The sequence below is a fragment of the Nonomuraea sp. KM90 genome (assembly GCF_052246675.1).
Lineage (GTDB): Bacteria > Actinomycetota > Actinomycetes > Streptosporangiales > Streptosporangiaceae > Nonomuraea.
The window spans coordinates 1-48,410 of record NZ_JBQQCB010000084.1 but is presented as its reverse complement, the minus strand read 5'-3'; the positions used below and the strand labels follow the sequence as shown (position 1 = coordinate 48,410).

At 72.4% G+C, this 48,410-nt stretch carries 51 protein-coding genes and 1 pseudogene; 26 read left to right on the top strand and 26 right to left on the bottom strand.

Features of this window, described 5'->3' with window-relative positions:
* Positions 1–101: 101 nt before the first annotated feature.
* The 4 genes from ACTWPW_RS45420 to ACTWPW_RS45405 all read right to left on the bottom strand — a co-directional run bounded on the left by ACTWPW_RS45420 (position 102) and on the right by ACTWPW_RS45405 (position 4,813).
* A complete protein-coding gene (locus ACTWPW_RS45420; protein WP_443172386.1) occupies positions 102–1,832 on the bottom strand; it encodes an NAD-dependent malic enzyme in 1,731 nt (576 codons plus the stop codon).
* Between the two features lie 210 nt (positions 1,833–2,042).
* Positions 2,043–2,702, bottom strand: coding sequence for a DsbA family oxidoreductase (locus ACTWPW_RS45415; RefSeq protein ID WP_443172385.1), 660 nt, complete (start codon positions 2,700–2,702; stop codon positions 2,043–2,045).
* Between the two features lie 28 nt (positions 2,703–2,730).
* Positions 2,731–3,087 carry an antibiotic biosynthesis monooxygenase family protein gene (locus ACTWPW_RS45410; protein WP_443172388.1) on the bottom strand — a complete coding sequence of 119 codons (357 nt, stop codon included), beginning with the start codon at positions 3,085–3,087 and terminating at the stop codon, positions 2,731–2,733.
* Between the two features lie 220 nt (positions 3,088–3,307).
* Positions 3,308–4,813: a carboxylesterase/lipase family protein gene (locus ACTWPW_RS45405; protein ID WP_443172384.1), complete on the bottom strand. Its 1,506-nt coding sequence runs from the start codon at positions 4,811–4,813 to the stop codon at positions 3,308–3,310.
* Between the two features lie 234 nt (positions 4,814–5,047).
* On the opposite strand from ACTWPW_RS45405, the gene ACTWPW_RS45400 reads away from it, so the two are divergent.
* Together ACTWPW_RS45400 and ACTWPW_RS45395 are read left to right on the top strand one after the other, a co-directional pair.
* Positions 5,048–6,556, top strand: a complete 1,509-nt coding sequence (locus tag ACTWPW_RS45400; RefSeq protein WP_443172383.1) for a hypothetical protein — start codon at positions 5,048–5,050, stop codon at positions 6,554–6,556.
* 177 nt (positions 6,557–6,733) lie between these two features.
* On the top strand, positions 6,734–7,078 hold the full coding sequence (locus ACTWPW_RS45395; RefSeq protein WP_375112608.1) for a hypothetical protein: 345 nt from the start codon (positions 6,734–6,736) through the stop codon (positions 7,076–7,078).
* Between the two features lie 335 nt (positions 7,079–7,413).
* On the opposite strand, the gene ACTWPW_RS45390 is transcribed toward ACTWPW_RS45395, so the two are convergent.
* Complete coding sequence (locus tag ACTWPW_RS45390) at positions 7,414–8,181, bottom strand: SDR family NAD(P)-dependent oxidoreductase (RefSeq protein ID WP_375112609.1); 768 nt, start codon at positions 8,179–8,181, stop codon at positions 7,414–7,416.
* A 110-nt stretch (positions 8,182–8,291) separates the two neighbouring features.
* Here ACTWPW_RS45390 and ACTWPW_RS45385 point away from each other — a divergent pair, with 110 nt between their 5' ends.
* Entirely contained in the window at positions 8,292–8,738 is a 447-nt protein-coding gene (locus ACTWPW_RS45385; protein WP_443172382.1) for a hypothetical protein, read from the top strand.
* 118 nt (positions 8,739–8,856) lie between these two features.
* Here the strand turns inward: ACTWPW_RS45385 and ACTWPW_RS45380 are convergent, their stop codons facing one another.
* The 4 genes from ACTWPW_RS45380 to ACTWPW_RS45365 all read right to left on the bottom strand — a co-directional run bounded on the left by ACTWPW_RS45380 (position 8,857) and on the right by ACTWPW_RS45365 (position 13,340).
* Positions 8,857–9,471: a dihydrofolate reductase family protein gene (locus ACTWPW_RS45380; RefSeq protein ID WP_443172381.1), complete on the bottom strand. Its 615-nt coding sequence runs from the start codon at positions 9,469–9,471 to the stop codon at positions 8,857–8,859.
* Positions 9,472–9,558: 87 nt separating this feature from the next.
* Entirely contained in the window at positions 9,559–10,014 is a 456-nt protein-coding gene (locus tag ACTWPW_RS45375; RefSeq protein WP_443172380.1) for a hypothetical protein, read from the bottom strand.
* Between the two features lie 165 nt (positions 10,015–10,179).
* Entirely contained in the window at positions 10,180–12,519 is a 2,340-nt protein-coding gene (locus ACTWPW_RS45370; RefSeq protein WP_443172379.1) for a DUF4132 domain-containing protein, read from the bottom strand.
* Complete coding sequence (locus ACTWPW_RS45365) at positions 12,414–13,340, bottom strand: oxidoreductase (RefSeq protein ID WP_443172378.1); 927 nt, start codon at positions 13,338–13,340, stop codon at positions 12,414–12,416. Before ACTWPW_RS45365 ends, ACTWPW_RS45370 begins: the two co-directional genes overlap by 106 nt.
* Here ACTWPW_RS45365 and ACTWPW_RS45360 point away from each other — a divergent pair.
* Positions 13,324–13,524, top strand: a complete 201-nt coding sequence (locus tag ACTWPW_RS45360) for a hypothetical protein (protein WP_443172377.1) — start codon at positions 13,324–13,326, stop codon at positions 13,522–13,524. The genes ACTWPW_RS45365 and ACTWPW_RS45360 overlap by 17 nt on opposite strands.
* A 119-nt stretch (positions 13,525–13,643) precedes the next feature.
* On the opposite strand, the gene ACTWPW_RS45355 is transcribed toward ACTWPW_RS45360, so the two are convergent.
* Positions 13,644–14,819 (bottom strand): WD40 repeat domain-containing protein, encoded by a 1,176-nt coding sequence (locus tag ACTWPW_RS45355; RefSeq protein WP_443172376.1) that lies wholly within the window; start codon positions 14,817–14,819, stop codon positions 13,644–13,646.
* Between the two features lie 168 nt (positions 14,820–14,987).
* On the opposite strand from ACTWPW_RS45355, the gene ACTWPW_RS45350 reads away from it, so the two are divergent.
* Positions 14,988–15,401 (top strand): VOC family protein, encoded by a 414-nt coding sequence (locus ACTWPW_RS45350; protein ID WP_375112615.1) that lies wholly within the window; start codon positions 14,988–14,990, stop codon positions 15,399–15,401.
* Between the two features lie 23 nt (positions 15,402–15,424).
* Here the strand turns inward: ACTWPW_RS45350 and ACTWPW_RS45345 are convergent, their stop codons facing one another.
* Entirely contained in the window at positions 15,425–16,375 is a 951-nt protein-coding gene (locus ACTWPW_RS45345; RefSeq protein ID WP_443172375.1) for an AraC family transcriptional regulator, read from the bottom strand.
* 81 nt (positions 16,376–16,456) lie between these two features.
* On the opposite strand from ACTWPW_RS45345, the gene ACTWPW_RS45340 reads away from it, so the two are divergent.
* The gene (locus ACTWPW_RS45340; RefSeq protein WP_443172374.1) at positions 16,457–17,302 is read left to right on the top strand and encodes an NAD(P)H-binding protein; all 846 of its coding nucleotides are present in this window, start codon (positions 16,457–16,459) and stop codon (positions 17,300–17,302) included.
* Positions 17,303–17,362: 60 nt separating this feature from the next.
* Here the strand turns inward: ACTWPW_RS45340 and ACTWPW_RS45335 are convergent, their stop codons facing one another.
* Together ACTWPW_RS45335 and ACTWPW_RS45330 are read right to left on the bottom strand one after the other, a co-directional pair.
* Positions 17,363–17,539, bottom strand: coding sequence for a hypothetical protein (locus tag ACTWPW_RS45335; protein ID WP_443172373.1), 177 nt, complete (start codon positions 17,537–17,539; stop codon positions 17,363–17,365).
* A gap of 46 nt (positions 17,540–17,585) precedes the next feature.
* Positions 17,586–18,623 carry an LLM class flavin-dependent oxidoreductase gene (locus ACTWPW_RS45330; RefSeq protein ID WP_443172372.1) on the bottom strand — a complete coding sequence of 346 codons (1,038 nt, stop codon included), beginning with the start codon at positions 18,621–18,623 and terminating at the stop codon, positions 17,586–17,588.
* A gap of 181 nt (positions 18,624–18,804) precedes the next feature.
* Here ACTWPW_RS45330 and ACTWPW_RS45325 point away from each other — a divergent pair, with 181 nt between their 5' ends.
* Both ACTWPW_RS45325 and ACTWPW_RS45320 read left to right on the top strand, forming a co-directional pair.
* Positions 18,805–19,782: a hypothetical protein gene (locus tag ACTWPW_RS45325; RefSeq protein WP_443172371.1), complete on the top strand. Its 978-nt coding sequence runs from the start codon at positions 18,805–18,807 to the stop codon at positions 19,780–19,782.
* Positions 19,783–19,785: 3 nt separating this feature from the next.
* Complete coding sequence (locus ACTWPW_RS45320; protein WP_443172370.1) at positions 19,786–20,628, top strand: hypothetical protein; 843 nt, start codon at positions 19,786–19,788, stop codon at positions 20,626–20,628.
* A 13-nt stretch (positions 20,629–20,641) separates the two neighbouring features.
* Here the strand turns inward: ACTWPW_RS45320 and ACTWPW_RS45315 are convergent, their stop codons facing one another.
* Complete coding sequence (locus ACTWPW_RS45315) at positions 20,642–21,163, bottom strand: DUF1707 SHOCT-like domain-containing protein (protein ID WP_443172369.1); 522 nt, start codon at positions 21,161–21,163, stop codon at positions 20,642–20,644.
* A gap of 200 nt (positions 21,164–21,363) precedes the next feature.
* Between ACTWPW_RS45315 and ACTWPW_RS45310 the strand changes: the two genes are divergently transcribed.
* Positions 21,364–21,897 (top strand): PadR family transcriptional regulator, encoded by a 534-nt coding sequence (locus ACTWPW_RS45310; RefSeq protein ID WP_443172368.1) that lies wholly within the window; start codon positions 21,364–21,366, stop codon positions 21,895–21,897.
* On the top strand, positions 21,894–22,640 hold the full coding sequence (locus ACTWPW_RS45305; RefSeq protein WP_443172367.1) for an ABC transporter ATP-binding protein: 747 nt from the start codon (positions 21,894–21,896) through the stop codon (positions 22,638–22,640). The genes ACTWPW_RS45310 and ACTWPW_RS45305 overlap by 4 nt, the downstream gene beginning before the upstream one ends.
* A 635-nt stretch (positions 22,641–23,275) precedes the next feature.
* On the opposite strand, the gene ACTWPW_RS45300 is transcribed toward ACTWPW_RS45305, so the two are convergent.
* The gene (locus ACTWPW_RS45300; protein ID WP_375112624.1) at positions 23,276–23,845 is read right to left on the bottom strand and encodes a helix-turn-helix domain-containing protein; all 570 of its coding nucleotides are present in this window, start codon (positions 23,843–23,845) and stop codon (positions 23,276–23,278) included.
* A 65-nt stretch (positions 23,846–23,910) separates the two neighbouring features.
* On the opposite strand from ACTWPW_RS45300, the gene ACTWPW_RS45295 reads away from it, so the two are divergent.
* The 5 genes from ACTWPW_RS45295 (at position 23,911) to ACTWPW_RS45275 (ending at position 27,610) form a co-directional block, all read left to right on the top strand.
* On the top strand, positions 23,911–24,741 hold the full coding sequence (locus ACTWPW_RS45295; protein WP_443172366.1) for an aspartate/glutamate racemase family protein: 831 nt from the start codon (positions 23,911–23,913) through the stop codon (positions 24,739–24,741).
* A 686-nt stretch (positions 24,742–25,427) separates the two neighbouring features.
* The gene (locus ACTWPW_RS45290; protein ID WP_443172365.1) at positions 25,428–26,105 is read left to right on the top strand and encodes an SDR family NAD(P)-dependent oxidoreductase; all 678 of its coding nucleotides are present in this window, start codon (positions 25,428–25,430) and stop codon (positions 26,103–26,105) included.
* Positions 26,106–26,152: 47 nt separating this feature from the next.
* The gene (locus ACTWPW_RS45285) at positions 26,153–26,581 is read left to right on the top strand and encodes a MarR family winged helix-turn-helix transcriptional regulator (RefSeq protein ID WP_443172364.1); all 429 of its coding nucleotides are present in this window, start codon (positions 26,153–26,155) and stop codon (positions 26,579–26,581) included.
* Positions 26,571–27,086 (top strand): hypothetical protein, encoded by a 516-nt coding sequence (locus ACTWPW_RS45280; protein WP_443172363.1) that lies wholly within the window; start codon positions 26,571–26,573, stop codon positions 27,084–27,086. The genes ACTWPW_RS45285 and ACTWPW_RS45280 overlap by 11 nt, the downstream gene beginning before the upstream one ends.
* Before the next feature lie 89 nt (positions 27,087–27,175).
* A complete protein-coding gene (locus ACTWPW_RS45275; RefSeq protein ID WP_375112629.1) occupies positions 27,176–27,610 on the top strand; it encodes a GNAT family N-acetyltransferase in 435 nt (144 codons plus the stop codon).
* 83 nt (positions 27,611–27,693) lie between these two features.
* Here the strand turns inward: ACTWPW_RS45275 and ACTWPW_RS45270 are convergent, their stop codons facing one another.
* Positions 27,694–28,068, bottom strand: a complete 375-nt coding sequence (locus ACTWPW_RS45270; RefSeq protein WP_375112630.1) for a nitroreductase family deazaflavin-dependent oxidoreductase — start codon at positions 28,066–28,068, stop codon at positions 27,694–27,696.
* A gap of 211 nt (positions 28,069–28,279) precedes the next feature.
* Between ACTWPW_RS45270 and ACTWPW_RS45265 the strand changes: the two genes are divergently transcribed.
* A complete protein-coding gene (locus ACTWPW_RS45265) occupies positions 28,280–28,960 on the top strand; it encodes a TetR/AcrR family transcriptional regulator (protein WP_443172362.1) in 681 nt (226 codons plus the stop codon).
* A 15-nt stretch (positions 28,961–28,975) separates the two neighbouring features.
* On the opposite strand, the gene ACTWPW_RS45260 is transcribed toward ACTWPW_RS45265, so the two are convergent.
* The 4 genes from ACTWPW_RS45260 to ACTWPW_RS45245 form a co-directional block, all read right to left on the bottom strand.
* On the bottom strand, positions 28,976–29,188 hold the full coding sequence (locus ACTWPW_RS45260; protein ID WP_443172361.1) for a hypothetical protein: 213 nt from the start codon (positions 29,186–29,188) through the stop codon (positions 28,976–28,978).
* A gap of 207 nt (positions 29,189–29,395) precedes the next feature.
* The gene (locus ACTWPW_RS45255) at positions 29,396–29,977 is read right to left on the bottom strand and encodes an SMI1/KNR4 family protein (RefSeq protein ID WP_443172360.1); all 582 of its coding nucleotides are present in this window, start codon (positions 29,975–29,977) and stop codon (positions 29,396–29,398) included.
* A 595-nt stretch (positions 29,978–30,572) separates the two neighbouring features.
* Positions 30,573–31,013 (bottom strand): hypothetical protein, encoded by a 441-nt coding sequence (locus ACTWPW_RS45250; RefSeq protein ID WP_443172359.1) that lies wholly within the window; start codon positions 31,011–31,013, stop codon positions 30,573–30,575.
* A 186-nt stretch (positions 31,014–31,199) separates the two neighbouring features.
* Positions 31,200–31,409: a tautomerase family protein gene (locus tag ACTWPW_RS45245; protein ID WP_443172358.1), complete on the bottom strand. Its 210-nt coding sequence runs from the start codon at positions 31,407–31,409 to the stop codon at positions 31,200–31,202.
* A 125-nt stretch (positions 31,410–31,534) separates the two neighbouring features.
* On the opposite strand from ACTWPW_RS45245, the gene ACTWPW_RS45240 reads away from it, so the two are divergent.
* Complete coding sequence (locus ACTWPW_RS45240; RefSeq protein ID WP_443172357.1) at positions 31,535–32,371, top strand: helix-turn-helix transcriptional regulator; 837 nt, start codon at positions 31,535–31,537, stop codon at positions 32,369–32,371.
* A 551-nt stretch (positions 32,372–32,922) separates the two neighbouring features.
* Here ACTWPW_RS45240 and ACTWPW_RS45235 read toward each other — a convergent pair.
* Both ACTWPW_RS45235 and ACTWPW_RS45230 read right to left on the bottom strand, forming a co-directional pair.
* Entirely contained in the window at positions 32,923–33,624 is a 702-nt protein-coding gene (locus ACTWPW_RS45235) for a response regulator (RefSeq protein WP_375112636.1), read from the bottom strand.
* Positions 33,621–34,820 carry a sensor histidine kinase gene (locus tag ACTWPW_RS45230; protein WP_443172356.1) on the bottom strand — a complete coding sequence of 400 codons (1,200 nt, stop codon included), beginning with the start codon at positions 34,818–34,820 and terminating at the stop codon, positions 33,621–33,623. Before ACTWPW_RS45230 ends, ACTWPW_RS45235 begins: the two co-directional genes overlap by 4 nt.
* A gap of 215 nt (positions 34,821–35,035) precedes the next feature.
* Between ACTWPW_RS45230 and ACTWPW_RS45225 the strand changes: the two genes are divergently transcribed.
* Positions 35,036–35,839: a hypothetical protein gene (locus ACTWPW_RS45225; protein WP_375112638.1), complete on the top strand. Its 804-nt coding sequence runs from the start codon at positions 35,036–35,038 to the stop codon at positions 35,837–35,839.
* A gap of 153 nt (positions 35,840–35,992) precedes the next feature.
* Positions 35,993–36,409, top strand: coding sequence for an HIT family protein (locus ACTWPW_RS45220; protein ID WP_443172355.1), 417 nt, complete (start codon positions 35,993–35,995; stop codon positions 36,407–36,409).
* Positions 36,410–36,488: 79 nt separating this feature from the next.
* Here ACTWPW_RS45220 and ACTWPW_RS45215 read toward each other — a convergent pair whose 3' ends face one another.
* Positions 36,489–37,259, bottom strand: a complete 771-nt coding sequence (locus ACTWPW_RS45215; RefSeq protein ID WP_443172354.1) for a TetR/AcrR family transcriptional regulator — start codon at positions 37,257–37,259, stop codon at positions 36,489–36,491.
* Between the two features lie 109 nt (positions 37,260–37,368).
* Here ACTWPW_RS45215 and ACTWPW_RS45210 point away from each other — a divergent pair, with 109 nt between their 5' ends.
* A complete protein-coding gene (locus tag ACTWPW_RS45210) occupies positions 37,369–38,016 on the top strand; it encodes a hypothetical protein (RefSeq protein WP_443172353.1) in 648 nt (215 codons plus the stop codon).
* A 135-nt stretch (positions 38,017–38,151) separates the two neighbouring features.
* On the top strand, positions 38,152–39,075 hold the full coding sequence (locus ACTWPW_RS45205) for a helix-turn-helix transcriptional regulator (protein WP_443172352.1): 924 nt from the start codon (positions 38,152–38,154) through the stop codon (positions 39,073–39,075).
* A gap of 49 nt (positions 39,076–39,124) precedes the next feature.
* Here the strand turns inward: ACTWPW_RS45205 and ACTWPW_RS45200 are convergent, their stop codons facing one another.
* Both ACTWPW_RS45200 and ACTWPW_RS45195 read right to left on the bottom strand, forming a co-directional pair.
* The gene (locus ACTWPW_RS45200) at positions 39,125–39,709 is read right to left on the bottom strand and encodes a dihydrofolate reductase family protein (protein WP_443172351.1); all 585 of its coding nucleotides are present in this window, start codon (positions 39,707–39,709) and stop codon (positions 39,125–39,127) included.
* Positions 39,710–39,828: 119 nt separating this feature from the next.
* Positions 39,829–40,974, bottom strand: coding sequence for an epoxide hydrolase family protein (locus tag ACTWPW_RS45195; RefSeq protein ID WP_443172350.1), 1,146 nt, complete (start codon positions 40,972–40,974; stop codon positions 39,829–39,831).
* A 73-nt stretch (positions 40,975–41,047) separates the two neighbouring features.
* On the opposite strand from ACTWPW_RS45195, the gene ACTWPW_RS45190 reads away from it, so the two are divergent.
* Positions 41,048–41,992: a helix-turn-helix transcriptional regulator gene (locus tag ACTWPW_RS45190; RefSeq protein ID WP_443172387.1), complete on the top strand. Its 945-nt coding sequence runs from the start codon at positions 41,048–41,050 to the stop codon at positions 41,990–41,992.
* A 38-nt stretch (positions 41,993–42,030) separates the two neighbouring features.
* A complete protein-coding gene (locus tag ACTWPW_RS45185) occupies positions 42,031–42,570 on the top strand; it encodes a TIGR00730 family Rossman fold protein (protein WP_443172349.1) in 540 nt (179 codons plus the stop codon).
* A gap of 21 nt (positions 42,571–42,591) precedes the next feature.
* On the opposite strand, the gene ACTWPW_RS45180 is transcribed toward ACTWPW_RS45185, so the two are convergent.
* Positions 42,592–43,377, bottom strand: a complete 786-nt coding sequence (locus ACTWPW_RS45180) for an integrase (protein WP_443172348.1) — start codon at positions 43,375–43,377, stop codon at positions 42,592–42,594.
* A gap of 105 nt (positions 43,378–43,482) precedes the next feature.
* Between ACTWPW_RS45180 and ACTWPW_RS45175 the strand changes: the two genes are divergently transcribed.
* From ACTWPW_RS45175 to ACTWPW_RS45165, 3 genes and pseudogenes are all read left to right on the top strand, one after another.
* The gene (locus ACTWPW_RS45175) at positions 43,483–45,231 is read left to right on the top strand and encodes an RNA ligase family protein (RefSeq protein ID WP_443172347.1); all 1,749 of its coding nucleotides are present in this window, start codon (positions 43,483–43,485) and stop codon (positions 45,229–45,231) included.
* A complete protein-coding gene (locus ACTWPW_RS45170; protein WP_443172346.1) occupies positions 45,231–47,612 on the top strand; it encodes an RNA repair domain-containing protein in 2,382 nt (793 codons plus the stop codon). Before ACTWPW_RS45175 ends, ACTWPW_RS45170 begins: the two co-directional genes overlap by 1 nt.
* 140 nt (positions 47,613–47,752) lie before the next feature.
* Positions 47,753–48,410: pseudogene (locus tag ACTWPW_RS45165) on the top strand (DNA-directed RNA polymerase subunit beta); the annotation flags it as partial.

Below are 48,410 nucleotides of genomic sequence, written 5' to 3'. Positions count from 1 at the left end.
GGTCTGGATCGTGTGTCGCCTGGGCCAGGGCGGCGTCAGGCGCTTTTCGTGGGCGGCGGGCGCCCGCAGCCCGATCGGCGCGTCGCGGACCTGCGGCGCGCTCACTGCCCGTTCCCGTGGACGGGGCGGTACGTGGGCTGCCACATGGCGTCCTGAACCTGCTGGACGGTGTCACGCAGATCGACGCGGGCCAGGTGCTCCTCGGCCGCCCGGTTCGCGACGGCCACGGCCACCGTGGCAGAGACCTCGCGCAGGTTGTCCACCTGAGGCAGCAGCGACGCGCCCGGGGCGGACACGTCGACCATGTTCCCGACGGCCTCGGCGGCGGCCTGGAACATGCCGGGGCTGACCCGGCGGGCCCGCGCGACCACCACGCCCAGCCCCAGCCCCGGGTAGAGCAGGGCGTTGTTGGCCTGGCCGATGACGTACGTGACGCCGTTGTACGTGATCGGCTCGATCGGGACGCCGGTGGCGATCAGAGCCCGGCCGTCGCTCCAGCGGATCAGGTCGGCCGGCATGGCCTCGATGCGCTCGGTCGGGTTCGAGATCGGGAAGATGATCGGGCGGTCCACACCCGCCGCCATCGTCCGGACGATCTGCTCGGTGAAGGCGCCGTGGGCGGTGGAGGTGCCGAGCAGCATGGTCGGCTTCACGCGCGTGACGACCTCGGCCAGCGAGATGCCGTGCTCGTCGCGAGACCAGTCGGCGACCTCGTCCCTGGGGCGGGCGTACGGCTGCTGGTAGTCGCGCAGGCCGGCCATGTCGTCGGTGAGCAGGCCCTGCTTGTCGATCGGCCAGATCCGCCGGGAGGCGCTCTCGCGGTCCAGGCCGTCGCGGATCATCGCATCGCGCAGCTGGTCGGCGATGCCGGTGCCCGCGGTGCCCGCCCCGAAGATGACGATCCGCTGCTCACGCATCGGGGTCCGGGACACCCGGACGGCGCTGAGCATGGCGGCCAGCACGATCGCGCCGGTGCCCTGCATGTCGTCGTTGAAGGTACAGATCCGGCCGGTGTACTTCTCCAGGATCCGGCGGGCGTTGGACGGGCCGAAGTCCTCCCAGTGCAGCAGGGCGCCGGGGAACATCCGGGTGGCCGTGGTGACGTAGGCGTCGATGAAGTCGTCGTAGCGCTGCCCGCGTACCCGGGCGTGCCGGTTGCCGACGTAGGCCGGATCGTTCAGCAGGGCCTCGTTGTCGGTGCCCACGTCCAGGGCGACCGGGATGACGCGGCCGGGGTCGATGCCCGCGGCGGCCGTGTAGACGGCCAGCTTGCCCGTCGCGATGCCGGCTCCGCCGCCCACCCCCCAATCTCCGATGCCGAGAATCTCCTCGGCATCGGAGGCCACGATCAGGTCGACGTCGTCCGGGCCCAGCCCGAGGTTCCTGAAGGCCCGCTCGATCCCGCCCGGGTCGTCGATGGACAGGTACACGCCACGGGGGCGCTGGTACTCGTGGCTGTAGGCCTTGATCGCCTCGGAGACGGTCGGGTCGTACACGATGGGCAGCATCTCGCGCAGGTGATCGCTCAGCAGCCGGTAGTAGAGCACCTCGTTGCGGTCCCGCAGCCCCTCCAGGTAGACGTTCTTGAGCAGGTCACTCGGCTGTGCCCGGTACTGCGCGTACATCCGCCGCGCCTGCTCCTCCAGCGTCTCCACCGCCAGCGGCAGCAGTCCCTCCAGACCCAGCTCGGCCCGCTCCTGCGGCGAGAACGCCGTGCCCTTGTTCAGCAGCGGCTCCTGCAGCACCGCCTGGCCCCGCAGGGACGTCACGTAGCTGCCGTCCGGCTGCTCGGCGAACATGAGGCTCACCAGATCAGGCTTCTTCTTCCCCATCGACACCGTCATCCCTCTCGGCTGCATCGGCCTGGCACTCGGCGCCGGGCCACGGCGAATCAGGCTGCCCCGGCCAGGAGGACGGACACTGAGCCGCGCCTCACGACTCCACAAATCCGGACAAAGGAAGTGCTGCTCGGCTGAGGAGGTGGCCCGGTCATCGCGGGTGCGATCCCTTTCGGAGAAGTCGTGTTTCGGAGGGGTGACGCGTCAGCCGGCCCGGTCAGAACCGGCCGGAACGCCCGGTGAACCGGTCGGGCCGCGCTCCAGCAGCCGGCGCAGATCAGCGACGGGCTGGACCCCGGAGACCGGCGGCCGGCCGTCGATCACCAGGCTGGGGACGCCGGTGACGCCGAGCTCGGCCGCGCGAAGCCGATCCGCCCGCACCTGGTCGGCGTAGTCGTCACCGGCCAGCACGGCGTGCACGTCATCGGCGTCCAGGCCGGCCGCGCCGCCCAGGCGCCGCAGGACCTGCGGGTCGGCCACGTTGAGCCCTTCGGTGTGGTACGCGTGCAGCAGCAGCTCCATCATCTGGTCGGCCCGGTCGTGGTCGGCGGCCAGCTTGCACAGCCGGTGCGCGTCGAAGGTGTTCACCGGCCGGGCCAGATGCAGGTTCAGCTCCAGGCCTTCCGCGGCGCCCAGCGACCGGATCAGGGTGATTCGGGCAGGTGCCTGCTCGCCCCACCATCCGGCCATGGCCTCGGCGGCGGTCGGACCGGGGACCCGGCCTTCCTCCGGGGCGAGCTCGTAACTGCGCCAGGCGAGCTCCACGCTGTCGCGGTCGGCGAGGCTCGCCAACGCTGCCGTCAGGCGTCTTTTGCCGATGTAGCACCACGGGCACAGCACATCGGCGTATATCTCCAGCTTCATGCAGGTCCTTTGTAGGAGGTTTCGGCGATCAGGAGTCGAGGCCCTGCGGCCCGGGACCGACCTCGCGGGCCACGGTGTAGGTGGGCGGCCCGGTCATGCGCGGTTCGGCCTTGCCGGACAGGCCCCGCAGCGCCCTGCCGATGGCGGCCACCCGGCCGTCGGTGTCCGAGGTCTCCACGAAGGCGCGGTAATCCGCCTCGCTCGCCCAGTGCACGATGTTGTACACGCGGGTGCCGTCGGTGCTCACGTGAAACCGGGCTGAGCGGTAGCCGGGATAGAAGCGCACCCACCGCTCCTGGATCTCCGCGAACGCCTCGACGAGCTCGCGCTGAGTGTCGAATCCGTCGACGGTGTAATCGATGATCGAATAGAAACCCGTGTCCATGCTCACGCGCATGCTCCTCGAGGTCGATGGCAGGACAGGCCCCCGATCGCCATCCTGCAATCTCAACCGCGGTTGAGGTCAACCACGGGCAGGCGAGCGGCCCCGCTCCACCCGCCGTTCGCGGCGCACGCCTGGGTGGTGGAGGCCGGTGGCGTGCCGGTGGAGGAGGCCGTGCCGGAGGGGTACCTCGCCCCGCTGATCACGGTCGCACCGTGGCCGGCTACGGATGCGCCCGCAACGTGAGGGGGTCGAAGGCGTGCCCGGCCCACAACTCACGGGAGGTTTCCTCCGGGTACGCCGTCATGCCGGGCTCGGTGTCGATGACCCAGGTATGCCGGTTCTGCGGCTCGTACGCCGGCCAGCCGGGATCCCCGGTCGTGGCGAAGGCGATCCAGGCCGCGCGGACCCGGGCCGACAGCTCGGCCGCGGCCGGTGGCGGCTCCTGTCCGAGCAGCAGTCCCGCCGCGCCGGCGGTCAGGTTGCCGAACGTGAGCGGCAGGCCGAGCCCATGACAGGCGCCGAGGACCTCGCCGCCCATGCCGGGGGCCGGCCAGGTCAGCTCGTACAGGTGGGCCCGGCCGCGCCTCTGGTGGGCCTCGGCCAGCCGGACGGACGGCATCCGGAACAACCAGTCGGAGTGCACCAGCTCGTACAGCCGCTCCTCGCCGGCCTTCGGGTGGGCGGCCCGGAAGGCCTCCGGGTCAGGCGCGAGCTCCCGCAGCGCGGTGGCGGCCCGCTCGGCGGTGATCTGGCCGGAGTCGCCGCTGATGGCCATGAACAGCCGGTATTCGTCGCGGGTGTGCCCCGCGATCAGCTCCACCTCGCGCGCGGCCCCGTCCGCCAGTGACCGCCACGGCACCGCGGGCAGCACCTCGCCGTCCACCACCGGCGCGAACGGCGACCGGATGTACGCGGCCCGGCCCCACTGCGGGCGGCCGGCCATCTTGTCCGCCACCGCGTCACCGGCGTCGTTCAGTCGCTCCGGCGACAGGCGGGCGAGTTCGTCCGCGCGCGGGGGCAGGCCCAGCTCACCGGCCACGGCGGCGGCGATGTCGGCGGCCAGCTCAGCGGAGAAGAACAGGCCTGGCACGCTCTGCGCGATCGCCCTGCCGAACAGACCGGCGGCCATGGGCATCGCCATCAGCGCCGCGATGCTCCCGGCTCCGGCGGACTCCCCGAAGACGGTGACCCGGTCCGGATCCCCGCCGAAGGCCGCGATGTTGTCGCGCACCCAGCGCAGGGCGGTCACCTGGTCCAGTAACCCGCGGTTGGCCGGTGCCCCCCGGAAATGTCCGAAGCCCTCGGCGGAGAGCCGGTAGTTGAAGGTGACCACGATGACGCCGTCCCGGGCGAGCACGCGGCCGTCGAAGACCGGGTCGCCGGACCATCCGTACATGTAACCGCCGCCATGGATCCACACCATCACCGGCAGCCGGGCAGCGCCCAGGTCGGGGGACCACACGTTGGCGGTCAGCCAGTCGCCGTCCGTACCGTCGACGCCGGACGCGCCCAGCAACCTGGACTGCGGCGGCGGCGGACCGAACGCGCCGGCCTCGCGCACCCCGTCCCACGGTTCGGCCGGCACCGGCGCGGCCAGCCGCAGGGCGCCCACCGGCGGGCGCGCGAACGGCACGCCGCGGAAGACGGCCACGCCGTCCTCCATCCGCCCGCGCAGCCTTCCCGTGCCCATTCGGATCTCCGGGCCTGCGGATCCGATGGCGCTCATGGCACGCTCCTCTTCCGGGGTGCCGGCTCACATAGCCAGACGCGGCCATCTTCACCCGGGCCACAGGCCCACCGCACCTCGATATCGAGCGGGCCGGACCGGCGAAGGTCTTCCCGGGCCAGCGCGCCAGGCTTGACCAGCGGCACCCGATCGGCCGCCCACCAGCACGAACACTCCCGCGTTCGGCTGCCCATCTCCTTCCCCGGGTCATGGACAGCTCACTACCATTCCGCCATGCCTTTCGATCTTGCGTACTACGTGTTCATGGCCGTATTCCTCGGCCTGTTCGCAGTTCTTCCCCTGATGACCGCGACCGGGGCCGTCCCTGCCGCGGTGCTCTCCGCCCCGCCCAACCGCCACGAGCTCATGAGCCGGCGATTCGTCGTCGCGGGATTGTTCGTGTCGTTCGCCGGCGTCTTGTTGATGGGACTCGGCGCCTGGCTGGGGCGTGCGGATTCGCGCTACGGCGCCCTCGCGGCTTCCGGGATGTTGCTGATCACCCTCATCGGCGCGGGCCTGCTCGTCGCCGGCCTCGGCCCGGTGCCTTCGTGGCTGCTGGAGATCACCGGTCCGTACGCGGAACGGCTGCCGCCGCCCTTCCGCCTGGCGGCCCGCGACCTGGCCCATCGTCGTGTCCGCGCGGTGCTCGCGATCACGCTGGCGATGCTGGCGACGGCCTTCGGCATCGCGCTGACGGTCGTCGCGGTCGGCGAAACGGCGCAGAGCAGGGCCGAATACTCGCCCCGGGCCCGGCCGGGCACCTTACTGGTCCGGTCGGGCACCTTGTTCGCGCCGTTCTTCTCCTCGGCGGCGGATGCGGGCACCGTACGAGCGGCGATCGAGCGGGAATTACCCGGCGTGCCGATCGCCCAGAGCGAGCGCCCTTCGCGCGAATCCTGGCACTTCCACGCGAACGCGGAGAACATCGAAATATCAGAGGAGGCCGTCTACTGGGATCAGGCCATCGGTGACGAGAAACTGCTGCGGTACCTCACGGGCGATCAGTCGACGCCGTACGACGAGGACACGGCCGTGGTGATCACGTCAGCCGACGTGAAGGCCGACTCGGTCGAGCTCTCCTACGAGATCGACGAGAACGACGACACAACGAAGACCAGAACCGTCCGGGCGGTCATCGCCAGGCCCGCCGACCCGTACATGGAGACGATCTTCGTGCCCTCGAAGATCGTCCGCGACCTCGGCTACCGGCTCCTACCGGACGAGCTGATCGTCGACCCCACTCTCCGCCGGGTCACGGTGCAGGAGCAGGAGCGCCTCGACGACCGGCTGGACGACACGGTCGCGGAGGTCTACGTCGAGCGCGGCTTCGCGGCTTCGACCGGGTGGCTGCCCGTCGTCGCGGCGGCGCTCCTGGTCGCCCTTGGTTGTGCGCTGGCCGCCGGCTTCGGCAAGGCCGCGGACGCGCGTCAGGCCCGGGTCCTGAGGCGGGCCGGAAACGGGTCAGCCGCGGCCTTCCGGTGGTTCTGCGCATCCCGCGCGGGTCTGAGCGCCCTGTACGGAACCGTCCTGGGCGCGGTCGCCGGATGTCCCGCCGGGATGCTGCTGCTGTGGCCCTTGACGGTGCGTACCACGTGGGAGGCACCGGTGCGGGTGCCGTTCGAGACCCCCTGGCCGGCGATCGTGGCCGTCGTCGCCGGCCTTCCCCTCCTCGCCGCCGCCCTCGGCGCGCTCCTCGCCCGCGAGCGACCGCACGTGCCCACGCCCGCTGCGCCTCGGCCCTGAAGCGGGGGCACCCGGCCGAGGTCGCCAGGGCGGTCGTGTTCCTCGCGTTCGAGGCTACCGGTAGGTGGCGACGTCGAAGTTCCCATGACCGAGCAACCGCGCGGACCTGCAGATACATGGGTTGCCGAGATCGCATGACGCATGGTGCCGGCCTTGCCGCGCGATTACCTTTCGTACATGAGCCGATACACACAGTGCGCAAGGGGCAGGGTGGCGGTGGCCCTCACCACCCCGCTGGCCGCCGTCCTCCTCACCGCGCCGGCCGCGCAGGCGGCCTCGGGCACCTACACCTACGTCACCCCCGCCGGGCAGCCGTTCCAGGTCGCCGAGCCGCCCAGCGACATCTGCCTGCAACTGACCGGCGGGGCGATCCGCTTCTCCAACGACACCACCGACACCGCGTTCCTGTACGCCACCGGTGACTGCTCCGGCGGCTGGGGCCTGGTCGGCGTCGGCGCCACCTGGGACGCTCCCACCGGCGTACAGGCCTTCGCCGTACGGCTCGGATCGACACAACAGTAAGGCCCCTCCCCATCACAGCGACACCCGGACACCCCCCGAGGCCCCGCGCTCTCAAGAGCGCGGGGCCGTCCGCGTCTCCGGGCGATCCCGCGTGCCCCTGCCGATCGGTCAGGCGGCCCGCGCGAGCCGGTCCGGCGTGCGCTTCAGGGCCGACTCGCCGCGCTCGGGAACCGGCCGCGGATCCACCCCTGCGGGTCCCTGCCACCGCAGGTAGACGACCATCGCACCTTTCCGCGAGAAGATCGCCGCCAACCCTGGCCGACGGCCCGGCGGATGAGGGCTGCCCAGGGCCGGGGAAACTCCCTACGAGGGCTTCCCAGGGCCGGGGACGCTCCCTACCAGGCCACGGGCCCGTCCGCGCTGAAGAACCCGGCGGTGGGTCCGTCGGCGCCGAGTGTGGCCAGGTGCACCAGGGCCGTGGCGCCCTGTGCGGGGGTGAGGAACCCGCCGTGGTTGTTGATGTCCGTGGCGACGTAGCCGGGATCGGCGGCGTTGACCCGGATGCCGTCCTTGCGCAGCTCGTTGGCGTACTGGACGGTCAGCGCGTTGAGCGCGGTCTTGGAGGGCGAGTAGGCGGCCGACGCCGGGAGTCGCGTCAGCGGGCCGTCCGGGTCGCTGTTGAGGGCCAGCGACGCGGCGCCGCTGCTGACGTTGACGACGCACGGCGCCGGCGAGCGCCGCAGCAGCGGAAGCATCGCGTTGGTCACCGCGATCACCCCGAAGACGTTGGTCTCGAACACCGCCCGGACCATGTCCAGGTCGACGGTGCTGGGGATCTGATCGACGGCGTCCTGGGGCGAGACCTGCCCGGAGCCGGTGATGCCGGCGTTGTTGATCAGCGAGTCCAGGTGGCCGAAGCGCTCCCCCACCCACTTCGCGGCCTCCTCGATGGTGGCCTGGTCGGTGACGTCCAGGGTGACCGCGTGGGCGTCGGCTCCCGTCGCGCGCAGCGCCGCGGCGGCCTCCTCGCCGAGCTGCGCGTTCCTGGCTCCGATCAGGACCGTCATGCCCAGCGCGGCGAGTTGCTCGGCGGCCGCGCGACCGATTCCCTTGTTCGCGCCGGTGATCATGGCGACCTTCTGGTGTGGGGTGTGCTCGTTCATGTCCACGCTCTCCGTTAGAGGGTCTGTCTCTCCTGCGACGAGACAGGGGTCACTTCTGTGACATGGGGGAAGGGAGAGCGCCCGTTCAGCCTCGCCGTCCGCCCGCCGGTGTGCTCCCCACGGAGGACACGCTGCGCACGCTGCTGTCCACCAGGACCCGCAAGAGCGTCACGCCCTGGACCAAGGACCGCACGACCGGCCGCAAGCGGCGCATCTACTCCCTGACCGGGACGATCACCCTCAAGGAGCTCTATCGCGTCTCCCCCAGCTTCCGCGAGGCCGCGGGAAACGCGGCTCTCGGGACGTCGGAAGTGACGTGGACGTACATGTACGACGACCGCGGATGGCCGTACCGGATCTTCTGGGGCTTCGACGCGCACCCGCGGCCCGAGGTCCGAGGGCTCGGCGACGACCGGATCCCGCAGGCGCGGCTGGCCACGCAGTACCGGAACTGGGACAAGCCGATGACGATCAAGGCGCCCGAGGCGAGGCCTGGCCAGGGGCTGGCGGTGGACGACCTCGCCGACGTCCTGAGCGCCCCCGAGCGCCGCGAGTGAGGCGCGCTTCGAAGACGAGGGCTGCCACGAGGTCCTGCACAGGCTCCGCGACGCCTGTTTCGGGGGATTGCGGAGACCCTCCGCGACATGATCGAGGCGAAGGTCCGCGACGACGCCGTCAGAGGACGTCGTAGGTCAGGTGCGTCGCGGTCGAGGTCGGGGTCGCGCCTCGCTGCACCAGCGTGCGCGGCGCTCCGCCGGTGAACAGTGGCGTCCCGGCGCCCAGCACGACGGGCGCGAGGTGCAGCGTCAGCTCATCGACCAGCCCGGCGGCGAGCGCCGAGCCGATCGTGGCGCCGCCGCCCATGAGGACGACGTCGAGGTCCTCGCCGCGGTGCGCCGACGCCGCCTCGGCGCGCTCGCGGGCGGCGGTCACGGCGTCGGTCAGACCGGTGGTGACGAACGTCCAGTCGAGGCCGGTGAGGCGCACCGACTTCGGGGGCGAGCTCGTCACGACGACGAACGCGGGCCTGCCGACCTCGCCGGCACCGTAGCCGGAGTCGTCGTTCCAGCCGTACGGCCCGTCGACCACGTCGAAGAGCCGGCGGCCGAGGACGACGGCGCCCGATCGGGCGGTCGCCTCGCGCAGGATCCGGCGGTCGTCGGGGTCGTCGGAGAACGCCCAGGTGTGCAGGGCCTCGCCACCGGTGCCCAGACCGCTGTCCGGGCCGGGGTCGGGCCCGGTGACGAAGCCGTCCAGGGAGACCGAGATGTCAGCGATGATTCGGGTCATGCCAGGGCAGACCCGATCCGCCGCCCGAACTCATCGCTCACGCCTGAGGCGTGTGCCGGACGCTCGCGCCGGCGGCAAGGGGGCGGCTCAGGCCAGGGCCGGGATCTCGATCCGGGTGTGGTCGGCGGGGGCCACCAGGCAGGTAAGGGCGACGTTCCCCTTCTCCAGGCGTTCCCCCATGGACGAGGTGAGCCGGGCCGTGCGCTCGATCTCGTAGGGGCTGCCGGCCTGAGGGGTCACGCGGAGCCGCAACAGCCAGATGTAGCGTCCGTTGTGCTTGTTGGTCTGCTCGGCTCCCAGGACCATCGCGTTGCACGGCACCGCCGTCGCGCGCTCCTCCGGCGTGAAGGTCTGCAGCGCGGCGGATTCGAGGCCGGCGAACGAGATGGAGCCCAGGGTGAGCATCCCCGCGCCCAGGAACAGGAACGTCGCGCTGACATACGCCCCGACCCGGGTGTGCGGCTTCCGCCTCAACACGATGAACAGCACCACGCCCACGATCGAGGCGATTGCGGCGCATGTCCCGAAGACGACCGATGCCATCCTTCTTCCTCACGCTGATAGGCGGGCCCGGTTGGGCCGGCCTTGTCCGTTCCGATGCCGGTAGCTGATCAGGCGTCGCTTGCATGACAACTGCAGCCCACATGATCTCCCCGGCCGGCACCGGCCGAAGCCGCCGGCCCGTGCGGGGGCGGCCTGACAGCGGGCTTACCTGATCTGGCGGAGGATGCTCTCGTCGGTGATCTTGGTGTCGTTGGCCAGCAGTAACGCCTTGCTGAGGATGAGAGAAAGCGGGCCGTCCTCCTCGAAGGGGAGGAACCGCCGGGAGTCGCGCGTGCGGGCCGGGACGATGCACAGGTAGACGCCGTCGGGCTCCATGAGGATGTTCGCGCTGCCCAGGTGGATCTTGTAGGTGCGCAGGTCGCCGCGGACGACGAGGAACCGGTCGGTGAGGGTGAGCCGGTCGGCGGCGGCCGTGCGGGGAAGCAGCCGCGCCAGCGCGTCGCGGCGCACCTCGGCCGACGGGGGCAGCGGGCCGACGGAGGCCTGCCTCCAGTAGGCCTGGTGGTCGTCCTCGCCGCGGTCCTGCCATTGCGGGTCGGCGGCGATGGAGGTGACGGCCACGAAGAGGTCCACGTCCCGCATCGCCTCGCTGAACACCAGCGGCGGCACCTCGGCCAGTTCGGCCTGCACGAAGCCGCGCCCCCGCCGCCGGTCGAAGCGGACCTGGCCGGTGGCGGCCAGTGTCACCTCGTGGCCCTCCACGCCCGCGGCCTCGTATCTGAACCGGACCTGCCAGGCACCCTCGGCCAGCCCCTTGCTCGCCTCCGCGGCGTAGCCGCCGTCGAAGGGCCCCAGCCAGGTCGTCCGCCAGCGGCGCTCCTTGAGCAGCGCGTACAGGCGGGGATGGTCGACGATGTGGGCGGCGAAGCGGTTGGAGTAGACACGGGTGCTCTCCTCGGCGGGGGTGAGCGGGTAGGTCTCGCGGAAGGCCTGTTTGAACGGCTGTCGCAGCCGGCGCTCGGTCACCGTCCTTCGCCAGGCGGCGGTCTCCTCCGGGGTGGCGCGTGCGGGGTGCCACAGCCGGACCTCGGAGGCGGGCACGGAGGCGGGCACGGAGGCGGGGACGGCCTCGTCCGGCAGGAAGGTGTGCCCGTCGGCCGTCCAGATCAGCCCGCGTGCGACGGCGCCGGTGATCGGGTGGTCGCGGTAGTGGCGGGCCCACTCCTCGTACGGCCACGCCCGGTCCGTGGTGAAGAGCTCCTCCAGGCGCGTGCGTTCGGCCGACAGCGTCTGGCGGATCTCCTTCAGCACGGCCTTGAGCGCTTCGAGCTCGGCGGTCTCCTTCAGCGCGGCGGGGACGGTGCGGACCGTGGCGCCGTCCGGCGATCGGAAGCCGAGCCGTGCGGTCTTGGCGTTCTCGACGGCCAGCACCGCGGTCCAGCCGTCGATGGTGCGCGTCAGCGTCCCGTCGGGCCCGAGCCCGTGGTCGGGGATGTTGCGCTCCAGCATCTGGCCGGGCGTGATGCCGAGGCGGGCGGCGGCGGCGTCGAGGGCGCTATCGATCTGCTTGTGCAGCGCCCGATGCCTGATCCGCCGGCGTAGCTGCCACAGCGCCCGCATGGCGACGGGGCCGGGGTAGACGCCCAGCGCGTTGATCGCCGCTCCGGCGAGCTTCAGGTCCTCCCGCAGGCCGCGGTGCACTCCCGAGGTGCGCAGGGCGAGCTCCGTCAGCTCCGGCACGGCGTCGTCCATCGGCAGCAGGGCGGCCGCCCAGACGAACCCCCTGGCCACGTCGGTGTTGGCGCCGGAGACGATCAGCTGGGCCGGGCCCCAGGGGCTGTCGACCTCGCTGACCCTTCCGAAGGCGTTCACCGCGGCGCGCACCAGGTCGCCCGCTCCGTCGGTCTGGAGCAGCTCCAGGCATCGGCCGCGCCAGGTCTTGGCGGGCCGCGGCCCGTTGAGCTCGGCGAGGTGGTCGACGAGCCGCACCAGGCCCTCCGGCGGCGCGGCGCCGAGGTGGTCGCGTACTGCCATGGCCCACTCGTCGCAGGGCACGAGGGCCGCGAGCGGCATCGCCTCGGGGCCGGTGCGGAAGACGCGTGCGATCAGGCCGTGCAGCCGTCGGCGTGCCCCCGCCTCGATGCCGCTCGTGGACACCGCTTCGACCAGCGGCCTCAGGGGCTCCCACACGATGGTCCGATCCTCGTCGTCGAGGCTCGCCGCCAGCTCCAGCGCCGGCGCCAGCCAATCCTCGTCGCGGTAGTGGATCTCCCGCTCCCGCATGACGGTGAACAGCGCCGCGACCTCCGCCGCGGTCCACCCGTCCGAGCCGGACAGTGCCAGGTACAGCTCGCTCGCGAGGTCGTCCAGCGTGGCCTGGGCGAGATACACGGCGGCGGCGCGCCGGGCGAACCCCCGCTCCCGGGACAGCCGGTCTCTCAGGCGGAGGCGGTCGTTGCCGGCCTGCGTGATCCAGCCTGCTGCGGCGAGCGCGGCCTCGACCGCCGACTCCACCTCGGGGTGGTGCGCGAGTGGTTGACGCATGGCCGGGAGCATGCCAGGCCGCACCGACAGATCTCGCCGTGCGGGTGGAGATCAGGCGGCCCGGAGCGAGCTCCCGGGAAGGCGACTCCCGTCAGCTTTTCGGAGACCTCCCACAGGCGGCGTGCCACCTCCGCGTCCCGCGCCCTCGCCGAGCGACCGACCAGCTTCGGCGCGCCGCGTCCCTCCAGGAAACCGCTCGGGCCCGCGTAGCTGTCGCCCGGAATCTGCGCGACGGCCGCGTACAGCGTGGGCAGGGCTCCGTCGTCGTCGCTCTGCGCGAGAAGGCCGGCCGCCGCCTGCTGCACGAGGTGGCGCACGCGTCGCCGGCCGTCGAACTTCAGCAGGTTCGTGGCCGCCATGCCCGGATGCGCGGCGGTGGCGATCACCGGTGAGCCGGCTTGGGCGAGCCGTCGCTGGAGTTCCGCGGTGAACAGCAGGTTGGCGAGCTTGGACTGCGCGTACGCGGCCATCGCCCGGTACGGCCTGCGCTCCCAGTTGAGGTCGTCGAAGTCGATCGAGCCCACCTTGTGACCGTTGGACGAGACGGTGACGACCCGTTCCCGGATCCGCGGCAGGAGCAGGTTCGTGAGCGCGAAGTGCCCCAGGTGGTTCGTACCGAACTGCAGCTCGAAGCCGTCGGCCGTGCGGGAGAACGGCGGGATCATGACACCCGCGTTGTTGATCAGCACGTCGACGGGCTCGGTGAAGCCCGCGGCGAACGCGCGGACCGAGGACAGGTCGGCGAGGTCGAGCCGCCGGACCTCGACGCGGATCGTCAGGGCGGCCGAAGCGCCGTTCGGGCTGATGAGCGAGCTGATCATGCAAGGGCAGGAGCAGGGTGCGCTCCAGGCGGGTGACCCCGAGCGGATCGGGATCGTCCTGTTCGCGACCCTCCAGGGCATCGCCTCGCTCATCAACGGCAACCTCGTCAAGGCGGAGCTGCTCGACGGGCTGGTGGAGACCGCGGTCGAACAGTTCCTGCACGGTGCCGGCCCGCTCTCGTAGTACATGCCGAGCCGGTCCACGACGCTCACGCCGGCATCCGCGATCGGGTCACGCACCGCTCTCCGTTCGGCTCGGAAAGGCGGTCACCTCTACGACGACGTTCGAGCGGGCGGCCGGGGTCACCAGGCTGCGCGGGGTTCGGTGCCCTCGCCTGGCCGCTCGGCGACGGTGATCGGCACCGAGGTGGCCGTGCCGCCGGCGAGGTCGATCCGGTAGGCGTGCCACTTGTGCACGTACAGGAGGTGCTCGCCGGTCCCGTCGACGCTGAAGCGCAGGCTCAGCGACGCGCCCGGCGGCCGCTCCGGGCGGGCGAGGACCCGCGCCGGCCCGCCCGCCAGGGCGATGCGTTCGACGGTGTGCCCGGTCGCGTAGATCAGCGCGCCGCCGTCCGGGGTGTGGGCGGTCGACTCGATCGGCATGCCGCCCGCGCCGTTCTTGATGATCCGGGACGCCGCGCCCTCCAGGCCGGCGTCCGGGCGGGCGAGGTCGAGCAGGCCGATGGCCCGGCCACCCAGCACGTACGCGAGCGAGCGGCCGTCCGGGGCCCACGACAGACCAGTCACCATCGAGTACGTCGATGTCCAGTCCCGGCGCCGGCCGGTGGCGGCATCGAGCACGGAGATCTTGGCGCCGCCCCCGATGAGCGGCGTGGCGTAGGCCAGCCGGGTGCCGTCGGCGCTGAGGGCGAGGTCGTAGACCGACTTCAGGTAGTCGGGGTCGGTCTGCGTGATGGCCACCGGCTGCTCGGGGCGCCCGTCCTGCCCGAGGCGCACCAGGAAGAAGCGGATGTACGGGTCCTTCGGTTCGGTCCAGCCGGCGATGGCGAACGTGCGGTTGTCCCGGGCGGCGGCGACCAGGTGCCAGGAGCTGGCGATGCCGGGCGGCAGCGGGACGTTCGCGACGATCGCCCCGGTCTCCGCGTCGTGCACGGCGGGCGGCACCGGGGTGAAGACAGCGGTCTTGGTCCTGCCGGGGAAGTGGGTGAGCGGAGCGCGCGCGGAGACGAAGAACCGCGGCCGGCCCGTCGCCGGCAGGGGCGCTCCGGTCGCCAGGGGATCGGCCAGGGAGGTCGCCGGCGGGAACGGGTGCCGTACGGGACCCGAGGTCGTCTGCGCGGGCTGCGGCAGGCGCACCGCGGTCGACGGCGACGGCTGCGGCGGTGACGCCGGTGGCTGGGTCGCGCCGACGAGCGACACCCGATCGGCGGCCGGATCGGCGCAGCCACCGACCAGGACGGCCACCAGGACGGCGGCCAGGGCCGATCCGGTCAGAGCGGCGGACGCGGATGAGGGCATGCAGCGATCATCGTACGGAACGGCCTTCTCGACCAGCCCGCGATCCGACCGGCTCGCCGCTGCGCCCGATGCCCAGGCTGAGAGCCACCGCCACGAAGGTGGGTACGGCCGGTCCTACCGTCGGCCCGTCCCTGGTTACCGGCTCGCCAGTCGGCCAGTCTCGTCCATATGGCCATTACCTTCTCCCACGACCACGTCGGCATCAGCGTGACGCCCGAGCAGCTCGATGCCACCATCCAGTGGTACGCGAGCAAGCTCGGTTTCGCCCTCCAGCAGCGGTTCGACTCCCACGGCACGACGTTCGCCTTCATCGTCAGCGGAGGCGTGAAGATCGAGTTGCTCGCGGGCGCGTCGCGCCGTCACGAGGCGCCGGCCGAGGACGTGCTGGCGAGCATGGACCCGGAGCGGCTGCACCATTTCTGCCTCGCCGTCGAGGATCTCGACGCGACCGTGTCCCAGCTGCGTGACAGTGACGTGCCGCTGATCGGCGGGCCCATGGACGTAGCGGCGATCGGTCAGCGCATCGCGTTCGTCACCGACAACCTCGGCAACATCATCGAGCTCACCGCTCGGCTGAACTGATCGCCGGCCGTGGTCGGCGTCGTCTACGCCCCCGGTCCGGCCCGCCACGCCGGCTCCGGGCGCCGGTGGTCACTGGGCCGGGTGCCGCGCAGCCGCTTGAACGCCACGCTCAGCGCGAAGGCGTTGGCGTAGCCCACCTTCCGGGCGATCGTGCCCACCGTGAGGTCGGTCTCCCGCAGCAGGTCCGCGGCCAGGGCGATCCGCCAGCCCGCCAGGTAGGACATCGGCGGTTCGCCGACCAGCGCGGTGAACCGCCGGGCGAGCGCCGCCCGCGACACTCCCGCCTTGGCGGCCAGGTCCGCCACCGTCCACGGGTGGGCGGGGGTGTCGTGCAGCAGCCGCAGCGCGGCGCCCACGACCGGGTCGTCCAGCGCCCGGCACCAGGCCGGGGCATCGGCGCCGGGGTCGCCGAACCAGCTGCGCAGCGCGGAGACCAGCATCAGTTCCAGCAGCCGGTCCAGCACCAGCTGTTGTCCCGGCCGGTCTGCGGCGACCTCCCCGGCCACCAGCTCCACCGACGGGTAGGGGCCGCCCTCTGCCGGCACCACCAGCACGGCGGGCAGGGCCTGCAGGAGACGTTCGCTGAGCTCTCCCTTGCGCTCGAAAGCCCCGCTGACCAGCACGGCCGCCCCGTCGGCGGGGGTTCCGCAGGTCCGGGCGGGCCGGGACGCCTGCTCGACGCCCTCCGACCCCGGGCAGTAGTCGGCGCTGGTCACCTCCAGCGAGGGTGTGGTCGCGGGGTCGTCGGCCACCGTGTAGGGCGTGTCGCCGCGGACGACGGCGATGTCGCCGACGCCGATGGGCACCGGCTCGTGCCGGTCGGGAACGATCCAGGCCCGGCCGCGCAGCATCGTGGCCAGGGTCAGCGGGGCGCCACTGGCCATCCGCAGCGCCCAGGGCGGCCGCATGATCGTCCGCCGGAAGACGGCGCCGCGCGCCCGTACGTCTGCCAGCAGCTGCGACACGGCGTCCATGCCCTCGAGTGTAGACGCCTAGACATCGGCCAGAGCTTTCCAGCCATGGATCGTCTCGTCCTGGGCCGGTTGACTGGGCCCATGTCTGAACATCCGATTCTTGTCACCGGGGCGACCGGCAAGTCAGGCCGCCGCGTCGTCAGCCGGCTGCGGGCCATGGGGCTGCCGGTTCGCGCGGCGGCCCGCAACGGCGAGCACGCCTTCGACTGGACCGACAGCGGCACCTGGGACGCCGCCCTGGAGGACGTGCGGTCCGTCTACATCGTGCAGCTGGACGGCACGAAGCTGGTTCGGCCGTTCATGGAGCGGGCGGTGCGGCACGGGGTGCGGCGGGTGGTGCTGGCCTCGGGGCGCGGGATCGACGATCCGGACTACGCGAGGGACAGCGGCGGCATCCTGGCGGGCATCGTCGACAGCGAGGCCGCCGTGCGGGAGCGCGGTCTGGAGTGGACGATCAGCAGGCCGGGCTGGTTCGCGCAGAACTTCAGCGAGGGTTTCTTCGCCGATGCCGTCCGCGCCGGTGAGCTGCGGCTGCCCGCTGGCGACGGGGCCGCCAGCTTCGTCGACGCCGAGGACATCGCCGCGGTGGTGGTCGCCGCGCTGACCGAGGACCGGCACGCGGGCCGGATCTACGAGTTGTCCGGCCCCCGGGCGGTGACGCTGGCCGAGGCGGTCGCCACGATCTCCGAGGTCACCGGCCGCGACATCCGCTACGTGCCGCTCTCCGTCGAGGACTACGTCGCGGAGCTCGTCCGGCAGGGACTGCCGCCCGCGGACGCCGCGGCTTTCGCGGACGTCATCGAGCCGCTCAGGGAGGGTACGGACGAGTACGTCTCCGACGGCGTGCAGCGTGCCCTCGGCCGCCCGCCGCGGACCTTCGCCGAGTTCGCCAGGTCCACCGCCGCCGCGGGCGGCTGGCCGGCCTGACCGTCTCCCCCGGAACCTGAGGTCGACCACACGCTCATGACGCGGACCTGGCCGGAGCCCTCATCGTTCCCGTACGCCGCCGTCCACGCGCAGGCCGACGCCGTTGATCGCCTGGTTCTCCAGCAGGAAGACGGCGGCGTCCACCACCTGCGCCGTGGTCGGCAGCCGGCCGGTCAGCGTTCCGCCGCCCCGCGTACCGGCCCAGCGGCGACCGTACGCGAGGCCTTTTGCCCGCATCGCTCCGGGGCGCCCCACCGTGGGTGCACCCCGGCAGCCCGCCGGCTCAGGTGGCCAGTTTCGCGAGCTCGGCCATCTCCGCCGGCGGATCGACCACCGGCTGGATGACGATCTCGTCGATCCCGGCCTGTTCCAGGGTGGCGATGCGGGCCAGGAGGTCGTCCCGCGTTCCGACCAGGGCCAGCGCGTCGATCAGCGACGGCAGGATCAGGTCCCGGTCCGCCGGTGCGATGCGTCCCAGGTAGTCGCGGTAGAGCGCGGTGTGCCGGTCCGGCGCGGTGGTCGTGGTGCCCCGCCGGGCGAGGAGTGACCGCACCGCGTCGCGTTCCGCGGCCCCGAGCCGTTCGGCGAACGCGGGTGCCTCGGCGGCGAAGGTCAGCAGCGACATGACGATGTGGCCCGTCGCGTCCCGGACGGCGTCGCCGTGGGGGGCCTCGCCCTCGTCGAGCACGTACAGCGAGGTCATGACGTAGGAGTCGGCGTCGTGAGGCGCGCCCGCGGCCTGCCGGCGAGCGTGGTGGAAGGCGTTCCACGCCGCGGGGTCCAGCAGCGCGAAGGAGATGATGCCGGCGCCGCGGCGGCCAGCGACGGCGGCGGCCTTCAGGCCGTTCGCGGCCACCACGAACTCGATGGGGTCAGTGGTGTTCACGTGCTGCCCGGCATGCAGCAGTCTGATGTCGCGGACCTGGTCGCCCTCGCGGTACTCGACGGTGCCGCCGGCGCACAAGCCCTGCAGCGCGGCGGTGAACCTCTCGAGCTCGGCCGTCGTGGCCGGCGGCAGCCCCAGGGTGCGGCGGGCGGTGTTCCCGGTGCCGATGCCGCAGATGATCCGACCTGGCGCCAGCGCGTTGAGGCTGGCGAACGCGCCGGCCGCAGCCGGTGTGGACCGCAGCGCCGGTGAGGTCACGCCGACGCCGAGCTTGATACGGCTGGTGACCTTCGCGCACGCCCCGAGCGCCACGAACGGGTCACCGTGCAGCATGGGCGCGTCGTAGACCCAGAAGCTGCTGAAGCCCAGCCTCTCGGCCCGCACGGCCAGCTCCTCCACACCCGGCCGTGCCGTGACCACGATGCCTTTGCGCATGACGGCTCCGATCGCTGGACGGTCAGGGCGGCGGACATCTCCACGATCACAGACGACCTCGCCGCACGTACACCGCCAAGGGGATTCCGGTGCAAGCGGTGTGCAAGCGCCAGCCGGGATGATCTCCCCGAGAAGACCGCCGGATCCCGAGCGGACCGGCGACGCGTAGATCAGGAACGGCATGACTGGCACATCCCCCATCCGCGGCAGGTCCGGAGACCGCCGGCGGCAAGCCCTCGTTCTCTACCCCGACCTGCCCGAAGCGCACCGCCGGGCGATGGCCGCCCATCCCGAGCACCTGCCGCCCGCGCCCGAGCGGCCCGCGTGGGGCGGCCGGACGGGCGGTGACGTGCTGGCGGCCCTGGCGCTGTCGGCGCTGTGGGGTTTCCTCCCTCTCGTCCTGGCGCTGGCCCGCCGCGGCCGCCGCCGTGCGCTCGTCGCCGGAGCGGTGCTGCTCCAGGTGGCGGTGCTCGCCGTCTGGATCGCGTACGGCTTCCCGGTGTTCTTCCTCGCCTGTCTCGCCGTGCAGGGCATCGCGGCCGTGGCGCTGCTGGCCATGGCGGGCGAATCCCCCGTGGCCGGGTACGGTCGCCGCCACCACGGCAGGTACGTGCACGCGTCCATGCTCGAGCCGCTGGACGCCGCGCTGCTGGATCGCACCGTGGCCGCGACGGACACCGTGCTGAACTCCCCCATCGACCGGGACGGCCTGCTCGACGGCATCGCCAACCGGGTGGCCCTCCCCCGCCAGGCCTGGGAGATCGCCGAGACGCTGACCGAGCTGACCCGGCTGCGCCGCGAACAGGACAGCGCCCGCTCCGGCCACGTCACCGAGAGCATCTCCACCGTGCTCGCATCGCAGGAGGAGGCGCTGACGGTCGCGACCCGGGCGCTGGCCCGGCGCATCTCCGCCCTGGAGGAGTACGCGCGGCGTACCGAGGAGGCGGAGGCCGTCTACGCCGAGTGGCGAACGCTGCAGGACCTGGCCGAGGACGGCGACGCCTACCGCGAACTGCTGTCCAGGACGGTCCGCGACCACCTGGCGGCCGGCGAGGTCGGCGAGCTGACCGAGCGTGCGCGGCACCTGGAGGAGTCCCTGCGCCACAGCGTCGAACAAGCCCGGCGCGCCGGCCTCACCCTGCTCACCCCGGAGGACTGACCCGTGCCCAGGACTTCCGACCGCATGCGCGACCTCATGGCGCCGTTCCCCGGGTGGCTCCGCCTGGTCGGCGGCGCGCTGCTCCTCACCGAGCTCGCCGTCGGCCTGCACCTGGCAACAGGTGACGGCACGCCGGCGACGCCACCCGCGCAGGCGTCCCCCACGCCTGCTGCCGAAGCGATCGCCACTCCCATTCCTACTCCCACTTCCGCTCCCCCTTCCGCCGTCCCGACCCCCAGTCCGACCTCGAGCGATCTCGTGGTCAAGAGGATCGCCGAGGGGACCGTGGTCACGCTCCGGCGTCACCCCGGCAAGGGCGCCAAGGTGATCGGCAGGGTGACCGACCCCAAGACGGGCCTGTCCTTCGCCGAGCTGGGCGCGCCCTGGCGCAGGAGCCGCCCCATCAGCGACGGCCCCGTCACGGACGGCCGCTACAACCTGCGCCAGACGCTGCTCACGGAGTCGTACGGCCCGGACGGCGACCGCGAGTGGTGGGCGGACATCGACTCCCAGCACCTGTGGTCCGAGCTCGACGCGGGCGACAGCCTCTACGACGCCGCCCGGGCGATGCTCGACGCCAAGCAGGCCGGCGCGTTCCCGTCGGGCACGACGGGCGAGGACATCGCCTCACAGCCGGTACGCCACGGCTGGCTGCTGGCCCGGATGATGCGGATGCCGCCGAGCCCGGACGGCCGCGAGGCATCGCAGGAGCTGTCCGTCACGATCGCCGTCGACACCGGCCGCCCTCGCCCGGCCGTCCTGTGGATCACGATCCCCGACACCCACAAGCAGCTCTGGCCCGACGTTCACACCCTGGTGAAGTCGCTCAAGGTGGTCCCGGCGTAAGGACGGGCGGGCCTCAACGCCGCGCGTGGCGGACCTTCAACCGTCCCAGCCCCATCGTCCCGGAGATCCGGATCCTCGGCCCGCCGGGACGGGGGCGCCGCCGGATCCGGTAGAGCGGGCCCTTCCACCCGGTACGCAGGTCATCCATCTCGACGATCGCGTCGCGAGGCACCGTGATCGTGGCTCGGCCGGTGCCGAGCTGCAGCTCGATGTCGATCACCGGATGCTCGACGACGGCCCGGGACAGGTCCAGCCGCACCCTCCCGAGTGCGGACTCGACCTTGAGGACCCGGGGCACCCGCCATGCGCCGCGCCGCTGGATCAGTCCGCCGACGGCGGCGATCGTGGCTGGACTCTCTGCGGGGAGCGAGGCCAGGGGCGGGACGAGGTCGCTGGGATTTTGGGCGGTGAGCACCTGGTGGAGGCGTTCGTCCATCTCCTCGTAGGAGAGGTGCCCCTCGGCGTACGCCTCCTGCAGGCGCCGCACGGCCGCCTCGCGGTCGTCCTCGCTGATCACTGACAGCGGGCCTTTCATCGGGCGACCTCCTGGGTACGGCGTACGCGGTTATTCCGGCCAGACTAAGTCACTGAGTACGCTGTACGCAAGGACTGCGTCGCCACGGCCCTCCGGCGGGACGGCGACGACCAGCGCCCGGCCGGCCACCCCTCCAAGCGTTTGACATCCCCGGCGGCCAGCCGCTACCTATTGGCCGACCGCTAGAGGGGTGGAGTGCGGTGCAGGACGCAGTGCTGGCGATGCTCGCCAAAGAACCGTCGCACGGTTACCACCTGCGCGCCCGGCTGCAGCGAAGCCTCGGCCCGCTGGGCAGCTCGATGAACCCCGGTCAGATCTACGTGACCCTGGCCCGGCTGGAGAAGGCCGGGCTCGTCGTCTGCGAGCACGCCGACGGCCTGCCCGAGCGGCCGGAGCGCAAGGTCTACGCGCTGACCCCGGCCGGGCAGCAGCGGGTGAGCGCGTGGCTGGCCGAGGTGGGCTGGCCGAAACCGGACCTGGCGGAGTTCCACCTCAAGCTCGTCGCGGCGGCCGCGACCCGGCTGGCCGACCCCGTCGGGCTCGTGGCGGCGCAGCGCCGTGAGCTGCTGCGCCACCTGCGCGAGGCGCAGCACGCCGTTCTGGCCGAGCCGGCCGGATCGCCCGCCGTCCTGCTGCTGGAGGGGGTCGTGCTGCGGCTGCGGGCGGACCTGCGCTGGTTGGAAGCCTGCGAGCGGGCCTGGTCCGCCGTCGATGACGATCCCGAGGACGCATGAACGTACCGCGTGCCGTGGTCCAGGTCCGCGGCCTGGTGAAGGATCACGGCCAGGGGCCGGGCCGGATCCGCGCGGTCGACGAGGTCGACCTGGAGGTGCCCGAGGGAGAGACGCTGGCGGTGATGGGCCCCAGCGGCTGCGGAAAGTCGACCCTCCTGCACCTGCTGGGCGGCCTGGAGCGGCCCACCGCCGGAGAGGTGTGGCTGGCCGGGCGGCGCGTCGACACCCTGAGCGAACGGGCCCTGGCGCGGCTGCGGCGGCGGTCGCTGGGGTTCGTCTTCCAGGCCTTCCATCTGGTGGAGGAGTTGTCGGCGGCGGAGCACGTGGAGCTGCCCGCGCTGCTGGCCGGGCGCTCGCGGCGCGAGGCCCGGCGGCACGCGATCCTCCTGCTGGAACGGGTCGGGCTCGCCGACCAGGCCCGGCATCTGCCGTCGCAGCTGTCCGGCGGGCAGCGTCAGCGGGTCGCCATCGCCCGCGCGCTGGTCAACGAGCCGCTGGTCATCCTGGCCGACGAACCGACCGGCAACCTCGGCACCGCGGCCACCCTCGACGTGCTGAGGATCTTCGAGGAGCTCCGTTCGGCCGGGCAGACCCTGGTGATCGTCACGCACGACGAGCGGGTCGCGGCCTGCGCGGACCGGTTGGTCTCGATGCGGGACGGGATGTTCGTCGACGACGTCCGGCTGACCGGCACCGGCACCGGCACCGGCCGACTCGGCGACCTGATCGGACTGGAGGACTGACCACCGCGGGCCGCCGCCGCTCCTGCGCCGCTTGTGTGCCGCTCGGGCACCGTTCCCGCGCCGTTTCCGCGCCGCCGCTCTCGCACCGTTCCCACCCCGTTCCCGTGCCGCCGCTCTCGCACCGTTCCCGTGCCGCCGCTCTCGCACCGCTCCTGTGCCGCTCCTGTGCCGTTCCCGTCGTGCGCCTCGTGCCGGCCGACCTCCGCCGGGACAAGACCCAGGCCCTGATGCTGCTGCTCGCGGTGACCCCCACGACCGCGCCGCCGGTCCCGAGCCTGCGTCTGCCCCCGAGCTTCCCCCTGGGGCCTGGCCCGGAGCCTCCCCTGGAGCCTGGTCCCGAGCCTGCCCCTCCCCCCTGTCGCCTGCCCCTGCCTCTGTTCCTGGGCAGGGCGCTCTGGACGCTTCACGACTAGACCCGGACGGCCACCGCCGGGCCGGCCTGACCGACCATCTCACCGGCATCTCACCAGCGAGCACCAGGCCGGTGCCGGTGGCACCGGCCCTTGAGCAACAGGGACAAGGCGGACCGGCCGGCACGCCACAGGTCCACCGAGAGCGACGGCGGGATGCCGCCACCGCCGCGGATCCGTCATATCCGCAATGCCATGCGCACCGACGTACTCGATCCCCTCAGCTCATACGTGCTCCATCACGATCACCCCCGTCGTGTCGGGATCGAGGGCGGTGAAGACATGCGGCGCGTCGCCCGGGTAGGACAGGTAGTCGCCGGGAGCCAGCTCGACCGGCTCGTCCACGGGCCCCGCCAGGGCCCGCCCTGTGCTGATCAGGAGATGCTCGACCGTGCCCGGCATGTGCGGCTCGGAGCGCCGGGACTCCCCCGGTTGCGCCTCGATCCTGTAGAGGTCGCGGCGCGCCCCCGGCGGGCTGGCGGCCAGCAGCGTCGCGGTGTAGTGGGCCTGGCCGGAGTGGGCGGCCGGGCCCTCACCGGCACGGATCAGCTGTACGGCCGGGCGCGGCGGGTCGACCAACCGGCTGAACGGCACGCCGAGCGCGACGCCGAGCGCCCAGAGCGTCTCCAGGCTGGGATTTCCGGTGCCCGACTCGAGCTGGGACAGCGTGGACTTGGCCAGGCCCGAGCGTTTCGCGAGCTCGGTCAGCGAGATCCCGGCACGGTCGCGCTCGCGCCGAATCGCCGCCGCAATACGTTCGAAGGGAGGTTTGCCGTCGGCCACCGTTCGCTCCACCAGTCTTCTCGTTCGATTTGACGAACACTCGTTCTTGGTCCACTATAACGGCCAAGCGTTCCGACATGCCGAACGGGGGATGGGACATGCACGACCTGGAGGAGCGTCACCGGCCGCTCGAGAGCCGCCACGACACGCACCGGCACGGCGGCGTCGACGCCACGATGAGACACCTGGGCATCCTCGCGCACAGCACCGAGGGCGCCGCGCTGAGCTTCCTGTCCTTCTGCCAGGAGGGCTTCCGGCGCTCGGGCGAGCACGACCATCCCGACGTGACCCTCGACTACATCCCGTTCGGCCGCAGCATGCCCGCCTGGGACGCGGGCGATCACGACGCGGTGCGCAGAACCCTCGCGGTCAGCGTGGCCCGGCTGGCCCGGGCCGGCGCGGAGTTCTTCGTCTGTCCCGACAACACCGCCCACCTGGCGCTCGACCGCCCGGGCCCGGCCCTCGCCCTGCCGGGCCTGCACATCGCCGAGGTGGTCGCCGAGCAGGCCGCCCGTGACGGCCACACCCGCGTCGGCGTGCTGGGCACCTCCTACACGATGCAGGGTCCGGTCTACCCACGCGCCCTCAGCTCCCGGGGCATCGCCGCGGAGGTGCCGGATGCGGAAGATCGCCGAACGGTCAATGAGATCATCTTCACCGAGCTGGTCAACGGCGTGTTCACCGACGACTCGCGGGCGGCATACCTCGGGGTCATCGAACGACTGGCCGCCCGAGGCTGCGACGCCGTGGCCCTGGCCTGCACCGAGATCCCGCTCCTGATCACCCCCGAGCACTCCCCGCTCCCCACACTCGACTCCACCCGCCTCCTGTCCACCGCCGCCTACGACACAGCCACCGGCCTACGACCGTTCCCCTCCTGGCGCGGCGGACCTCCCAGATCCCCCTGACCCACCACGGTCGACGCCCACCCGCTCGACCACCTCGACACCCACCTGTACACCGACCTCTGTACGACCTGGCCACCCGTCCGGGCGCACCCCACCACTCGGCCTCGCACCAGCCAGGGGTGATGAAGTGCTTCCTCGCCGGCGCGGGCACGGTTCGCCTCGGCAGGCCAGACGGTCCCGTCGCGCTGGAGGCCGGCGGACTACGCCCGTTGCCGCGCGGACGATCCGCCCCGCCACGTGGCCGTCGGAGGCGAGGCCCGCGGAACCTCGTGCTGCGCTGCAGCAGGCCGTACACCAGCTCCACGACATCGCGGTGCAGGTGAGGCCGCCCGGCGACCAGATCCTGGTCATGGCGTGCGCATCGGCGGCGGGCAGGGCGGGAAAGAGGCGCCCGGCGGCCTGCGCCCGCACGACGGCCTGGAGCTGCCGCCCTGCTGGACACAACTCTGCCGGTCACCGCCCCGCCTCGTCACCACCCCGCCTCGTCACCGCCCCCACCGAGCGCCGCCGTGTCCTGGGCTACATCGTCGAGGAGCGCAACCAGCCGCACCACCGGCCCGCATCGCGCAACACACCCGGCCCGAATCGCGAAGCCCACCCGGCCTCGCCACGTCGTCGCCGGCGACGAGTTCCCCCGCCGCCGTGGCATGTTGTGATCAAGTGCAGCGCGCATCAAGGGAGTCGTCATGGGACATGTGCTGGTGACCGGGGCCACCGGGGGTATCGGGACCGCGCTGGTCGGCGCGCTCGTGGAGGCCGGGCATCGGGTGACCGCCGTGGGGCGCGGCGCCGGGCGGCTGGACGTACCGGGGATCGAGGCGGATCTGGCCGAGCCCGGGACGCTGGCCGCCGCCATGGGGGCGCTGGAGGATGCGGGGAAGCTGGGGGATGTGCAGGCGCTGGTGCATTGCGCGGGCATCTCCCCCGTCGTGGCCGTCGCCGACGCCGACCCTGAGACGTGGCGGCGGACCCTGGCGGTGAACGTGGCCTCCGCCGCCGAGCTGGCACGGCTGACGCTGCCCGCGCTGCGGCGGTCCAGGGGCCATGTGATCTTCGTCAACGCCTCGCCCGGGATGACGGGGGTCCCCCGCTGGTCGGCGTTCGTCGGCAGCAAGGCGGCGCTGCGGGAGCTGGCCGATTCCCTGCGCGAGGAGGAGGCCGCCCACGGGATCCGCGTCACCACCGTCTATCCCGCGGCGACGGCGACCGACCTGCTGGGTGAGGTCAGGCGGGCCTTCGGGCGCCCGTACGACCCCGAGGCGTGCATCCGGCCGCAGTCGCTGGCGGCGATGATCGTCTGGGTGCTGAGCGCCCCCGCCGACTCCTACCCCTGCGAGCTGTCCGTGCTGCCCTCGCCCCGCTGAACGGCGACTGGTTGTGCCATACAACCATCTGGTTGTATGGTCGAACCATGGCGGATGATCGCGAACTCCAGGAAGCCGTGGCCCGCTTCGTTCGAGCCTTCGGCCTCCACCAGCCGGACCAGACCCCCTGCGGGCAGCCCATCCCGGTGTCGGAGGCGCACGCGCTGGGTGAGCTGGCCAGGGACGGCGCGCTGCGGCAGAGCGATCTGGCGCACCGGCTCCGGCTGGAGAAGAGCACCACCAGCCGGCTGGTCACGCAGCTCATCAACCGCGGCTGGGCCGAGCGCACCCCCGCACCCGACGACGGGCGCGGCGTGCTGGTCCGGCTCACGCCGCAAGGGGTGCAGGCCGCGGCCCGGCTGGCCGAGGCCAGGGCCGAGCGGTTCTCCACCGTTCTGAAGCGTGTCCCCGAGGGCGAACGCGGCGACGTGCTGCGCGCCCTCACCATCCTCACGGAGGCCATAGATGACCCTTGAGAATCGACGCGTCCAGGCGCTCATCGCGGCGCTCGCGCTCGTCGTCGTCGCCGCGACGGCGTACGTGCTCGTCAGCCGTGGCGAGCGGCAGGCGCTGGCCGCCCGCCAGGCCGAGATCGCGGCCAGGAGCCGGCAGGTGATGCCGTTCGACCTCGAGCGCACCACGCACCGTTTCGCCAAGTCGGCCACCGGCGGCGAGCAGACGGTCACCTCCGACGACCCGGCCGACGCCGAGCAGGTGCGGCTGATCCGGGAGCACCTGACCGCCGAGGCCGCGGGCTTCAGCAAGGGCGACTACGGCGACCCCGCCTCCATCCACGGCGGCGAGATGCCGGGCCTGCGCGCGCTCGAGCAAGGCCACACCCGCATCGACATCCGCTACGCCCAGCTGCCCGCCGGCGCCCGGATCACCTACACCACCACCGACGCCTCCTTGCTCACGGCCCTGCACGCCTGGTTCGACGCCCAGGTCACCGACCACGGCCAGCACGCCGAGCACGGCTGACCCCTATCCTCCTCATACCCGGCCTGGGTACGGTTTCCTTCGCCCATCTTGATACCTAACCCCCGTACCGTTCTCACAAAAGGAGCACCGTGACAGCGATCCGTCGTGCCACGCCCCATGACGCCCATGCCGTGCACCGGCTCATCCGCAGCCTGGCCGAACACCAGGACCAGACAGCGGCCATCACCGTGACCGTCGCCGGCCTCGAACGGATGCTGGCCCGCCCGGAGATCACCTACCTGATCGCCGAGCGCGACGGCCAGGCCATCGGGTACGTCTCCTGGCTGCAGCGGGTCAGCTTCTGGTCCGGCGAGGACTACCTCGCACTGGACGACCTGTACGTGGACGGCACGGAACGCGGCCGTGGCGTAGGAGAGCAGCTGATGCGGGCCGCCGCCGATGCCGCCGGCGGAAAGGTGATCCGCTGGGAGGTGGCCGAGACCAACGTGGCCGCGCAACGCTTCTACGCGCGCATCGGCGCCACTCTCCTGTCGAAGAAGATCGGCCGCTGGCGTCCGGAATAGCCCGCCGGGCGCGTGTTCGCGGGTTGTCGATCGTCAGCCCGCGATCAGGTCCGGATCGTCAGCCTGCAACCAGGTTCAGATCGTCAACCTGCGACCAGGTCCATGCGGAGGAACTCGCTGATGCGGAGCAGCTTCGGTGGGCGTTTCACGTCGTCGGACAGGGCCTGGAACGCCTCGTCCTCCCCGACGAGGCGCGGGGCGGCGAGCTCCACCTCCTTCCCGTCGACCCGCAGCCGTGCGCTGCTGGCCGCCAGGATGTTCTGCACCCAGTCCGAGCGGGATCCATAAACCAGGACGAACAGGTAGCCGCCTTCGACGGGAAACGCGTCGAGAGGGGTGCGGTACGTCGCGCCGGAGTTACGTCCGACGTGAATCAGGACAGGCCACTTCCCGCCCGCGAGCGCGCGGGGGTTGAACACTCGCTTGTTCACGTGCCCCCACCACCTCGGCATCGGCATCGGGATCTCCTTGCCTCGCCCCGGTGGGGCGCGTCGTGGGCCGGATGTTCGCCGAACTCCCGGCACCCGGGATGACTTACGCCCGTAAGGCGGCTTACGTACGTAAGGATGGCTTACACTCGTAAGGCTGTCAACCGCCCACACTTCCGGAGCCGTCGTGCCACCACCGCCGCCACCTTCACCGCCACGGCAGCCGCTCAGCCGAGGTCTCGTGCTGGAGGCCGCGATCCGGGTCGCGGATCGCGGCGGCGTGGAGGCGATCACGATGCGCCGGGTGGCGCAGGAACTGGGCGTGGAGGCGATGTCGCTCTACCACCACGTACCGAACAAGGACGCGATGCTCGACGGCGTGGTCGACATGGTGTTCGCGGCGATCAAGCTCCCCGGTGCCGGGTGCGACGACTGGCGCGACGCGATCCGTGCGCGCGCCTCCTCCGCGCGCGCGGTCCTGTCGCAGCACAGCTGGGCTCTCGGCCTCATGGACTCCCGTCGCAACCCGGGGGCGGCGACGCTGCGCCACCACGACGCCGTCCTCGGCGTCCTGCGGGAGGCGGGGTTCACGCTGCCGATGGCCGCGCACGCCATCTCGCTCATCGACAGCTACATCGGCGGGTTCGTCCTCCAGGAGGCGAACCTGCCGGTGATGACGCCGGACGACATGGAGGAAGTGGCCGGCGGCATCCTCGAGCAGCTCCCGGCGGACGAGTTGCCGTACCTCACGGAGATGATCGTCGACCACGCCCTGCGGCCGGGCTACGACTACACGAGCGAGTTCGGCTACGGCCTGGACCTGATCCTGGACGCGCTCGAAGCCCGCCGGAGGCAGAGCCCCGATCCCGCCACCGGCACCGGCAGCGGCACCGGACCTCGCGCCTCCACCGCGGACCGGTGATCGGCCGACCCGCGTTCAGCCCCGTCTCGTGGCCAGAAGCTCGCGTCCGCGTTCCGGCGTGATCAGCCGGGCGGCCCGGGGGTCGGCGAGCAGGGCGATGGGTGCGAGCTGGTCCTCATGCAGCGGCCGCCAGTGGATGACGAGGGCGTCGCGCAGGCGCGACCAGGCGTCTCCACCGGTACCTCCGCCGGCATCCTCGCCGGCGTCGAGAGCGGCGTGCGCGGCCACGTCGAACTCCGGGTTGCCGAAGCAGAGCCGGAACCCCGGCTCCCTCCGCCGCGCCTGATGCCGTCCGAGCAGGTGCCTGACCCACTGCGGCCCCCGCTCGCGCAGGGACTGGAGCGTGGAACCGGAGGCGAAGCGGCGGTCCCGTTCGTGCGCGGCGAACAGCAGCGGTACGACCTGCGCGGCGAACAGTCCCTCGTCGAGGGTCCACTACCAGGTGTGGTCGTTCCTGAGCAGCCGACGGAACGGGTCGTCGTCGTCCTGCCTCAACAGGGTCCGCATCTGGAAGTGCAGGAACGAGGCGCGGTCGCGGCCGAAACGCGCGGCCTGCGCGAACACGGCCAGCGGGCCGTCCACCTCGCCGCGCAGGCTCTCCAGCCGGGCGTCCTCGACCTTGGCGTCCCAGGCGCTCTGGGTCTGGCATCGGGGGCGGTCGAGGGCGTGGAATCCGGCGTAGAAGTCGTACATCTTCTCGTAGAACGAGCCGTGCCGTTCGGGGCCCATGGCCGTCCAGGAGAAGACGTCGTAGGCCGCCCACTCGCCGCGCTCGTCGACGTCGCCCGGATCGAGGTAGACGACGCCGGCGTCCGCCTCCAGGGAGATCAGCAACGATCGGGCCGCCGCGGGCTCGGTCTCCTCCTCGTCACGGTCGGCGTACACGTCGGCCCAGCTCGGCTCCAGGTCGGCCAGCCAGCCGATCTCCTCGGTGCCCCGCAGCCTCCGGACGAACTTGCCCGCGTTCCGCCAGCCGTTGGTGACGAGCAGGAACTCCCGGAACGACGGGGGCAGCAAACGCGGCCCAGGCGCGCCTCCAGGGCGCGTATCTCGTCCTCGGTGGCGGGCGGGCGGCCGAGCCAGGGGTCGCCGTCCGGCTCCTCGCCGGGGTGGGCGATGCGCCACTCCTCGCTCCAGCGCTGGAGGAACGGCTTCCATGCGTGACGGTCCACGGCGGGCTCCTACGGGGTCGTACGTGCTGGTCCCGCCGAGCGCGCAACCGGTCCGGCCGGCGACTCCCCCGCCCGGCAGTCGCACTAGTCTTGCTCACCGCCGGACCCTGACGGAACGAGACGCTCGATGACCCTCCCCAACGTGCAAGAACTCCGCGAAGGCTCGCGTCGGCGAGCCGCCGGCCGGCCCGAAGGTCCCGCGCTGAGCCGCGTGGAAGACCTCCGCGGCCCGGACGGCATTCGGCCGAGCGGACGCACCCGCCGGCCCGCGGCCGGTGAGGTGAGCAGCCGGTTCGGTCGGGTTCGGATCGTGTGGACGACGCTCGCGATCCGGGGGCCAGTGCCGCCATGACGACGAGGTTGGGCACGGCCCGGGTTCGCCACCAGGGACGGAAGTCGGTGAAGGGCTCGGTGCCGCGCATGTCCGGGTTCGCGGCGTATCAGATGTCCCACAGCGGGTGCCGGAAAGCGTCCGCGACGGGGTTGCTCGGGTACCGCCCGACGCAACCAGAACGCGTAACTCGCGCTGAGCGCGACCGCTGGCGACGGGACCAGACCGGGCCACTGCGGGGACCCACACCGCGAAACCCACGCTGCGAGACCCACGTCAACATGCCCAGGACCAGCGCGGACAGCACGAAGAGCGCCCCGGGCTCCGCCGTTCGCACCCGGGCGACGGTGTCCACGTGCTGCCGCAGGCCGGGCCGGACCAGGTGCGGACGTGCGGCTGGCGCCTCGCGTACCACCTGCTCCGTCTCGGCACCGACGGCGCTGTTCATCGCCGTCACCACCGTGCCGAACGGCAGCATGGCCGACGTCAGGAGCGCCGCCGCCATGACCGTCCGTGGCGGTGGCCCCTCGCCCGCGATCATCCTCGTCACGCTGCAGGGCTCGGGTGCGTGGGGACTGTCGTGAAGATCGTGGGGTGGGGCGATGACCCGGCCAGGAAGGATCACATCTGCGATCCGGCCAGGACGACGCTCCATGACCACGCACTCTGAGGCGTTCGTTGCGGAGCTGCCATCCCGGCCCCGCAACGTCGCCGTCGCCGCGGGGCCGGGAACGGCTCAGGCCTGCTGCTCGATCCTGGCCAGGGTGAGGACCTCGCCCCGGATCCCCCATCCGCCGTCGGCGACCTCGTCGACGAGCACCATCGTGTTGCCCCGCACGGCGTCGCCGAAGGTGGCGCAGTACAGGTCGGTGACCTTGACGACCAGGTCCTCCTTCTGCTCGGCGGTGAGGGTTCCGGCTGGGACCTTCAAGTTCGCGAACGGCATCCGTTTCTCCTTTTCGGTTCGGTGGTTCCCACCATGTCCGGGCGGAGCAGGGGTATCCAGGTGCCCGCTGTCCAGGGGCCGGCGTCCCCTGTCTCGCGGTGGAGCCAGTGTGGAACGCTGGGCCGGTGAACCTTTCCGAACTCGGCAGCTTTCTCCGGACCCGGCGCGCGCGGATCAGCCCCGCGGAGGCCGGCCTGATCAGCGGGCCGCGCCGCCGGGTGCCCGGCCTGCGCCGGGAGGAGGTCGCTCAGCTCGCCGGGACCTCGGTGGACTACTACATCGAGCTGGAACGAGGCCGTGGCGCGCAGCCGTCGGCCCAGGTCCTGGCCGCGCTGGCCCGCGCGCTGCGGCTGGACGAGGACGAGCGGGAGCACCTGTTCCTGCTCGCCGGACGTACGGCACCGGCCGGTCACGGGACGGCCGTGCACGTGCAGCCGGCGATGCTCGCTCTGCTCGACCGGCTCGACACGACGCCCGCGCGGATCATCACCGACCTGCACGAGACCCTCGCGCAGAACCGGCCGGCCACGGCGCTGATCGGCCCGCCCACCAGCGACAGCTTCGTCAGCCGGTGGTTCACCGATCCCGGCAGCCGGTCGATCTATCCCGAAGCGGATCACCCGCACCATTCGCGCGTCCTCGTCCACGACCTGCGCGCCGCGGTGGCCCGCCGCGATCATGACGCGCAGTCGATGGAGATGATCGTCCGGCTGCGCCGTAGCAGCGGGGAATTCGCCGATCTCTGGGACACCGGCGACGTCGCGGTACGCCGGGGGGACCGCAAGCGGATCGTCCATCCGGCGCTGGGTGTGGTCGACGTCCACTGTCAGAACCTGTTCAGTGAGGACGGCAGGCAGCGCCTGCAGTTCTTCACCGCCCCGGCCGGCAGCCCGGCGGTCGAGCAGCTGCGTCTGCTGTCGGTGATCGGCGTCCAGAAGCTCGCTGAGCCCTCACTTCCGTAGGACCTTCCGGCGAACCATCAGCCGGCCCGACCTGCGGCATCCCGGACGCGGTCGGCGGCACGCTCGGCGAGCGCCGTTCACCCTGCCGACGTGCTGCTCACCGCCCGGCCCCCGCCGACACCCGCGTGGACCCGGCGCTAACGTCACCCCCGCCCTGACCCACACCCGCGTGGACCCGGCACTCGTGCCACCTCCGCTCTGGCCGACCCGCATGGACCCCGGCGCGCTCACGTCACCCCCGCCCTGGCCGACACCCGCATGGACTCCGCTCTCGTCCACCCCCCCCACCCCGGCCCCCCGGCACTCGTGCCACCGCCCGCTCCCGCCGACACCCGCGTTTGAACCCCGTGCTCGTGGCGGAGCGTGGCCTCCGGTGCCAGGTCATCATGGTGGGCCCGTCCGCGCCTGACCTCGGCCTCACTTCAGGCCGACCTCGGGGGATGCCGCGCGAGCCACCGCCCGCGTGCACCTGGGCGCCCTCCCCCGCTCCCCCCGGCTCCTCCGCTCCCGCCGATCCACGCCCATGCGCGCCTGTGCCAACGCCGAACCGGTCAACGGCGCCCGTCCGGGACGGTGATCAGGCCGCCTTCGTAGGCCGCGATGACGAGCTGAGCCCGGTCGCGGGCGTGCAGTTTGGCCAGGAGGCGGCTGATGTGGGTCTTGACCGTGCCGACGGTGAGGTGAAGGTGCTCGGCGATCTCGGAGTTGGACATCCCCTTGCCGATGAGGGTGAGCACCTCGCGCTCGCGCTGGGTGATGTCGTTGAGATCCCGCACGGCCGGGGCGGGGTGCGGGTCTCGCAGGAAGTCGGCGATGAGCCGGCGGGTCACGGTGGGTGCGAGCAGCGCTTCGCCGGAGGCGACGACGTGGATGGCGGCGAGCAGTTCGGTCGCCGTGGCGCTCTTGAGGAGGAAGCCGCTGGCGCCCGCCCTGAGCGAGGCGTAGACGTATTCGTCTTGATCGAACGTGGTGAGGATCAGAACGCGGACACCGGCATTGGCGGGGTCGGCGCAGATATGCCGGCTCGCCTCGATCCCGTCCATGTCCGGCATCCGCACGTCCATGAGGACGACGTCCGGCCGCTGCCGGCGGGCCAGGAGCACGGCCTCGGCGCCGGTGCCCGCCTCGCCCACGGTGGTCATCCCTGGCGTGCTGTCGATGAGGACTTTGAGGCTGTCGCGGACCAGGACCTGGTCCTCGGCGAGCAGGACCCGGATGGGCGGGCGCGGATCGTGCGGGGCGGCATCGATCATGACAGGGTGCCGTCCGGGTCGTAGGGCAGTCGAGCCGCCACGCGAAAGCCTCCTTCGGGCCGGGGTCCTGCGCTGAACGTGCCTTCGTACATCTTGACCCGTTCGCGCATGCCGATCAGCCCGTGTCCGCCGGAGCCCGCTCGCGGCGGCCGGCCGTGGCGGGGACCGTCGTCGGTGACCTCGATCGTGGCGGCGCGGCCGTCGATGTCCACGGTGACCGAGCAGCGGGTGGGCCCCGCGTGCGCGATGACGTTGGTCAGGGCCTGTTGCACGATCCGGTAGACCGACACCGCGACCGCGGGAGGCGGCGCGGCCTCCCCGCGGACGGTCAGGTCCACCTCGACCCCGGCCGAGCGGGCACCGGCAGCCAGCTCGGGCAGGTCCGCCATGCCTGGGACAGGCAGATGGGCCTCCTGCAGATCGCCGTCGGAGCGCAGGAGGCCGAGCACGCGATGGATCTCGGCGAGCGTGCTCCGGCTGGTCTGCTCGATGACGGCCAGCGCGGCGCGCACCTCCTGGGGACGGGCGTCGGCGACATGGTTGGCCACGGTGGCCTTGACGGTGATCAGGCTCATGCTGTGGCCGATCACGTCGTGCAGCTCGCGGGCGATGCGCCTGCGCTCGTCGGCCACCGCGGCCTCGGCCAGGTGACGGACGAGGCGGGCGGTCGTCTCCCGCTGAGAGCGGACGGCGGCTCCGACGACCCATGCGGTGGCCAGGAGGAAGCAGGTCGCACCGATCTCCACCGGCCAGTACGGCGGAATCTCGCTGGGCGACGCCGGGGGCGCCAGGCCGGGGAGCACCTGGTCGTAGAAGATCAGGATCGCGCCCACCGCGGCGAACGCGCACGCTGCGGTGGCCGCCACCGACCATGCGGCCGAGACGGTGGCGGCCACCAGGTACAGCACGAGCACGGTCGGCACGAAGGTCACCCAGATCGCGCTCGCCGCGACGGAACCGGCCATGGTCGCCAGCACCCCCGCCGCGCACGCGAGAACGAGCATGGCCCGCGGCCAGCGTCGCCGGATGGCGATCGGGAAGCTCACCACGGCCGCCACCGGCCAGGCCGACCACGCGGGCCACGACGACGACGGCCCGGGCGGGTCGACGATGGCGTATCCGACGGTCAGCGCCACAATGACGGCCGCCGCCACATCGACAGCGCCCTTTCCACCGACCCGCCGTGCCCAGTTCATGCCGAGAAGTTATCGCCTCCCCGGATCACCCGGCATCTGCCCAGGGTCTGATATCCCGCATCCGACCAGGGTCGTACCACCTGCTCGTACCCGCCGGCCGAAATGCGACCTGGGCCAGACGCGCCACCACCGCACCGGCCGTCACCATGCTGGTGCGCCCGGCGAACCGTGCCGGGACGCGCCCACCCCGACACCGACGAGACGGGCAGGAACCCATGAACATCGATCTTCGCCGGCGAATCACCGGCTGGCGACAGGCCGGCGCGGACCGGCGGGCCGCCAATGCCGCGGCCAACCTGGACCGGCAACCCCCGTTCCCCGGACGATGGGTGAGCGCCGTCTCGCTGATCGGCGGCCCCACCCTGATCATGGCCGGGACCCTCCTGCGCTCCCCGTTCTACTACTTCGTCCCGTACCAGCTCGTCGCCTACACCCAGCACCCCACCCTCATCACCGCCGCCTACGTCTGCTTCGCCGCCGGGTTCATCATGCTGTGGCCGGCGGTCATGACGCTGGCGCAACGGATCGCCGCCACCAGCCCGCTGTGGGGGCTGTGGGGCGGCTGCCTGGTGATCGTCGGCCTGTTCACCCGGACCTTCCAGTTCGGCACCGATCACCTGGCCTTCCACCTGACCGACGGCCTCGGCCTGCAGACCATGCTCAACGGCATCGACCACTACTACGAGACCTGGCGGGACACGGTCTGGCATCCGTTCAGGGCCATTTCCGGACCGGCCTTCTTCGGCTGGATCGTGCTGGCCATCGGCGCCTACCGCTCCGGCGCCCTGGGGCTGGGCCGCTCGATCGCGCTCGGCCTGATGTCGGCGCTCGCGCTCGGAACCCTCAAAGGCACCGAACCGCAGTCCTTCATCGCCGTCGGCGGCCTCTGCGTCGCCTTCATCCCCCTGGGCATCTCGCTGCTGCGCGGCGGCCCCCCGCCGACCAGACGCGCCATGGTCTGGATCGTCGTCCTCATCGTCGTGCACGTCCTCATGACGGCCTACGGCCCGAGAGGATGACGGCCCCGGACCGGCGGTACGTCGGCGGACAGGGAAGCGGCGACGTACCGTCCGCACCGGCGGAAGGCAGGTAACGGGCAGGACTTCCGGCCCGGCGGCGGTCGTGAGAAATGCCCGTGCGGCGGAGCTGCCGCAACCGAGACCATGATTCACATGAGCGTCTGTATCTTCTGCGCGATCATCGCAGGACGGGCCGAGGCCGCCATCGTCCACGAGGACGACAGCGTGGTGGCCATCTTGGACCACAAACCGGCCACCGTCGGCCACGTACTGGTGATCCCGCGCGTGCACGTGGCCGGGCTGGCGGACTGCGAGGACGCGGTCGGCGCGGCGATCTGGCGGACGGCCCGGCGGGTGTCGGTCGCGCTGCGGGCGTCGGGGCTCCGTTGCGACGGGGTGCGGCTGTCTCTGGCCGACGGGGAGGCCGCCGGGCAGGACGTCTTCCACCTGCACCTGCACGTCGTGCCGCGTTATCCGGGGGACGGTGTCGTGGTCACCGCTGACTGGAAGAGCCGCTCGCGTGAGTCTCTCGACCGCGACGCGGCGCTGATCCGGCGGGCGCTCGCGTGATCGCTCAGGGCGGCGCCGCCGGCTGAGCGCGGGCGTCGCGCTCGCAGGACCCGGTCGAGGTCAGCGGGCCCGGTCGAGGTCAGCCGGCCCGGTCGAGTTCGGCGAGCCCGGCCAGGATGCGGTCCAAGCCGAACTGGAAGTCCTCCGCGGTGTAGCCGATCGAGCCGGTGTCGACCTGGTCGGCGAACAGGCGGCAGAACATGGGATAGCGGTCCGGCGTCATGACGCTCCCGAGGAACCGGAAGTAGTCGCCCGCCGCGGCGTCCCCACCGTCGGCGATGACCGGGTCCAGGCTGAGGCGGGCCTGCTCGCGGGCGTAGCCGGAGATCAGCGTGACGGCGCGGAGCCGGTCATGAGGGCTGAGGGTGGTCCCGGACAGGGCCTGGAGCATGTGCTCGCCCCACAACAGTTCGTTCGGCGTGCTCGGCGGGCCCGAGGTGGGGATCTGCAGGGCCCAGGGATGCCGCCGGTAGAGGTCGTAGATCTGCCGGGCGATGCCGGCCAGGGACTCCCGCCAGCGTCCGGCGTCGGGCCGGGGCAGGTCGGGGGGCGGCGCGGCGGCGGCGTTGCGCATCACCACCACGAGGTCGTCCTTGGCGCGGACGTGCCGGTACAACGAGGTCGTCGCGGAGTTCAGCGCCGCGGCGACGCGAGCCAGCGACACCGCGGCGAGGCCCTCGCTGTCGGCGATCTCGATCGCGGCCGCGACGATCCGTTCCAGGGTGAGACCTGGTCGCGGACCGGGCTTGGGCCCGCCGGCCGGCTGATCGCGCAGACGGGCCGCGTCGGTGGAGGCACGCCAGGCCAGCTCGATGCCCGCCGGCGTACGTGTCCTGTGCTGCTCCCCCATCGTCGCCCGCTCCCCATGCCGCCCGTGCCTTCACCGGCGAGTCTATAGTGGCGTACTATGTTCGCCATTATGGCGAATGGCATACGCCACCAACAGGACGGGGCAAGGCATGAGAACGACAACCTCGGTGGGGATGTGGGCGGGTGGCGGCTTCACCGCCCTGGCGCTGCTCTACCTGGTGGTGCTCTCCGTGATGATGGTGCGAGAGCTGCCGTTCCCGCCCGAGGAGCCCTTCACGACCACCTTCCACGCGATCATGATCCTTGCGGCCCTGATCCTGGTGCCGCTGTGGAGCGCCGTCCATCTCGCCACCCCGGCGGACAGGCAGGTGTTCACGCTCATCTCGCTGGCGTTCGTCGTCATGAACGCCGTGGTCGTCTGCGCCAACCGGTTCGTGGCGCTGACGATGGTCAGGCAGAGCCCCGGGCTCGGCCGGACCGCGGGCCTGGAATGGTTCCAGCCGTACGGCTGGCCGTCGGTGATGTACGCCTTCGAGATACTCGGCTGGGGCGTGTTCTTCTCCCTCGCCTGCCTCTTCCTGGCGCCCGCCTTCCACGCCCCCGGGCTCGAACGCGGCATCGCCGCGACCCTGGCCGCCATGGGCATCCTCAGCCTCGGCGGCGCACTCGGGCTCTTCGTCGGCTCCACCGCGCTCCTGGGCGTGATCGCGCCGCTGGCCTGGGGACTGGGCCCGGCCGCCGCCACCGTGCTGATCATGTTCTGGCTACGGGCCCGGCCGCGCGACCCCCTCAGGTGACGGCGGCGGCTCACCGGTGACCACGCGACCGGCTTGTGGCGGTCGGGCGAGGGCATCCTCGGCGAACCTGCGGGCCCCGACGGTAGGAGAACCAGTACCACCTTCGACCACCCACGATGCAGCAGGATGAGTGCCATGACGACGACACCCGGCACCACGCTGGGCGCGATGATCCGCACATGGCGCAACCGCCTGCCCCCGTCAGCCGCGGCACTCCCGGTCAGCCGGACACGCCGCGCAACCGGGCTCCGCCGCGAAGAACTCGCCGAGCTCGCCGGGATATCCGTCGACTACGTCGTCCGCCTCGAACAAGGACGAGCCACCACGCCCTCGGCACAGGTCATCGCCTCCATCGCGCGAGCCCTGCAGCTGACCACCGCCGAACGCGACCACCTCTACCGGCTGGCCCACCTCGTACCTCCGGCCGGCGGCACCATCTCCGACCACATCCCGCCCGGCGTCCACCGCGTCCTCACCCGGCTCGGCGACGTGGCGGTCGCCGTGTTCGCGGCAGACTGGCAACTGATCTGGTGGAACCGCAGCTGGGCCGCGCTGCTCGGCGACCCCTCCACCTCACCGCCCCAACTGCGCAACTTCGCCCGCGACAAATTCCCGGTGACCGTGAGCCCCGCACGCCTCGCGCTCTGGCCCGTGACGGAGCAGGACAGGGACACCGTCGACGCCGCCGTCGTCTCCGACCTGCGCCGCGCCACCGGCCGCTTCCCCCAGGACACTCGCCTGGCGAAGCTCATCCACGACCTGACCGGCGGCAACCGGCGATTCGCCGAACTGTGGGCCACGGGTACGGTCGCCGCCCATCGCGAGAACCACAAGACCATCGACCACCCCTCGGTGGGACCGGTCAGCGTGGACTGCGACATCCTGAACGACGGCGACTCCGAGCGCAAGATCGTGATCATGACCGCCGCGCCCGGCAGCGAGGACGAGACCAAGCTACGACTCACCGCGGTCGCCGGTCCCCAGGTCACCTCGGACAGCTCACTCGCGCGCCGACAGCCAGGCCGGTTCCCTCGCCGGGGGGTTGCGAGCGCCGGATGATCAAATAACCCCAGCCTGGCGCCTTTACGGTGTAGATTTCCAAGCCGGGTCAGCGGCGGATGCGGTAACGGATGTGGGTGGCCTCCGGCGTGTCGACCACCCGGAGGATCTCCAGCTCCACCCGCGACGGCAACACCTCGAACAACCGGCGGCCACCGCCGAACAGCACCGGGATCTGATGGATCTGCAGCTCGTCCAGCACCCCCGCCTCGATCGCCCGCTGCCCCGTGTAGGCGCCGATCACGTGCACGTTGCGGTCCCCCGCGGCCGCCTTCGCCCGGGCCATCGCGCTGACGATCCCGTCGGTCACGTACGTCACCAGCGGATGGTTCGCCACCTCCGGAGCGGGCGGCCGATGGCTGACCACGAAGACCGGGACGCCCTCACCGTGATGGTTCCCGCCCCAGTGATCGACCTGCTCCGCGGTACGCCGCCCCGTGACGACCGCGCCGGTCGCGTGGATCTGGCCGAGCATCTCCCCCGCCGGCCCGGACTCGGCGAACCTCCCGTCCGGCGTCAGGCCCCAGTCGTGCAGCCGGATGAAGCCGTCGCCGCCGGGGTTGCCCACCTTGTCGTCCGGGCCCGCGATGTACCCGTCGAGCGACATCGACATGTCCAGCACTGATACCGACACTCCGGCCTCCTGCCTTGAAACGCCGCGAGTCACCGATTCTGGCCCACGGGAGAGCGCCTGGCCAGGCGGAGCGACCGGACCCCGGCAGCGGGGCGGGGCCGGGCGGGGCGGGGCGGGGGTCAACGGAGGGGACGGAAGAAGGCCCGGACGTCCTCGACGAGCAGGTCCGGCGCCTCCATCGCGGCGAAGTGGCCGCCGCGGTCGAACTCCGACCAGTGCACGACGTTGTGCTCGCGCTCGGCGATCCGCCGGACCCCGGCGTCCCCGGGGAAGACGGCGACCCCGTGCGGCAGCGCCGAGTACTCGGCCACCGCCCCCCACCCCTTCTGCCCCTCCTTGTAGAGGCGGGCGGCCGAGGCGGCGGTCCCGGTGAACCAGTAGATGCTCACGTCGGTGAGCAGCTGGTCGACGTCCACCGCGTCCTCGGGCAGTTCGCGGGCCGGGTCGGTCCACTCCTTGAACTTCTCCACGATCCACGCCAGCTGTCCCACGGGCGAGTCGTGCAGCCCGAACGCGAGCGTCTGCGGCCGGGTCGCCTGGATGATCGCGTAGCCGGCCCGGTCCTGGTCCTGGTACTGGCCGAGACGGGCGAGCTCCCCAGGGGCCAGCCCCTCGAACTCGGCCGGGTCGCCGGTCGGGAACCCGAGCGCGCCGTTGACGTGCACGCCGACGACGTTCCGGGGCGCGGCGCGGCCGAGCATCGGCGAGATGACCGAGCCGCTGTCGCCGCCCTGCGCGCCGTATCGCCGGTAGCCGAGCCGGGCCATCAGCTCCACCCACGCCCGTGCGACCCGCTCCAGGTCCCAGCCGGTCTCGGTGGTTGGGCCGGAGAAGCCGAACCCGGGGATGGACGGGGCGACGACATGGAACGCGTCGGACCGGTCGCCGCCGTGCGCGGCCGGGTCGGTGAGCGGGCCGATGACGTTCAGGAACTCCGCGACCGAGCCCGGCCAGCCGTGCGTGATGATCAGCGGCAGCGCGTCGGGTTCGGGCGAGCGGACGTGCATGAAGTGCACATTCTGCCCGTCGATACGGGTCGTGAACTGCGGGAAGGCGTTCAGCCGCGCCTCGGCGGCACGCCAGTCGAAACCGGTGCGCCAGTACTCGGCCAGCTTCCTCGCGTAGCCGACGGGCACCCCGTAGGACCAGCCCACGCCGGGCAGCTCGTCCGGCCAGCGGGTCGCCGCCAGCCGGCCGCGCAGGTCGTCCAGCCGCGCCTGCGGGATGTCGATCCGGAACGGATGGATGCGCATGTCGTCGTTCATGTCCGTCATCGTAGGAATGGGTTAGGACAGATTCAGTCCTAGGATGGACGTCATGCTGTAGACGTCGGCGCGGCTGCTGCGGCTGCTGTCGCTGCTGCAGACCCCCAGGGACTGGCCGGGCCCCGAGCTGGCCGAACGGCTCGGCGTCTCGCCCCGTACGATCCGCCGCGACATCGACCGGCTGCGCGAGCTCGGCTACGTCGTGCACGCCACCGCGGGCGCCCCCGGCTACCGGCTCGGCGCCGGCGCCGGGCTGCCCCCGCTGCTGCTCGACGACGACGAGGCGGTCGCGGTGGCCATCGGGCTCGGCACCGCCGCCGTCTCAGGCGTGGCGGGCATCGAGGAGACCTCGGTACGCGCCCTCGTCAAGCTCGAGCAGGTCCTCCCGTCCCGGCTCCGGCATCGCGTCGGAGACCTGCGGTCGGTCACGGTCCCGCTGGCGGGGCGGGCCGAGGCCGTGGACCCGGCCGTGCTCACCGTGATCGCCGCGGCCGTACGCGACCGGGAAAGCCTGCGGTTCGGCTACCGGTCCCACGACGGCACCGAGGACCGCCGCACCGCCGAGCCGTACCGGCTGGTCAACTCGGGCCGCCGCTGGTACCTGGTGGCGTGGGACACCGGCCGGGAGGACTGGCGTACGTTCCGCGTCGACCGGCTGCGCCCGCACACCCCGAACGGCCCGCGCTTCACCCCCCGCGAGCCGCCCGCCGCCGACCTGGTCCGCTACGTCTCGGAGCGGATCTCCGTCGACCCGTACCGCTACCGCGGCCGCTTCACGGTGCACGCGCCGGCCGAGGTGGTCGCCGCCCGGATGCCGCCGACGATGGCGGTGGTCGAGCCGGCCGGCGACGGCGCGTGCGTCCTCAGCACCGGGTCGAACTCCCTCGACGAGCTGGCCATGTGGGTCGCGCAGCTCGGCGTCCCGTTCGAGGTGCACGAGCCGCCCGAGCTCGTCCGGCACATCCGCGCCCTCGGCGGCCGCCTCGTCGATGCGGCCCGGTGGCACCCGCCCACCTGACGGGCCCGCACCCATGAGCGCCCCTTACGGTGGTGCCCATGAACATCTGTGTCTTCCTGTCCGCCGCCGACCTGTCCGAGACCTACACCGGGCCCGCCCGCGAGTTCGCCGAGCTGATCGGCAAGGGCGGGCACACGCTGGTCTGGGGCGGCTCCGACGTGGGCCTGATGAAGGTGATGGCCGACGGGGTGCACGAGGCGGGCGGGCGGCTGATGGGGGTCTCGGTGGACTTCCTGGCCCACAAGGTACGCCCCGGCGTGGACGACATGGTCATCGCGGCCGATCTCGCCGAGCGTAAGAGGCTGCTGCTGGAGAAGGCCGACGCGGTGGTCATCATGGTGGGCGGCACGGGCACCCTCGACGAGGCCACCGAGATCCTGGAGCTGAAGAAGCACGGCCGGACGGACAAGCCCGTCGTGCTGCTCAACACGGCGGGCTTCTACGACGGGCTCAAGCAGCAGTTCCGGCGGATGGAGGACGAAGGCTTCCTCCCGCGTCCCCTGACCGACCTGGTCTTCTTCGCCGAGGAGCCCGTGGGGGCGATGGCTTACATGGAGGAGTCGCTCGGCATGCCGTGAGACGTCTCGTCCGGTCGGCGGTCAGGTCTCGGCAAGGCCGGTGCAGTACGCGATCGTCGCGTCGTCGAACACCACCGAGTGCCGGGCCTCCGCCCGCCGGACGCGACGGATGATCTCGGCGGGCCCGCTCGACGCCAGGACGGCCATGACCCCCGGCCAGTCGGTGAGCCCGAACCGGTCCACGATGCGGCCGGCGCCGTTGCTGAGCAGGGCGGCGCCGGTCAGCCCGGAGATCGGACGGCTTCCGGTGATCGCCTCGTCCGCCGCCCGCGGGTCGTCCTTGGCCAGCCAGAAGCCGCCCGGCCGGTTCCGGTTGGCGCGCAGGTCCCGCAGGAGCCGGTGGCGCTCGTCGCTCCCCGGGGCCGCGGCCCTGATCGCGGGCTCGTACGACCGGCTGATGATCACCTCCCGCGGGTCGGAGACCACGAGCGGCTCACCCTCCGCCGGGTCGAGCACGAGGAACGAGTCGCCGAGCACGAGGTACTCGGCGAGGCCGCCGGACAGGCGCAGCACGGCCACGGTCGCCGACGGGCTGATGGGGTCGGCGACGTCGCAGGTGTCCCGGTGAGCGTCCGTCACCTGCTCGATGGCCTCGGCGAGCAGCGACGGGAGGCCGCGGTCGAGTGACAGGAGGCCCAGCAGGCCGCCTCCCAGGCGGTTGGCGTACCAGGCCACGCCGTGCCGGCAGATCGACGCGGTGCCGGGGATGCCGGCGCCGTCGATCAGCACCGCCGCCGCGGGCAGGGCCCCGGTGAAGTCCTCGTTCGGGTGGCGGGTCGTCGCCACGCTCGTCATCGTCACGCGCATGCCGCCGCCCTCCCGCCGATCAAGGTGCCGACTCTAGCCGTTTTATTCGATGGAGGCGCTTTGTGGCCGCTTGTACAGTCGTCCCCAGCCGAGGGGGGAGGGGTCATGCGCGTGCACTATCCGCGTACCCCTCACCTGCCCTGGTCCCCCGGCGTGACCTCGGACGACGTACGCGCCGGCGATCTGTCCGGGCTGCGCGGGCGCGAGGTCGTGGTCACGGAGAAGCTCGACGGGGAGAACACCACCCTGTACGCCGACGGGATGCACGCCCGGTCGCCGGACTCGGCGCACCATCCGTCCCGGGCGTGGGTCAAGGGTCTGCAGGGGCGGATCGGCGGCCGCATCCCGGCGGGGTGGCGGGTGTGCGGGGAGAACGTGTACGCCCGGCACTCCATCGTGTACCAGGGGCTGGAGAGCTGGTTCTACGGGTTCTCGGTCTGGGCCGGCGATCGGTGCCTGGACTGGGACGGCACGGTCGCCTTCCTGCGCGGGCTCGGGATTCCCGTCCCGCCGGTGTTGTGGCGCGGCGTCTTCGACGAGCGGGCCCTGCGGGGGTTGCGGCTGGACCTGGCGCGGCAGGAGGGCTACGTGGTGCGGGCCGTCGAGGGGTTCGGGCGGGAGGAGTTCGCGGGGCGGGTGGCCAAGTGGGTGCGCCGGGAGCACGTCACGACCGGCACGCACTGGATGCACGCCACCGTGGTGCCGAACGCCCTCGGCCCGGGCGCGGCGCTGTGGTCGGTGCGCTCGGGCGCGGACCCCGAGGTGAGCGCCCTGATGGCCGCGGTGGGCCGCACCCCCACGGGGGAAGGCTCGGAAGCGGTGGACGCTGAGGCGGTGGCCGAGGTGTCGGCGCGGCTGGACGTGCTCGGCCGGCACGGGGACGCCCGGCTGGCGGGCGTGCTGGCCACGGCGCTGCGGTCCATGCCGCGGGCCCGGCTGGCGGCCCGGCTGGCGGGGCCGCTGGGCATGCGGCCGGCGCGGCAGGTCGCGGACCTGGCCGGGCTGCACCGCGTGCTGCGCCGGCCCTACCCGGACGAGGAGCGGCGGGCCGGGCTGGGGCGCATGGCGCTGGCCGCCGACCTGGGCGTGCTGCACGCCGTGGCGGCGGCCGGGCTGGCCGGGCGCGCGGACGAGGCGGCCGGCCAGGAGCGTGAGCAGGTCGAATGGTCCGCCCTGCACGCCGAGGACGCCGGGCTGCTCGGGCCGGCGCCGCTGCAGCCGTTACGGGCCGGCCTGCGCGAGGCCCTGGCCGGCCTCGGCGGGGAGGCGGCCGAGCGGTGCGGGGCGGAGGCGCGCGACGCCTGGGCCAGGGGAAGGATCGCCACGGTCGAGGAGGCCGTGGCGGCGACCTGGCGGTGGCGGTCGAGGCGGTTCCCCCGGCTGGTGCAGCTGGTCGGGCCGTCGGGCAGCGGCAAGAGCACGTTCGCGGCCGGGCTGCCGGAGGTCGACGCGTACGTGTCGCTGGACGACCTGCGCGATGCCCGGGGCTCGCGGGCGGACCAGCGGGCCAACCGGGAAGTGCTCGGTGAGGGCCTGGACCGGCTCGATGCCGCCCTGGCGGCCGGCGGCACCGTGGTGTGGGACGCCACCTCGCTCAACCAGCAGCAGCGTTCCCTGGTGCACGCGGTGGCGCGCCGCCGCGACGCGCTGACGACCCATGTGGTCGTGCTGGTGGAGGAGGACGAGCTGCACCGGCGCAACGCCCGCCGCGCTCACCCGGTGCCCGCACACGTGCTGGCCGCGCAGGCGCGCCGGTTCGTCCCGCCCTATCCCGGGCAGGCCCACCGCACCTGGTACGTCGGGGCCCGCGGAGCCGTCGAGGACGTGGACGGCGCTCTGGACGAGGAGGCGTGATGCGTACCAGCGAGGAGGTCTACCACCGGATCCGCTGGGACTCGCGGTTCGACCCGTCCCGTTTCGTCCTGGGAGTCGGCCAGCGCAACGCCGACCCCGAGCGCGTCGCGCTGCCCGCTTTCACCCCGGGCGGCGACATCCCCTGGCACCGGGTGCTGTTCGTCGAGGCGGACGGCGAGCTGGTCTGGGACCGTGCCACGGGCCTGGACCGCGTCGACACCTGCGAGGCCGGCCGGGCGCGGGAGGCGCGCCGCCTGCTGGCGCCGTTCTTCACGGCCGCGACCCCGCACGCCTGGGATCCGGCCGGCGGCTGGCGTCCCGCCGCCGCTCGCGCGCGGCCGGGGCCCGCGGCCGCGCGCGTGCTGACGTGGAACACGCTGTGGGACCGCTACGACAGCGACCGCATCGACACCGCCCGCCGCCGCCCCCTGCTCCTCGCGGCCCTGGAGGAGGCCGACGCGGACGTCCTCGCCCTGCAGGAGGTCGAGCCCGCGCTGCTGGCCATGCTGCTGGCCACCCCGTGGGTACGCGCCGGCTACACGGTCGGCACCGACCCGTACGGCCCCGACGTCGACGACAGCGGCCTGCTGCTGCTCAGCCGGCTGCCCGTACGTGAGGCGGCCCGGCACGAGCTCGGCCCGCACAAGTCGGTGGCCGCCGTCGTCGTGGAGACCGCCACCGGCCCGCTCACCGTCGCCGTCACCCACCTGACCAGCGACCATTCCGCCGACGGCGCGGGCAGGCGGCGGGCCGAGCTGGCCAGGATCGCCGAAGGGCTGGCCGGCGTGGACGGCGACCTGGTCCTGCTGGGCGACTTCAACGACGGCACCGACACCCCCGCGACCGCGCTCGGCCTGCGCGACGCCTGGACGGAGGCGTACGGAGCCGACGAGACCCCCACCTTCGACCCGGCCGCCAACCCGCTCGCGGCGCTGTCCTCCCGCTCCGGCCGGGCCGCCCGCCTGGACCGCATCCTGCTCCGCGGCCGCCCCCGGGTGGTCTCGGCGGCGCTGCGCGGCGACACGCCCACCCCCGAAGGGCTGTACGTCTCCGACCACTACGCGGTGGAGGCGGTCCTGGACGTCACCGGTGACGACGACCGCGAGCCGGCGACCGCCACCCAGCCCGCAGCCCGGCCCGCAGCCCAGCCCGTCCGCGCGCCCGTCCGCGCGCCCGTCCGCGCGCCCATCCGCGTGCAGGACCGGACGCCGGACCGGGCGGCATCGGCCGCCGACGTGACGCGGCGGCTGGCGCGGGCGCTGGAGCCGGGGATCGTGTACGTCGCCGGCTCCCGGCGCATGGGCTGCGAGCTTCCGGACGCTGACCTGGACCTGGTGGCGGCGCTGCCGGGCGGGACGGATCCGGCCGAGGTCGAGGCCCGGGTGCGAAAGGCGCTGCCCGGCGTGGCCCGGCTGCGCCAGGTGATCGGCGCCCGGGTGCCGGGCCTGCGCTTCCGCACGGCCGGACTGGACGTGGACCTGACCGTGGTGCCCGCCGGATCCGTGCCGCCCGGGCAGGCGGTGGCCCGGCGCGCCGAGCTGGGCCAGGCGGCGGCGATCGCCATGAGCGCGGTCAGCGACGCGGACGCCGTCCGCGCCGCCGTAGGCCGGCACCACGCCCGTTTCGCCCGCCTCGCCAGGCAGGTGAAGACGTGGGCGCGGGCCCGTGGCCTGGATTCCGCCCCGTTCGGCGGGCTCCCCGGCCTGGCCTGGACGGTCATGGCCGCGCACACCGTACGCGAGGGCGGCGACCTGCCCGCCGGCGACCTGCCGGGCCTGTTCTTCGGTACGTGGGCCGCCTGGGACTGGCGCGACCCGATCGCCCTCGGCCCCGCCGCTCCGGAACCGGCCCCCATCGCGGTGCTGACGCCCAGCTCCCCGGTGCGCAACTGCGCCCGCCAGGTCACCCCGGGCGTGCTGGACCTGCTCACCCAGGAGCTCTACCGGGCCTGGGAGCTCACGGAGCACGGCCGGTCCGCCGAGCTGCCCGACCCGCCGCCCCTCCACCGCCGTCACGCGGCCTGGGCGGTGCTCACCGTGCGCTCCGACCGCCCGGAGGAGCTCGACGCGGCGCTCGGCCGGGTCAGGGGACGCATGCTGGAGTTGCTCGCCGCCCTGGAAGAGGTGCCGGGCGTCCACGCCTGGCCGCACCCGTTCGACGGCGGCCCCGGCCGGGCCCGCTACGCGATCGGTTTGGGCCGCACTCCCCCGCCGGCGGCGCGGCTCGGGGAGATCGCCGGCCGCTGGGTCCGCGGCATGCCCGGCGTCACGGTGGAACGGGCCGAGTGCGGCGCCGTGCCGGTCTTGGGAGTGGACATGGCCACCGCGAGAGTTGACGAAGGCACCTCCCTATGGCATTCTGAAGGCGGCACCAAGGATTGACGCTTATAGTACGTGTAGACATCCGTTTCTTATTTGCGTTATGCTGCCCTCCTCGTGCTGCCAGTGCGCGCCCCGGATTTCCCGGGGCGTTCGGCATGCGCGCAGTTCGACTCCATCCGTGCTTTCCGGAAGGACACCTGTTGGCAGCCTCGCGCAACGCCTCCGCCGTACCCGCTGGTCCCCGTCGCGTCTCCTTCGCGCGCATCCAGGAGCCTCTCGAAGTTCCTGACCTTCTCGCCCTGCAGACCGAGTCCTTCGACTGGCTGCTCGGCAACGAGAAGTGGAAGGCCCGAGTAGAGGCGGCTCGCCAGGCCGGGCGCAAGGACGTCCCGACCCAGTCGGGTCTCGAAGAGATCTTCGAAGAGATCAGTCCCATCGAGGACTTCTCGGGAACCATGTCCCTGTCGTTCCGCGATCACCGGTTCGAGCCGCCGAAGTACTCCGTGGACGAGTGCAAGGACAAGGACATGACCTTCTCCGCCCCGATGTTCGTGACGGCGGAGTTCATCAACAACACCACCGGTGAGATCAAGAGCCAGACGGTGTTCATGGGCGACTTCCCGCTCATGACGCCGAAGGGCACCTTCATCGTCAACGGCACCGAGCGGGTCGTGGTCACGCAGCTGGTCCGATCCCCCGGCGTCTACTTCGAACGCAACATCGACAAGACCTCCGACAAGGACCTCTACGGCTGCAAGGTCATCCCGTCCAGGGGTGCCTGGCTCGAGTTCGAGATCGACAAGCGCGACAGCGTCGGTGTGCGCATCGACCGCAAGCGCAAGCAGGCCGTCACCGTGC

What these genes read in the sequence shown, in the direction of transcription:
- ACTWPW_RS45405 (WP_443172384.1), bottom strand. Translation starts at nt 4,813, where the DNA reads ATGAGCGCCATCGGATCCGCAGGCCCGGAGATCCGAATGGGCACGGGA.
- ACTWPW_RS45325 (WP_443172371.1), top strand. Translation starts at nt 18,805, where the DNA reads ATGACTGGCACATCCCCCATCCGCGGCAGGTCCGGAGACCGCCGGCGG.
- ACTWPW_RS45210 (WP_443172353.1), top strand. Translation starts at nt 37,369, where the DNA reads ATGAGAACGACAACCTCGGTGGGGATGTGGGCGGGTGGCGGCTTCACC.
- ACTWPW_RS45185 (WP_443172349.1), top strand. Translation starts at nt 42,031, where the DNA reads ATGAACATCTGTGTCTTCCTGTCCGCCGCCGACCTGTCCGAGACCTAC.
- ACTWPW_RS45215 (WP_443172354.1), bottom strand. Translation starts at nt 37,259, where the DNA reads ATGGGGGAGCAGCACAGGACACGTACGCCGGCGGGCATCGAGCTGGCC.
- ACTWPW_RS45350 (WP_375112615.1), top strand. Translation starts at nt 14,988, where the DNA reads ATGGCCATTACCTTCTCCCACGACCACGTCGGCATCAGCGTGACGCCC.
- ACTWPW_RS45395 (WP_375112608.1), top strand. Translation starts at nt 6,734, where the DNA reads ATGAGCCGATACACACAGTGCGCAAGGGGCAGGGTGGCGGTGGCCCTC.
- ACTWPW_RS45270 (WP_375112630.1), bottom strand. Translation starts at nt 28,068, where the DNA reads ATGCCGATGCCGAGGTGGTGGGGGCACGTGAACAAGCGAGTGTTCAAC.
- ACTWPW_RS45370 (WP_443172379.1), bottom strand. Translation starts at nt 12,519, where the DNA reads ATGCGTCAACCACTCGCGCACCACCCCGAGGTGGAGTCGGCGGTCGAG.
- ACTWPW_RS45170 (WP_443172346.1), top strand. Translation starts at nt 45,231, where the DNA reads ATGCGTACCAGCGAGGAGGTCTACCACCGGATCCGCTGGGACTCGCGG.
- ACTWPW_RS45305 (WP_443172367.1), top strand. Translation starts at nt 21,894, where the DNA reads ATGAACGTACCGCGTGCCGTGGTCCAGGTCCGCGGCCTGGTGAAGGAT.
- ACTWPW_RS45230 (WP_443172356.1), bottom strand. Translation starts at nt 34,820, where the DNA reads ATGAACTGGGCACGGCGGGTCGGTGGAAAGGGCGCTGTCGATGTGGCG.
- ACTWPW_RS45225 (WP_375112638.1), top strand. Translation starts at nt 35,036, where the DNA reads ATGAACATCGATCTTCGCCGGCGAATCACCGGCTGGCGACAGGCCGGC.
- ACTWPW_RS45410 (WP_443172388.1), bottom strand. Translation starts at nt 3,087, where the DNA reads ATGGACACGGGTTTCTATTCGATCATCGATTACACCGTCGACGGATTC.
- ACTWPW_RS45220 (WP_443172355.1), top strand. Translation starts at nt 35,993, where the DNA reads ATGAGCGTCTGTATCTTCTGCGCGATCATCGCAGGACGGGCCGAGGCC.
- ACTWPW_RS45345 (WP_443172375.1), bottom strand. Translation starts at nt 16,375, where the DNA reads ATGGACGCCGTGTCGCAGCTGCTGGCAGACGTACGGGCGCGCGGCGCC.
- ACTWPW_RS45245 (WP_443172358.1), bottom strand. Translation starts at nt 31,409, where the DNA reads ATGCCGTTCGCGAACTTGAAGGTCCCAGCCGGAACCCTCACCGCCGAG.
- ACTWPW_RS45340 (WP_443172374.1), top strand. Translation starts at nt 16,457, where the DNA reads ATGTCTGAACATCCGATTCTTGTCACCGGGGCGACCGGCAAGTCAGGC.
- ACTWPW_RS45285 (WP_443172364.1), top strand. Translation starts at nt 26,153, where the DNA reads ATGGCGGATGATCGCGAACTCCAGGAAGCCGTGGCCCGCTTCGTTCGA.
- ACTWPW_RS45295 (WP_443172366.1), top strand. Translation starts at nt 23,911, where the DNA reads ATGCCGAACGGGGGATGGGACATGCACGACCTGGAGGAGCGTCACCGG.
- ACTWPW_RS45205 (WP_443172352.1), top strand. Translation starts at nt 38,152, where the DNA reads ATGACGACGACACCCGGCACCACGCTGGGCGCGATGATCCGCACATGG.
- ACTWPW_RS45335 (WP_443172373.1), bottom strand. Translation starts at nt 17,539, where the DNA reads ATGCGGGCAAAAGGCCTCGCGTACGGTCGCCGCTGGGCCGGTACGCGG.
- ACTWPW_RS45330 (WP_443172372.1), bottom strand. Translation starts at nt 18,623, where the DNA reads ATGCGCAAAGGCATCGTGGTCACGGCACGGCCGGGTGTGGAGGAGCTG.
- ACTWPW_RS45390 (WP_375112609.1), bottom strand. Translation starts at nt 8,181, where the DNA reads ATGAACGAGCACACCCCACACCAGAAGGTCGCCATGATCACCGGCGCG.
- ACTWPW_RS45235 (WP_375112636.1), bottom strand. Translation starts at nt 33,624, where the DNA reads ATGATCGATGCCGCCCCGCACGATCCGCGCCCGCCCATCCGGGTCCTG.
- ACTWPW_RS45360 (WP_443172377.1), top strand. Translation starts at nt 13,324, where the DNA reads ATGAGCGAGCTGATCATGCAAGGGCAGGAGCAGGGTGCGCTCCAGGCG.
- ACTWPW_RS45420 (WP_443172386.1), bottom strand. Translation starts at nt 1,832, where the DNA reads ATGGGGAAGAAGAAGCCTGATCTGGTGAGCCTCATGTTCGCCGAGCAG.
- ACTWPW_RS45195 (WP_443172350.1), bottom strand. Translation starts at nt 40,974, where the DNA reads ATGAACGACGACATGCGCATCCATCCGTTCCGGATCGACATCCCGCAG.
- ACTWPW_RS45175 (WP_443172347.1), top strand. Translation starts at nt 43,483, where the DNA reads ATGCGCGTGCACTATCCGCGTACCCCTCACCTGCCCTGGTCCCCCGGC.
- ACTWPW_RS45380 (WP_443172381.1), bottom strand. Translation starts at nt 9,471, where the DNA reads ATGACCCGAATCATCGCTGACATCTCGGTCTCCCTGGACGGCTTCGTC.
- ACTWPW_RS45365 (WP_443172378.1), bottom strand. Translation starts at nt 13,340, where the DNA reads ATGATCAGCTCGCTCATCAGCCCGAACGGCGCTTCGGCCGCCCTGACG.
- ACTWPW_RS45315 (WP_443172369.1), bottom strand. Translation starts at nt 21,163, where the DNA reads ATGAAAGGCCCGCTGTCAGTGATCAGCGAGGACGACCGCGAGGCGGCC.
- ACTWPW_RS45400 (WP_443172383.1), top strand. Translation starts at nt 5,048, where the DNA reads ATGCCTTTCGATCTTGCGTACTACGTGTTCATGGCCGTATTCCTCGGC.
- ACTWPW_RS45180 (WP_443172348.1), bottom strand. Translation starts at nt 43,377, where the DNA reads ATGCGCGTGACGATGACGAGCGTGGCGACGACCCGCCACCCGAACGAG.
- ACTWPW_RS45375 (WP_443172380.1), bottom strand. Translation starts at nt 10,014, where the DNA reads ATGGCATCGGTCGTCTTCGGGACATGCGCCGCAATCGCCTCGATCGTG.
- ACTWPW_RS45355 (WP_443172376.1), bottom strand. Translation starts at nt 14,819, where the DNA reads ATGCCCTCATCCGCGTCCGCCGCTCTGACCGGATCGGCCCTGGCCGCC.
- ACTWPW_RS45415 (WP_443172385.1), bottom strand. Translation starts at nt 2,702, where the DNA reads ATGAAGCTGGAGATATACGCCGATGTGCTGTGCCCGTGGTGCTACATC.
- ACTWPW_RS45280 (WP_443172363.1), top strand. Translation starts at nt 26,571, where the DNA reads ATGACCCTTGAGAATCGACGCGTCCAGGCGCTCATCGCGGCGCTCGCG.
- ACTWPW_RS45290 (WP_443172365.1), top strand. Translation starts at nt 25,428, where the DNA reads ATGGGACATGTGCTGGTGACCGGGGCCACCGGGGGTATCGGGACCGCG.